Source organism: Streptomyces sp. AM25 (assembly GCF_058146165.1).
Genome location: NZ_JBKIWN010000002.1, coordinates 104,524 through 162,194 on the forward strand (window position 1 = coordinate 104,524; position 57,671 = coordinate 162,194).

The 57,671-nt window shown below is 72.8% G+C and carries 45 protein-coding genes and 1 pseudogene (1 of these 46 running past the window's edge); 21 read left to right on the forward strand and 25 right to left on the reverse strand.

Annotation, left to right across the window (positions count from 1 at the left end):
- Positions 1–61 precede the first annotated feature (61 nt).
- The gene (locus tag ACLHRZ_RS02720; RefSeq protein ID WP_490416565.1) at positions 62–1,063 is read right to left on the reverse strand and encodes an aldo/keto reductase; all 1,002 of its coding nucleotides are present in this window, start codon (positions 1,061–1,063) and stop codon (positions 62–64) included.
- Positions 1,064–1,175: 112 nt separating this feature from the next.
- On the opposite strand from ACLHRZ_RS02720, the gene ACLHRZ_RS02725 reads away from it, so the two are divergent.
- Entirely contained in the window at positions 1,176–2,966 is a 1,791-nt protein-coding gene (locus ACLHRZ_RS02725) for a bifunctional metallophosphatase/5'-nucleotidase (RefSeq protein ID WP_490416566.1), read from the forward strand.
- Between the two features lie 7 nt (positions 2,967–2,973).
- Here the strand turns inward: ACLHRZ_RS02725 and ACLHRZ_RS02730 are convergent, their stop codons facing one another.
- Together ACLHRZ_RS02730 and ACLHRZ_RS02735 are read right to left on the reverse strand one after the other, a co-directional pair.
- The gene (locus tag ACLHRZ_RS02730) at positions 2,974–3,975 is read right to left on the reverse strand and encodes an AMP-binding protein (RefSeq protein ID WP_490416567.1); all 1,002 of its coding nucleotides are present in this window, start codon (positions 3,973–3,975) and stop codon (positions 2,974–2,976) included.
- Positions 3,976–4,062: 87 nt separating this feature from the next.
- Complete coding sequence (locus tag ACLHRZ_RS02735) at positions 4,063–5,169, reverse strand: PP2C family protein-serine/threonine phosphatase (RefSeq protein WP_490416568.1); 1,107 nt, start codon at positions 5,167–5,169, stop codon at positions 4,063–4,065.
- A 156-nt stretch (positions 5,170–5,325) separates the two neighbouring features.
- Here ACLHRZ_RS02735 and ACLHRZ_RS02740 point away from each other — a divergent pair, with 156 nt between their 5' ends.
- Complete coding sequence (locus ACLHRZ_RS02740; RefSeq protein WP_490416569.1) at positions 5,326–6,774, forward strand: NAD(P)/FAD-dependent oxidoreductase; 1,449 nt, start codon at positions 5,326–5,328, stop codon at positions 6,772–6,774.
- Here the strand turns inward: ACLHRZ_RS02740 and ACLHRZ_RS02745 are convergent.
- The 3 genes from ACLHRZ_RS02745 to ACLHRZ_RS02755 all read right to left on the reverse strand — a co-directional run bounded on the left by ACLHRZ_RS02745 (position 6,761) and on the right by ACLHRZ_RS02755 (position 9,858).
- Positions 6,761–7,423 (reverse strand): hypothetical protein, encoded by a 663-nt coding sequence (locus tag ACLHRZ_RS02745; RefSeq protein ID WP_490416570.1) that lies wholly within the window; start codon positions 7,421–7,423, stop codon positions 6,761–6,763. The two genes, ACLHRZ_RS02740 and ACLHRZ_RS02745, sit on opposite strands and share 14 nt — an antisense overlap.
- Positions 7,424–7,546: 123 nt before the next feature.
- On the reverse strand, positions 7,547–9,130 hold the full coding sequence (locus ACLHRZ_RS02750; protein WP_490416571.1) for a phosphodiester glycosidase family protein: 1,584 nt from the start codon (positions 9,128–9,130) through the stop codon (positions 7,547–7,549).
- A 398-nt stretch (positions 9,131–9,528) separates the two neighbouring features.
- Positions 9,529–9,858, reverse strand: coding sequence for a hypothetical protein (locus ACLHRZ_RS02755; protein ID WP_490416572.1), 330 nt, complete (start codon positions 9,856–9,858; stop codon positions 9,529–9,531).
- Between the two features lie 211 nt (positions 9,859–10,069).
- Between ACLHRZ_RS02755 and ACLHRZ_RS02760 the strand changes: the two genes are divergently transcribed.
- Positions 10,070–11,335 carry an MFS transporter gene (locus ACLHRZ_RS02760; RefSeq protein ID WP_490416573.1) on the forward strand — a complete coding sequence of 422 codons (1,266 nt, stop codon included), beginning with the start codon at positions 10,070–10,072 and terminating at the stop codon, positions 11,333–11,335.
- Here ACLHRZ_RS02760 and ACLHRZ_RS02765 read toward each other — a convergent pair.
- The 8 genes from ACLHRZ_RS02765 to ACLHRZ_RS02800 form a co-directional block, all read right to left on the reverse strand.
- Positions 11,307–12,530: an aspartate kinase gene (locus ACLHRZ_RS02765; protein WP_490416574.1), complete on the reverse strand. Its 1,224-nt coding sequence runs from the start codon at positions 12,528–12,530 to the stop codon at positions 11,307–11,309. The two genes, ACLHRZ_RS02760 and ACLHRZ_RS02765, sit on opposite strands and share 29 nt — an antisense overlap.
- Positions 12,531–12,575: 45 nt before the next feature.
- Entirely contained in the window at positions 12,576–13,979 is a 1,404-nt protein-coding gene (locus ACLHRZ_RS02770; RefSeq protein WP_490416575.1) for an aspartate aminotransferase family protein, read from the reverse strand.
- A gap of 58 nt (positions 13,980–14,037) precedes the next feature.
- Positions 14,038–18,084, reverse strand: coding sequence for a Pls/PosA family non-ribosomal peptide synthetase (locus tag ACLHRZ_RS02775; RefSeq protein ID WP_490416576.1), 4,047 nt, complete (start codon positions 18,082–18,084; stop codon positions 14,038–14,040).
- 455 nt (positions 18,085–18,539) lie between these two features.
- Positions 18,540–19,922: a M1 family metallopeptidase gene (locus ACLHRZ_RS02780; RefSeq protein ID WP_490416577.1), complete on the reverse strand. Its 1,383-nt coding sequence runs from the start codon at positions 19,920–19,922 to the stop codon at positions 18,540–18,542.
- A 4-nt stretch (positions 19,923–19,926) separates the two neighbouring features.
- A complete protein-coding gene (locus ACLHRZ_RS02785) occupies positions 19,927–20,790 on the reverse strand; it encodes an ABC transporter permease (protein WP_490416578.1) in 864 nt (287 codons plus the stop codon).
- On the reverse strand, positions 20,750–21,628 hold the full coding sequence (locus ACLHRZ_RS02790; protein WP_490416579.1) for an ABC transporter ATP-binding protein: 879 nt from the start codon (positions 21,626–21,628) through the stop codon (positions 20,750–20,752). Before ACLHRZ_RS02790 ends, ACLHRZ_RS02785 begins: the two co-directional genes overlap by 41 nt.
- Entirely contained in the window at positions 21,625–22,098 is a 474-nt protein-coding gene (locus tag ACLHRZ_RS02795; protein WP_490416580.1) for a MarR family winged helix-turn-helix transcriptional regulator, read from the reverse strand. The genes ACLHRZ_RS02790 and ACLHRZ_RS02795 overlap by 4 nt, the downstream gene beginning before the upstream one ends.
- 102 nt (positions 22,099–22,200) lie before the next feature.
- Positions 22,201–23,205 carry an LppY/LpqO family protein gene (locus tag ACLHRZ_RS02800; RefSeq protein ID WP_490416581.1) on the reverse strand — a complete coding sequence of 335 codons (1,005 nt, stop codon included), beginning with the start codon at positions 23,203–23,205 and terminating at the stop codon, positions 22,201–22,203.
- Between the two features lie 117 nt (positions 23,206–23,322).
- Here ACLHRZ_RS02800 and ACLHRZ_RS02805 point away from each other — a divergent pair, with 117 nt between their 5' ends.
- Complete coding sequence (locus ACLHRZ_RS02805) at positions 23,323–24,177, forward strand: SAM-dependent methyltransferase (RefSeq protein ID WP_490416582.1); 855 nt, start codon at positions 23,323–23,325, stop codon at positions 24,175–24,177.
- On the opposite strand, the gene ACLHRZ_RS02810 is transcribed toward ACLHRZ_RS02805, so the two are convergent.
- The 3 genes from ACLHRZ_RS02810 to ACLHRZ_RS02820 all read right to left on the reverse strand — a co-directional run bounded on the left by ACLHRZ_RS02810 (position 24,131) and on the right by ACLHRZ_RS02820 (position 30,886).
- Positions 24,131–25,417 carry an aspartate kinase gene (locus ACLHRZ_RS02810; protein ID WP_490416583.1) on the reverse strand — a complete coding sequence of 429 codons (1,287 nt, stop codon included), beginning with the start codon at positions 25,415–25,417 and terminating at the stop codon, positions 24,131–24,133. The genes ACLHRZ_RS02805 and ACLHRZ_RS02810 overlap by 47 nt on opposite strands.
- 91 nt (positions 25,418–25,508) lie before the next feature.
- Complete coding sequence (locus ACLHRZ_RS02815; RefSeq protein WP_490416584.1) at positions 25,509–26,822, reverse strand: aspartate aminotransferase family protein; 1,314 nt, start codon at positions 26,820–26,822, stop codon at positions 25,509–25,511.
- Complete coding sequence (locus ACLHRZ_RS02820) at positions 26,819–30,886, reverse strand: Pls/PosA family non-ribosomal peptide synthetase (RefSeq protein ID WP_490416585.1); 4,068 nt, start codon at positions 30,884–30,886, stop codon at positions 26,819–26,821. The genes ACLHRZ_RS02815 and ACLHRZ_RS02820 overlap by 4 nt, the downstream gene beginning before the upstream one ends.
- Before the next feature lie 458 nt (positions 30,887–31,344).
- Between ACLHRZ_RS02820 and efeU the strand changes: the two genes are divergently transcribed.
- Positions 31,345–33,396 (forward strand): iron uptake transporter permease EfeU, encoded by a 2,052-nt coding sequence (efeU, locus tag ACLHRZ_RS02825; RefSeq protein WP_490416586.1) that lies wholly within the window; start codon positions 31,345–31,347, stop codon positions 33,394–33,396.
- Positions 33,397–33,435: 39 nt separating this feature from the next.
- Entirely contained in the window at positions 33,436–34,704 is a 1,269-nt protein-coding gene (gene efeB / locus ACLHRZ_RS02830; RefSeq protein WP_490416587.1) for an iron uptake transporter deferrochelatase/peroxidase subunit, read from the forward strand.
- 71 nt (positions 34,705–34,775) lie between these two features.
- On the opposite strand, the gene ACLHRZ_RS02835 is transcribed toward efeB, so the two are convergent.
- Positions 34,776–35,546 carry a G1 family glutamic endopeptidase gene (locus ACLHRZ_RS02835; protein WP_490416588.1) on the reverse strand — a complete coding sequence of 257 codons (771 nt, stop codon included), beginning with the start codon at positions 35,544–35,546 and terminating at the stop codon, positions 34,776–34,778.
- A gap of 142 nt (positions 35,547–35,688) precedes the next feature.
- Between ACLHRZ_RS02835 and ACLHRZ_RS02840 the strand changes: the two genes are divergently transcribed.
- Both ACLHRZ_RS02840 and ACLHRZ_RS02845 read left to right on the forward strand, forming a co-directional pair.
- The gene (locus tag ACLHRZ_RS02840) at positions 35,689–36,681 is read left to right on the forward strand and encodes a helix-turn-helix domain-containing protein (RefSeq protein ID WP_490416589.1); all 993 of its coding nucleotides are present in this window, start codon (positions 35,689–35,691) and stop codon (positions 36,679–36,681) included.
- A 97-nt stretch (positions 36,682–36,778) separates the two neighbouring features.
- A complete protein-coding gene (locus ACLHRZ_RS02845) occupies positions 36,779–37,573 on the forward strand; it encodes a transporter substrate-binding domain-containing protein (RefSeq protein WP_490416590.1) in 795 nt (264 codons plus the stop codon).
- Here the strand turns inward: ACLHRZ_RS02845 and ACLHRZ_RS02850 are convergent.
- On the reverse strand, positions 37,482–38,855 hold the full coding sequence (locus ACLHRZ_RS02850; RefSeq protein WP_490416591.1) for an MFS transporter: 1,374 nt from the start codon (positions 38,853–38,855) through the stop codon (positions 37,482–37,484). The genes ACLHRZ_RS02845 and ACLHRZ_RS02850 overlap by 92 nt on opposite strands.
- A gap of 147 nt (positions 38,856–39,002) precedes the next feature.
- Between ACLHRZ_RS02850 and ACLHRZ_RS02855 the strand changes: the two genes are divergently transcribed.
- Positions 39,003–39,635, forward strand: a complete 633-nt coding sequence (locus tag ACLHRZ_RS02855) for a response regulator transcription factor (protein WP_490416592.1) — start codon at positions 39,003–39,005, stop codon at positions 39,633–39,635.
- On the forward strand, positions 39,628–40,497 hold the full coding sequence (locus tag ACLHRZ_RS02860) for a cyclase family protein (RefSeq protein WP_490416593.1): 870 nt from the start codon (positions 39,628–39,630) through the stop codon (positions 40,495–40,497). The genes ACLHRZ_RS02855 and ACLHRZ_RS02860 overlap by 8 nt, the downstream gene beginning before the upstream one ends.
- A gap of 46 nt (positions 40,498–40,543) precedes the next feature.
- Here ACLHRZ_RS02860 and ACLHRZ_RS02865 read toward each other — a convergent pair whose 3' ends face one another.
- Both ACLHRZ_RS02865 and ACLHRZ_RS02870 read right to left on the reverse strand, forming a co-directional pair.
- Positions 40,544–41,314 (reverse strand): SDR family NAD(P)-dependent oxidoreductase, encoded by a 771-nt coding sequence (locus ACLHRZ_RS02865; RefSeq protein ID WP_490416594.1) that lies wholly within the window; start codon positions 41,312–41,314, stop codon positions 40,544–40,546.
- Positions 41,311–43,017, reverse strand: coding sequence for a dihydroxy-acid dehydratase (locus ACLHRZ_RS02870; protein ID WP_490416595.1), 1,707 nt, complete (start codon positions 43,015–43,017; stop codon positions 41,311–41,313). Before ACLHRZ_RS02870 ends, ACLHRZ_RS02865 begins: the two co-directional genes overlap by 4 nt.
- 173 nt (positions 43,018–43,190) lie before the next feature.
- On the opposite strand from ACLHRZ_RS02870, the gene ACLHRZ_RS02875 reads away from it, so the two are divergent.
- From ACLHRZ_RS02875 to ACLHRZ_RS02890, 4 genes are all read left to right on the forward strand, one after another.
- On the forward strand, positions 43,191–43,991 hold the full coding sequence (locus tag ACLHRZ_RS02875) for a YmdB family metallophosphoesterase (protein ID WP_490416596.1): 801 nt from the start codon (positions 43,191–43,193) through the stop codon (positions 43,989–43,991).
- A 17-nt stretch (positions 43,992–44,008) separates the two neighbouring features.
- Positions 44,009–44,812 carry a class II aldolase/adducin family protein gene (locus ACLHRZ_RS02880; RefSeq protein ID WP_490416597.1) on the forward strand — a complete coding sequence of 268 codons (804 nt, stop codon included), beginning with the start codon at positions 44,009–44,011 and terminating at the stop codon, positions 44,810–44,812.
- 220 nt (positions 44,813–45,032) lie between these two features.
- Positions 45,033–45,470: a hypothetical protein gene (locus ACLHRZ_RS02885; protein WP_490416598.1), complete on the forward strand. Its 438-nt coding sequence runs from the start codon at positions 45,033–45,035 to the stop codon at positions 45,468–45,470.
- Between the two features lie 118 nt (positions 45,471–45,588).
- Positions 45,589–46,470 carry a DUF4190 domain-containing protein gene (locus ACLHRZ_RS02890; RefSeq protein ID WP_490416599.1) on the forward strand — a complete coding sequence of 294 codons (882 nt, stop codon included), beginning with the start codon at positions 45,589–45,591 and terminating at the stop codon, positions 46,468–46,470.
- Here ACLHRZ_RS02890 and ACLHRZ_RS02895 read toward each other — a convergent pair.
- A complete protein-coding gene (locus ACLHRZ_RS02895; protein WP_490416600.1) occupies positions 46,446–48,863 on the reverse strand; it encodes an ATP-binding protein in 2,418 nt (805 codons plus the stop codon). The genes ACLHRZ_RS02890 and ACLHRZ_RS02895 overlap by 25 nt on opposite strands.
- Positions 48,864–49,311: 448 nt before the next feature.
- Here ACLHRZ_RS02895 and ACLHRZ_RS02900 point away from each other — a divergent pair, with 448 nt between their 5' ends.
- The 5 genes from ACLHRZ_RS02900 to ACLHRZ_RS02920 all read left to right on the forward strand — a co-directional run bounded on the left by ACLHRZ_RS02900 (position 49,312) and on the right by ACLHRZ_RS02920 (position 53,568).
- Positions 49,312–49,554, forward strand: a complete 243-nt coding sequence (locus ACLHRZ_RS02900) for a hypothetical protein (RefSeq protein ID WP_490416601.1) — start codon at positions 49,312–49,314, stop codon at positions 49,552–49,554.
- A 277-nt stretch (positions 49,555–49,831) separates the two neighbouring features.
- Positions 49,832–51,250: an aldehyde dehydrogenase family protein gene (locus ACLHRZ_RS02905; RefSeq protein WP_490416602.1), complete on the forward strand. Its 1,419-nt coding sequence runs from the start codon at positions 49,832–49,834 to the stop codon at positions 51,248–51,250.
- A 50-nt stretch (positions 51,251–51,300) separates the two neighbouring features.
- The gene (locus ACLHRZ_RS02910; protein ID WP_490416603.1) at positions 51,301–52,398 is read left to right on the forward strand and encodes a zinc-binding dehydrogenase; all 1,098 of its coding nucleotides are present in this window, start codon (positions 51,301–51,303) and stop codon (positions 52,396–52,398) included.
- A 220-nt stretch (positions 52,399–52,618) separates the two neighbouring features.
- Positions 52,619–52,963, forward strand: coding sequence for a thioredoxin family protein (locus tag ACLHRZ_RS02915; protein WP_490416604.1), 345 nt, complete (start codon positions 52,619–52,621; stop codon positions 52,961–52,963).
- 80 nt (positions 52,964–53,043) lie between these two features.
- On the forward strand, positions 53,044–53,568 hold the full coding sequence (locus ACLHRZ_RS02920; protein WP_490416605.1) for a hypothetical protein: 525 nt from the start codon (positions 53,044–53,046) through the stop codon (positions 53,566–53,568).
- Here ACLHRZ_RS02920 and ACLHRZ_RS02925 read toward each other — a convergent pair.
- Positions 53,536–53,940, reverse strand: a pseudogene (locus ACLHRZ_RS02925) (helix-turn-helix domain-containing protein); the annotation flags it as partial. The gene ACLHRZ_RS02920 and the pseudogene ACLHRZ_RS02925 sit on opposite strands and share 33 nt — an antisense overlap.
- Positions 53,941–54,270: 330 nt before the next feature.
- Between ACLHRZ_RS02925 and ACLHRZ_RS02930 the strand changes: the two are divergent.
- Positions 54,271–54,426, forward strand: coding sequence for a hypothetical protein (locus ACLHRZ_RS02930; RefSeq protein ID WP_490416606.1), 156 nt, complete (start codon positions 54,271–54,273; stop codon positions 54,424–54,426).
- Between the two features lie 47 nt (positions 54,427–54,473).
- A complete protein-coding gene (locus tag ACLHRZ_RS02935) occupies positions 54,474–55,250 on the forward strand; it encodes a hypothetical protein (protein WP_490416607.1) in 777 nt (258 codons plus the stop codon).
- On the opposite strand, the gene ACLHRZ_RS02940 is transcribed toward ACLHRZ_RS02935, so the two are convergent.
- The gene (locus ACLHRZ_RS02940; protein WP_490416608.1) at positions 55,210–56,241 is read right to left on the reverse strand and encodes an acetamidase/formamidase family protein; all 1,032 of its coding nucleotides are present in this window, start codon (positions 56,239–56,241) and stop codon (positions 55,210–55,212) included. The two genes, ACLHRZ_RS02935 and ACLHRZ_RS02940, sit on opposite strands and share 41 nt — an antisense overlap.
- Positions 56,234–57,671, reverse strand: partial view of an APC family permease gene (locus tag ACLHRZ_RS02945; RefSeq protein ID WP_490416609.1) — the 3' portion only. Its footprint extends 50 nt past the window's final position; the window shows 1,438 of its 1,488 coding nt (coding positions 51–1,488); its start codon lies off the right edge, out of view; its stop codon occupies positions 56,234–56,236. Before ACLHRZ_RS02945 ends, ACLHRZ_RS02940 begins: the two co-directional genes overlap by 8 nt.

A 57,671-nucleotide genomic window follows, 5' to 3' on the forward strand; every position in this document is an offset into this window, starting at 1 on the left:
CCCCCCCCCCCCCCCCCCCCCCCCCCCCCCCCACGCCGCGTCCGCAGTGTCCGCAGCGGCCTCAGTGGCCCAGCCGGGCCAGCGCCTGGTCCGGATAGCGCTTCCCCGCCACGGAGTCCTCGGGCACGGTCGCGCGCAGCCGGGCGGTCTGCTCCGGGCTCAGCACGATGGATGCGGCTTCGGTGTTCTCGGTGAGGTAACGGCGGCGCTTGGTCCCGGGGATGGGGACGACGTCCTCGCCCTGCGCCAGGAGCCAGGCGAGGGCCGCCTGGCCGGGTGTGCAGCCGATCTCCGCCGCGACCTGCCGCACGGCGTCGACGAGCGCGAGGTTGCGGTCGAAGTTCTCCTCGGCGAAGCGCGGCCACCGCCTGCGGTTGTCCTGCTCGGCCAGGGCCTCCCGCGACGTGAGCGCGCCCGTCAGCATGGCCCTGCCGAGGGGCGCGTACGCGACCACGGCGATGCCCAGTTCACGGCAGACCGCGAGCATCTCCCCCTCCACGACGTCGCGCGTGAAGAGCGAGTACTCCAACTGGACCGCGCTGACGGGATGGACGGCATGCGCCCGGCGCAGCGTCGCGGGACCGACCTCGCTCAGCCCCAGGTGCCGCACCGCCCCCTCGGCCACCAGCTCGGCCATCGCCCCCACCGTCTCCTCGACCGGGACCTCCGGGTTGCGGCGGTGCGCGTAGTACAGGTCGATGCGATCGGTGCCCAGCCGGCGCAGCGAGGCGTGGCACGCGGTCCGCACGTACCCGGCCGAGGTGTCGACGGCGTCCACCCGGCCCGTGGCGGGGTCGTGACGCAGGCCGAACTTGGTGCACAGCACGACCTGTTCGCGCAGGCCCGGCCCGGTGCGCAGCCAGCGGCCCAGCAACTCCTCGTTCGCGCCCCGCCCGTAGGCGTCCGCCGTGTCCAGCAGGGTCACGCCCAGGTCGGCGGCCAGGTCGAGCGTCCGCAGGGACTCGGCCTCGTCCGGCTCTCCGTAGGCGACCGACATTCCCATGCAGCCCAGGCCGACGGCCGGGACCTCGGGGCCGCCCCTGCCGAGGGTGCGGTGCTTCATGTGCTGCTCCTCCCGTCGCGGATGTGCCGAGGACATCCTGCCCCGGGCCCCGGACATGCCGTCCGTCGGCCCAATGGGCCGTACCGCCTCGCCCGCCCCGCACGCTGGGGCCATGGTGCGGGAACCCCTGCGGCGGCGAAGCCTCTTGGCGGCCGGTGCCGCCGTCGCGGTGTCGGCCGCGGTCCCCGGACGGGTCCGGGCCGCGGCCCGTGACACCGTCGAGGTGCAGCTGCTCAACATCACCGATCTGCACGGCTATCTGCAGGCGGCCCCCGGCTCCGACGCCGTCGTCGGCGGGGCCGGGGGAGTGCAGTACCGCGTGGGCGGGGCCGCGTACCTGGCCGCGCACCTGCAGCGGCTGCGCAGGGGCCGTCGCAACTCCGTGCTCTTCGCCACCGGCGACCTCTTCTCCGGCTGGGAGGTCGATGCGACGGCCTTCGCCGACGAGCCGACCATCGAGGTGCTCAACCGGCTCGGCCTGCGCTTCTCCACTGCCGGGAACCACGAGTTCGACCGCTCCCCGGCCTTCCTGACCCGGCACATGGAGCGCGGCGAGGCCTACCCCGAGGCCGGCCGGGACGACGCCTTCACCGACTCCACCGGACGGCCCTTCCACGGCGCGGACTTCCGCTACTACAGCGCCAACGTCGTGTGGTCCGCCACCGGACGGACCGTCCTGCCCCCGTACAACATCGAGTGGGCGGACGCCGGTGACGGGCGCCGGATCCCGATCGGCTTCATCCACCTCACCGTCCCCGGCACCGAAGCCTTCCCCGCCTCCTACCAGCCCGCCCTCGCCACCCTGGACCCGCTCGCCACGGCCGACCGCTGCGCCGCCGAGCTCACCTCCCGCGGCGTCCGCGCCCTGGTGCTCAGCGTGCACGACGGGGCCTACGCCGGGCCCGACTTCACCACCGGCACGGCCCCCTCCGGCCCCGCCTACGAGCTCGCGCGCCGGGTCTCGCCCGCCATCGACGCCGTCGTCACCGGTCACTGGCACCACCGCTTCACCATGAGCGTCCCCGACCCGGACGGCGTCCCCCGGCCGTTCGTCGAGGCGGGCTGCCACGGTCAGCTCGTCAACGAGACCGTCCTCCGGCTCGACCCCGGCACCGGACGGGTCGTCAGGGAACTGACCACCTCCGTCAACCACCCCAACACGCGCGACATCGCCCCCGATCCCGGCATGGAGCGGATCACCGCGTACTGGGCCGGGCAAGCCACGGTCCGGGCCCGCACGCCCGTCGGCCGGCAGACCGGCTCCTTCACCCGGCAGCGCACCGCGGCCGGGGAGAGCACCCTGGGCAACCTCGCCGCGGACTGGGCCCGTTGGGCCGGCAGTCGTCCCCTCGGCCCGTTCGACGACGGCAACGTCCGTCCCGCCCGCCCCGCGGACCTCGGCATCGTCGCCACCGCCCCCCGCACCGGCCCCTGCATCCTCGCCGGCGACCTGGTCCACGACGGGGCCTCCGGCACCGTCCTCTTCGCGGCGGCATGGAACGCCGTGGGCTACGGCGACCCTGTCCTCACCGTCACCGTCACCGGCCGGCAGATCCACCGGGCCCTGGAGGACCAGTGGTACCTCGCCGGCGGGAAGCCGCACTTCGCCCCGCTGGCCGTGTCGCGCAACGTGCAGTACGCCTACGACGCCGCCGGCCCGCCCGGCGACCGCATCGCCCCGCAGGACGTCCTCCTCGACGGCCGCCCCCTGGACCCGTCACGCTTCTACCGGCTGGCCGCACCGGCCTACACGCTGCTGGGGCTCGACGGCACCACGGCGTTCGCCGGATTCCGCGCGCCCGTCCGCCACGAGCGCGACCACGAGAGCTTCATCGCCTTCGTCCGCGCGCACACGCCGCTGACCCCGGCCCCACCGGGCCGGGTTCGTGCACACCGCGGGTGACGGCCGTTCAGGCCCGGCGTGCGACGGGCCGCGAGGGCCGCAGGGAGGGCACCCGGACCACGGCGTCGGGCCAGAAGCCCGCCACCGCGTACGCCCCGACGAAGGCGTCGAGCTGCTCCCCGTCGACCCCCTGCTCCGGCGCCAGCACCAGCCGCCACCGGCCGAGTTGCAGCGCACACCGCTGCACGTAGTCCGAGCCGTGCGGCAGATCGAGGGCACCGGGCGGTATCACCCCCGTGGTCGCGCGCTGCTGCGACATCGCCGTCAGCCAGCGGCGGGGGTCGCGGGCCACGGTGCCCGAGGGCAGGGCCCAGGCGCTCATGCCGGTGAAGAGGGGCAGCAGCACCTGCGTCGTCAGGCCGGTGCCGTCGTGGGCGGGCAGCCAGCCGACCAGGCGGTCCCGCGCCCCCAGCCGGGTCTCCGCGGTGAACGCGGCGAGCCCCGCCAGAGCCGCGCCGTGCGTGACGGGCACGGCCCGCGGCGGGCCGTAGGACCGCGGCGTGTACTGGACGTAGGCGAGGTCGGAGGCCTCCGCCGGCACCGGTTCGACCGCGCGGCCCGTCGGCGGCCCGATGGCCACCACCGCCCCGCTGCGGCTCCCCGGGCGCGAGGCGAACAGCGGCAGCCACCCCGGCACGGTGCACACCAGCGCCGGCCGGCAGTCCGCCTCGACCGCCGCGTACACCGACGCCCGGGCCGCTCCCAGGGGCGCGGGCGCGGGCACCGCCACCACCCCCGCGTACAGGCAGCCGAAGAACGCCGCCGCGAACTCGGGGCCGTTGGGGAACGCCAGCAGCACCCGGTCGCCCCGCTGCACCCTGGTCCGCAGCAGGGCCGCCACCTGACGGGCCCTGCGGTCCAGCGCCGCGAGGCCGAGCTGCTCCGTCCGGCCGCCCACGGCGTCGGGCAGGTACGTGCAGAACACCGCGTCGGGCCGTGACGCCGAGCTGCGGGACAGCAGGTCGGTCAGGGTGCCGGCCGCAGTGCGCGGGGACATCGTCATCGTCATGACATCGACGATGCGTGACGATCATCAACGGATGATCGCCATCCGATTAACGGAGGCGGGCCGTTTGTTGCGGCCGTCCGGCCCGGCTCACTCGCAGCGCTCGACGGCGACCACCGCGACGTCGTCGTCCAGCGCCCCGCCGGCGTGGGCGAGCAGGTCGTCGTGAATGTACTGCACGAGCTGCTGCGGCTGGGTGCCGCCCCAGGCGGCGACGCGCTCGGCCAGGGGATAGAAGGCGCCGCGGGCGTCGCGGGTCTCGACCACCCCGTCCGTGTAGAGCACGAGGACGTCGCCGACGGCGAAGGGGAACGCCTCGGCCTCGTAGGCCGACGCCGGCAGTCCGCCGCCCAGGCCCAGCGGCAGGGCGGGATCACTGACCGTCAGCTCCGTCACCCGTCCCTCGTGCACCACCAGCGGAGGCGGGTGCCCGCAGTTGATGAGGCGGATCAGCGGCTCCTCGTCGGGGACGTCCAGCACGGCGGCGGTGATGAAGCTCTCGCCGGCCGTCTCCGGGTCCGCGGGCTCCACCGTGTCCCAGTAGACCGTGTTCTCCAGATGTGCCACCAGGGTCGGCAGCGTGGGGTTGCGGTGGGCCGCGGCGCGGAACGCGCCCAGCAGCAGCGCCGCGTCGCCCACCGCCGTCAGGCCCTTGCCCCGCACGTCGCCGATCATGACGCGGCTGCCGTACGGGGTGCGCACCGTGGCGTAGAGGTCGCCCCCGATCCGCGCCTCCGCCTCGGCCGCCACGTACACCGAGGCGATCCGCAGCGGGCCGATCCGCGCCGGCAGCGGCCGCAGCAGCACCTTCTGCGCCACCTCGGCCACGCCCCGGACCTGGACCAGCTCCTGCTCGTGGCGGTTGTACGCGTAACGGAAGAACACCACGAAGGTCGACACCACGACGAGTGCCAGGATCTGTGCCTCGTGGTTGGAGCTGAACACCCCGCCGTGGAACAGCCCGATGACGATCTGGGCGATCACGGCCAGCCCGCCGACGGCCGCGGTGAGCACCGGTCCGCCGAAGGCCGCCGTCAGGGCCGGCGCCGCCACCAGCAGCGGGCCCAGGTGGATGTTCGGGGAGGTCAGCAGGTCGACCACGGTGACGGCCACGATCAGTCCGAGCGGTACCGCGACCAGACCGGGAACACGGGGCCGGTGCCGACGGAAGACCGGCGGAGCATGTCGAGGGTGCACGGTTCCTGCTTACATGCCTCCGGGCCCGGCACCCGCGATGCCGCGGCCCGCGCCGCCCCGGCTTGCCCCGGACGGGCCCTGCGGCACGACGTCGGCCGACGGCCGGTACGGTGACCGCGGGCAGGACGAGCGGAACGACCGAGTGGGGTGGGCACGGTGACGGAATCCGACGTACAGCAGAGCGAACGGTCCCTCAGCAGGCGCACGGAAAGCGGCAGTCGGCGGCGGCACGCGGTCGTCATCGGCGGAGGCCTGGCCGGTCTTCTCGCCGCGTACGTGCTCGCCGAGCACGCGGACCGGGTCACGATCGTGGAGCGCGACCGCTTTCCCGAGGAGGCCGCGTCGCGGCCGGGTGTGCCGCAGGACCGGCACACCCATGTCCTGCTGGACAGCGGGCAGCAGGCCCTGGAGACGCTGCTGCCGGGCATCATCGACGAACTGTGCGAGCACGGCTCCCTGCGCGTCGGCATGCCCAGTGATGTCGTTCAGTGGCAGGCCGGGCACTGGTACCGCCGTACGGCGGCCAGCACGCACATCCTCAGTTGCTCACGGCCGTTGACCGACTGGGCCGTACGGCGCCGCATCCTGGCCGGCCCGCGCATCGGGACTGTCGAGGGCGCAGAGGTCACGGGCCTGGTGGGGGACGCGGCGCGGGTACGCGGCGTCCGGCTGCGCGAGCGCGGGGCGGCGGCCTCCCGGCAGAAGGCCCGCGTCCTGGAGGCCGACCTGGTGCTGGACGCCACCGGCCGCGCCTCCCGGGCCCCCGCCTGGCTGGCGGCGCTGGGCGCCGAAGCACCTCACGAGGAGCTCATCGAGACCGGCCTCGCCTACTCCAGCCGCGTCTACCGCACCCCGCGCGGCGCCGAGGAGCCCGACTACCGGGGGATCGTCATGATCCCCAACGCTGCCCAGCCCCTCGGGGGCCTCGTCCTGCCGCTCGAGGGCGACCGCTGGTTCGTCACGCTATCCGGGCTGCGCGGCTCCGAACCGCCCACGGACGAGGCCGGGTTCGTCGACTTCGCGTCCCGTCTTCCGCACCCCGTGCTCCATGAGTGGATCCTCAAGGCGGAACCGGTCTCTCCCATTCACGGCTTCCGCAAGACCGCCAACCTGCGCCGCCGTTACGACCGGCCGGGCCGGCGCCCGGCGGGATTCCTGGCGACGGGCGAAGCGCTGTGCGCCTTCAACCCCGTGTACGGGCAGGGCATGTCGGTAGCCGCGCTGAGTGCTCTCGCCCTGCGGGACGCGCTGGCCGACCCGCGCCGGGTGCCGACGACGCACCGCGTGCAGCGGGCCCTGTTCGCCGCGGCCCGGTCGGCCTGGGACATCTCGGCAGGAGCGGACAAGAAGGTGCCCGGCGCGACCGGCAATGCCCTCGCGTCCCGCGCGGTCGACCGGCCGGTCGACTGGTATCTGCAGCGCGTGGAGCAACGGGCCACCGGAAACCCGGTCGTCGGCGCGGCGTTCCGCAACGTGCTGTCGCTCCTGGCACCTCCGGCGTCCCTCTTCGCCCCGTCCATCGCCCGGGCCGTCCTCTTCGGCCCCACGCCCTGGACCCCTCCGGAGCCCCCGCTGGAGCCGGAGGCGGACGTCACGGTGCGCTGACGAACTCCTCCGCCCCGTACCGCACCCGCGCCTTCGCCCAGTCGACGCCGAGCCTGGTGACGAACGTCCGGGCGAGGGCGAGGTCCTTGAGCGGGGCGACGAGGATCAGCCGGCCGCCGAGGGTGACGGAGCCGCCGCCCAGTTCGTCGCGGACGGCCTGGTCGGCCACCAGGGCGTCGTGCAGGCGCCGGACGTCGACGCCCGGCGCCTCGATGTCGACCGCGTCGGTGCCCGCCGCCCTGCGCGGCAGGTACCGGAAGGTCAGCACCGACTCCTGGTGGTACTGCTTGGCCAGCACCCCGGCGATGTGGTGCAGCCCGGCTGTGGAGACGTGGTTGACGTCGAATTCGCGCGAGCGTTCGTACGTCGTCTGCTTCAGGTCAGTGGACCAGAACACGCCGTCCAGCAGCCGGGAGGCGGCGGCGCGGGCGCCCTGGGCGCGGATGGTGCCGCGCACCTCCCGGTCGAACCGGCCCAGCCGCGTCTTCAGCCGCGGGTCGGCCGGGTCGGTGATGACGGCCGTGTTGCTGGTGGCGAAGATCTCCGCCTGCGGGGCGGCGGAGCGGGGTGCCGCCTGGGCGGTGCCCGTGCCCGCCGCCCCCGATGCCAGGACGCAGACCGTCACCAGGATGCCGAACCGTCGCTTCATGTCCGTTTCCCCTCGCCTGTTGCTCCGTCGGGCCGCACCGGCGGGCGCGGCGGCATCACGTTAGGGGCAGTGGGGCGGGGTGCGTGCAGGTTCGGCCGTCCGTGGCCGGATCGGGACCCCCGGTCAGCAGATGATCAGCGCGTTGGCCACCTGCCGGGGACCGGTGCTGTCCGAAGGCCGGTTGACGAGCTTGCCGTTGACCACCATTGCGGTGGATCCGCCGCCGTCGAGGTTGACGGCGTCCACGGCGCCCAGGGACTTGAGGACGGCCGCGCTCTCGTTGAACGAGACCCCTTCGCTCCAGCCGGGCCGGCGGCCGTCGACGGTGACGAGGAGCAGCGAGCCGTCGGCGGTGATCCCGGCGACGGTGCGGGGGTGCCGGTGGGTGGCGAAGTAGTCGAAGAAGGACGGATCCTCGGGGTAGTTGAAGCCCTCGGCGTCCGCGGGCACGACGATGCGGCCGTTGCGCAGCAGCTGCGGTCCGCCGGAGACGACGTCCGCGCCGCGGCCGGCGGTGGCGGGCAGCGACTTGTGGTCCTGGTTGACGATCTCCGTGGTGATGGCCAGTCTGCTGCCCTTGCGGGCGTGGTCGCGCAGCCACTGCGCGCCGTTGCCGATGCCGGCGAGCACGGTGTCGCCGTGCGGGACCGTCCCCTCCCGCTGATCGCGCACCTCGAGCACCTTGCCGTCGTGCCCGAGCACCACCGCGGTGCCGTCGCCCTTGTGGATCGGCCCGTCGAAGAAGCCGGTGTACTGGATGATGTCGTTGGTGTCGGTGCACAGCCAGTCGTGCCGGGGGCGGGCGGTGGGCACCTCGTCCGCCGGGCCGCCGCAGGAGCGGATGACGCCCGGGGCGCGGTTGATCCCGTCGAGGGTGCGCTGCGCCCCGTCGCCCGCTTTCAGCCGCATCGTGGTGCTGAGCTGCTGTACCGAGGGCTTCCGGTTCCGGTCGGAGGGCAGGACGAGCGCGCTGCGCCCGCGGACGGCCTCGCTGATCAGTTCGCCGTGCAGCACGGACAGGCCGGCGACGTCGCCGAAGGTGCCGTCCTCCTCGTCGGAGCCGTAGCTGCCGTTGATGCCCGCGATGGCGTGGGTCCGGTGCACCATCTCGGCGAGGGTCTCGCCGCCGGGCACGTGGTCGAGGGACTGCCGTGCCTGGACGCGCTTGCGCTGGTCCGCCGTGACCCGCAGGACGTCGACCACCCAGGGGCCGGAGTGCGCACGGTCGTCCTCGCCGGTGAAGTAGGTGCGGGCGGGCTTGAAGCCCGCCGCCCGCAGGTCCTTGACCAGTCGGCCGGCCGCGTCGGAGTCGGCGAGGCTGCCGACCCGGACCCGCCAGCCCCACGCCTGCCGGGACGGCAGGTCCTGGGGGCGGTCGTCGACGCGGGTGACCACGGGGGCGAAGCCCTTGTCCGTGAGCCGCGCGGCCAGGTCGCGGGCCGCCTGCTGCTCGCGGAGCAGGGCGACTTCGACGGTCCAGTGCTCCCGCGGGTCCTCGGTGCGGCCGCGCTTGATCCTGGTCCAGGTCACCCCCGGGGCGACCTTGGTGACCGTGCGGGTCTCCGGCAGATTGCGGTCGCCCAACGGAAGGTGCTGCGCGGGTGTTTGAGCGGCGGCCGGCGTCGCCAGGCCCGTCACCGGCGGTACGGATGTCAGCACGACCAGGCCGGCAACCAGTGCCGACCAGCGCATACGTCTGATCCTCACCACGTTTCTCCCCTGCCCTCTCGGTGTCATGGCGCAATGTCATGTCACGGACTGTCGCCGCAGTGTGGACGCGCAGCGTGTCGCGTACGCGAACACTCCGCTCAGCATGGCGGAATGGGGGGAAAACAGGGATGGGGCGGGAGTGCCGACTCCGACGGCTGATCCCCGGGTGAAGAACGCCCGCGATGGAGGCATCATGCACAGCATGGACCCCGATGAGCTCAGCGCCGATGAGATCAACGACCTGCTCGACGAGACCGAGCAGGATTCCGGGTGGAACGAGGACGACGCCTACGACTGGGTGCGCTGACCTCCCGGCCGGCCGCGCGCGGGCGAACGGGTGACGCACGGCCGGAAGACCCCCCGTGGTGTCCTCCGGCCCTGCCGCACGTGCGGGCTCAGCCGCGGACCTTGTGGAACCACAGGCCGACGTTCGCGCCGCCGCTGAACACCGCGCACACGTGCCGGTCGTAGCGGTTGCGGTCGTAGGGGTGGCTGTAGGCGTACTGATTGCAGTTGTCGAAGGTCCAGAACCAGGTCTGGTACTCGTAGCACGGGTCGACGTTGCCGTTGTCGGCGCAGTCGGGCTTGGGGGATTCCATGATCCTGGCCGGGGCGGCGGGGTGCGCCCGGACGGCTCCCGACGCGGTGGCGGTGGTGGTGCCCAGGGCGCACAGGGCGAGTGCCGCGGTCAGGGCGGCGGCGGTGCGTCGGAGCTTCGTCCTCATGGGTCCTCCTCGGTGGGGCCGGTGCCGGTGCACCAGCGTGTCCGGGGCGGCGGAGCGCGGCCAAGCACTTCGGGGAGGGCTGAAACGTGGGCCATGGATTGCCGGTTGAGGTGTTTTGCCCTTCTCGCCACGATCGGGTGTTCTTTCAGGAAGAATCGGGCTTTGTCTGTCATCTGCCCTCTACCGTGGCGCCGTTCGGTCAGGAGGGCGCATGGAATATGTGCGGCTGCTGCGGATGCGACCCGTGCTGGTGCTGTGGCTGGCCCGGAGCCTCTCCGTGCTCGGCGACCACCTCTACGCGGTCGCGGTGATATGGAGCGTGTACGCGAGCACCGGTTCGGCCTCGCTCATGGGACTCGTCGCGACCCTGGAGTCGCTGCCCTACGTCCTGCTCGGCACGGCGGGCCGCCAACTGGTCGCCCGCTGCGCGTCCTACCGGGCCCTGTCCCGGGTGGACGCCGCGCGGGCCGCTCTGGTCCTCGCCCTGCCCTTCGTCTGGACACCGGACGGCCGGGGCGTCGCCGTGCTGCTCGTCGGCGTGTTCGCGCTCGGCATCCTCGGCGCCCTCTTCGACCCGAACCTGGAGGCGCTGCTGCCCGGGCTCGCCGGACCGGAGCGGGTGCAGCCGGTGACCGGGCTGTTCGACCTGACCAGCCGCGTCGCCCGGATCGGCGGCCGGGCCGGCGCCGGCCTGCTGCTCCTGGTGGTCTCCAAGCTGCAGCTCTTCGCGTTCGACGGCGCGGCCTTCGCCCTGTCGGCCACGGCCCTCAACTGGCTCGGCCGCCGCGCCGCCCCGCCGCAGCACCGCCTCCCGCAGCAGCGCCCGGGCCGGCCGGTGCGGGCCTGGCCGCTGCTGCGCGCCCACCCCCGGATCGGCGTGGCGATCGCGGTGCACGGCCTCGTGCCGTTCTGCTCCGCCGCGACGAGCGTGGCGCTGCCGGCCCTGCTCGCCACCCGGTTCGGCGCCGGTGCCGGGGCCTACGGCCTGGTGACCGCCGCACTCGGCGTCGGGGCGCTGATCGGCAACCCCGTGGCGGGCAGCTGGCGGCCCGGCGGCTGGCCGGCCGTGTGCTGCTGCGCGTGGGTGGTCGAGGGACTGGCGACCGTGTGCATGGGACTGGTGGGGCGGGTCTCGGCGCTGGAGGTCCTGTCCCTGGTGATGGGACTGGCCGCCCCGCTGGGCACGGTGACGCTCCGGACCCGGCTGGCGCGCTTCCCCTCGGCCGAGCGGCTGCGGCTGATGGCCGTCGAGCACACTGCGGCACGGTCGGGGGCGGTGGCCTCGACGCTGCTGGTGCCGATGGCGGCCGACGTGTCGGTGCGGGGGGCCTTCGCCGGGGCGGGGTCCCTCGTGGTGCTGGCGGCGGTGGGGGGCTATTTCTCCCCCACCCCGCCCGTGCCCGGGGCCGGGGCCCCGCCCCGGACCCCGGACCGTGCCGCGTCCGACGTCACGCCCCCGCAGCTGCCGGGGCGCTGAGCCCGAACGCGGAGTGCAACACCCGTACCGCATCGCAGAGATGGTCGTCCTGGCACAGCACCCGCACCCCGGGCCGCAGGTACGTCACCGCCTCGATGCCCACGCCGGCGTCGGCGAGCACGCTGCAGCAGCGGGCCACCGAGCCCGGCCCCGCCGAGGGGGCGGCGCCGATCACGGAGATGCTGCCGATGCGGTCGTCGCAGTGCACCCGGACCGGGTCCGGGGCACCGGCGTCCTCGATGGCGGCGAGGACGGCGGATATGTGGTCCGCGTGCAGCACGAACGACAACTCCCCGGGTCCGGCGTCGTGCTGCCGCACCTCGATGTCGAACCCGCCCTCGGCCGCGGCGGCCGCGTGCAGGACGCGTCCGGCCGCACCGCCCCGCCCGGGCGGGGCGGCGACGGTGATCCGGGCGGCCTTGTGGTGGGTGACCCCGGTGACGGAGCCGCCGGGCGCCCCGGAGTCCTCGCAGAGCAGGGTGCCCTTCCCGGGGCCGTGCGCGGCGCGTACCAGCACCGGCACGTGGTGGCGCTGTGCGTACGCGACCGAACCGGCCGCGAGGACCTGGGCGCCGCCCGCCGCCAGCCGGCGCATCGACTCGTAGCCGATGCGGTCCAGCCGGCGGGCGTCGGGGACGATCCGCGGGTCGGCCGTGTAGACGCCGTCGACGTCGGTGCAGATCTCGCACAGCTCGGCGTCGAGGGCGGCCGCGAGCGCCACGGCGGTGGTGTCGGAGCCGCCCCGCCCCAGCGTGGTGATCTCCGGACCGCCGTTGGCCCGTCCCTGGAAGCCGGCCACCACCGGGACGAGCCCGGCGTCCAGCGCCTGCCGCACGCGGTCCGGCGTGACGCCGGTGATCTGCGCCCGGCCGTGCTCCGGCGTGGTGGCGATGCCGGCCTGCGCGCCGGTCAGCGAGCAGGCGGGGACGCCCAGCGCGTCCAGGGCCATGGCGAGCAGGGCGCTGGAGATGCGCTCGCCCGCGCTGAGCAGCATGTCGGTCTCCCGGGCGGGCGGCAGCGGGGCCACCTGGGCGGCCAGGTCGAGCAGGTCGTCGGTGGAGTCGCCCATGGCGGACACCACCACGACCACATCGGTCCCGCCGGCGCGGGACTTGGCGACGCGTTCGGCGACGAGCTTGAGCCGCCCGGCGTCCGCGACCGATGAGCCACCGTACTTCTGAACGATGAGGGCCACGGGTACCTGTCTCCTTCGGAGGGTGAGCCGACAGGGGAGGGGCGGTTACCGGCCTGCGGCCGGGCCGGTGACGGAACCGAGGGCGGCCGCGCACTCCTCGACGGCGGACACCAGGATGGTGCAGGCGATGTCGACGACGTCCTCGGTGACGTTCAGCGGCGGCAGCATCCGCACCACGCAGTCGTCCCGGCCGCCGAGTTCGACGATCAGACCGCGGTGCAGTGCCTGCTGCTGGACGGCGGCCGCGAGGGCGGACGCGGGCCGGCCGTCGTCGGGCGCGGCCAGTTCCACGCCCCACATCAGCCCGAGGCCGCGCACCTCCCGCACCCACGGGCAGCTGCGGAGTTCGGCGAACCGGGCCGCGAACTGGGCGCCGCGGGCCCGCACGTTGGCGAGCACGTCCTCGTCGTGGATGATGCGCACGGCCTCGGCACCGGCCGCGAAGGCGAGCTGGTTGCCGCGGAAGGTGCCGGTGTGGGCGCCGGGGGCCCAGGTGTCCAGCCGCTCGTCGTAGAGGATCATGGCGACGGGGGTGCCGATGCCGCTGAGCGCCTTGGAGGCGACGATCACGTCGGGCTCGATGCCGTACTGCTCGAAGGCGAACCAGGTGCCGGTGCGGCCGCAGCCGGTCTGCACCTCGTCCACGACCAGGGGGATGTCCAGTTCCCGGGTCAGTTCCCGGACCCGGGTGACGAATTCGCGCCGGGCCGGGATGACGCCGCCCTCGCCCTGGACGAGTTCCATCACCACGGCCGCGGGGGTGGCGACGCCGCCGTTGCCGTCGCGCAGCGAACGCTCCAGGAACGTCACGCAGTTGGTCTCGCAGGTCTCGGGCGACAGGGCCAGCGGGCAGCGGCTGCAGTAGGAGTACGGGAAGAAATGGGTGCCGGGCATGCCGTTGGGCACCGGCTGTTTCTGGGCGACGAGCCCGGTGAGCGCCATGGCGGCGTGGCTGCTGCCGTGGAAGGCGCCCTGGAAGGAGACGATGTCGCCGCGGCCGGTGGCGGTCTTGCACAACTTGACGGCGGCGTCGACCGCGTTGGCCCCGGTCGGGCCGCACATGTGCACCTTCATGCGGTCGCGGAGGCCCGGCGGCAGCATCGACAACTGGGCCTCGACGAAGGCGTCCTTGGCCGGGGTGGGGAAGTCCAGGCCGTGGGCGAGGCTGCCGAGCTGCCGGGCCGCGGTCGCCACCAGGGCCGGGTGGCTGTGCCCGAGGGAGAGGACCCCGGCGCCGGCCAGGAAGTCGATGAAGACGTTGCCGTCCACGTCCCTGACCCAGGGACCGGAGGCCTCCGCCAGGGCTATGGGCAGCCGGCGCGGGTAGGTGCGGGCGTTGGACTCCCGCAGCTGCTGGCGTGCCAGCAGCTCGGCCGAGCGGGGGCCGGGCAGATCGCCGTGGATCCGGGGACCGGTCCAGGTGGCGGGGTCCGTCAACTGCGCTGTCATGATTGCTCCGTGGGATGGGGGAAGTGCGGGAGAAACGAGGGGACGGGGGTGCGGTGGATCAGTACGGTCTGGCCGGGATGCCGCGCCAGTTGCCGTGCGCGGGCAGGTTCTCGCCCTTCATGACCAGCGAGAGGGCGTCCAGGCAGGTGCCGGCGCCGACGTGCGCGTCGTAGAGCACGACGCAGCGCGAGCCCACCGAGGCGCCCTCGCCGATCCGGACCCGGGACATCTTCATCACCCGGTCCTCGAACAGGTGGGTCTGCAGGGACGTCGCCTCGCCGACCGCCGCGTCGTCGCCCACCTCGACCAGGTCGAACTCGGTCATGAACGTGGTGTTCAGCCAGGTCCGCCTGCCGATGCGGGCGCCGAACAGGCGCATGACGGGGGCCATCCACGGGGTGCCGGTGAGGAAGTTCACCAGGCCGGGCACGACCAGGTTCTCGAACAGCCCGGTGATCAGCTCGGTGCGGCGCACCCAGATGCCCCACAGCGGCTCCGTACGTGCCCGGTAGCGGCCGATCACCAGCCACTTGAGGACGACGACCACGAGGGTGGCCGCCAGCGAGGACGCCAGCAGCAGCCCGGGGGCCAGGGCGAGCAGGACGAGCGGGGGAGCGGTCTCGGCGGTCAGTGCCATGGCGTAGAGCAGGGCCAGTATGGACAGCCCGCCGAGCGTGGCGGGCAGCGTGACCCGGAAGAACTCGATGGCCAGGCGTGCCGCGATCAGCCCCGGGGTCGGGGCGAAGGTGTACTTCGCCGGGAAGCGTCGGCTCTCTTCCCGGGTCGGCAGGAACAGGGCCGGCGAGCCGAGCCAGGTTGTCTCCGGCTCGATGTCGCCGGGCGGGGCGACGGAGTGCACGCCCAGCAGACTGTTGTCGCCCAGTCGCGAAGAGCCGGGCACCAGCGCCCCGTTGCCGACGAAGCTGCGCCGGCCCACGGTGGCGGGAGCCAGGGCGAACCGCCCGTGGTGGAAGACCGCCGGGCCGACGACCGCGATGTCGGCGACGAAGCTGCGCTCGCCGATCTCCAGCAGGTCGGGGTCGACGAAGCTGACGGTGGCCACCTCGGCCCAGCGCCCGGTCCGGGCGCCCAGCGCCCGCAGGAACGGCACCAGGTAGAGCGTGGAGTACAGGGCGTGGGTGGTGGTCAGGCTCAGCGTCATCATCCCGTCGCCGAGCCACTTGGCCGCGCCGAGACCGCTGCGCTCGCGGTGGATGCCGGTACGGGCCCGGGGCAGCAGCCCGCGCTTGACGGCGAGGACGAGCAGACAGGTGGAGACGGCGGCCAGCGGCCCGGCCGCCGCCGCGGCCGCCAGCGCCCCGGCGGGCCCGTGGTCCGCCGCCGCCCAGGCGGTCAGTATCCCGCCCGGCAGGAGCACCAGCGCGGGGGCCAGCATCAGCAGCACGGCGCCCAGGGCGTAGCCGGCCAGCACGGGCAGTGGCCAGCGGCCGTGGTCGGGGTCGGCCTCCAGCCGGGCGAGCAGTGCGGGCTTGCCGCTCTGCCGCACGGCGGGGGAGCCCGCCCAGAACTCCCCGTCGGGGACGGCGTGGTCGGCGGGCACGAGCGACTGGTCGCCCACCGCGGCGGCGTCACCGATGTCCGTGCCGGGCAGGACGACGCTGTTGGTGCCCAGGTGGCTGCCCGCGCCGAGGCGCACGGGAGCCAGCCGCAGCCAGCCGCCCTCGACCGCGAACGGCTGGACGCGCGCCCCGTAGCCGATGCTCGCCGCGTCGCCGAGCTCCACGAGCGACGGTACGGCGGGCGGGGCGGCGATGTGGCAGCCGCGGCCCACCCGGGCGCCGAGCAGCCTCAAGTAGGGCGGCAGCAGTGGGGATCCGGCCAGTATGGCGGCGGGGGAGAGGGCCAGTATCTTGCCCTGCAGCCAGAACCGCAGATACGTCCTGCCCCACAGCGGATACCACCCCGGCCGGACACCGGCCATGAGCAGCCGGGCCGCGAGGGCGGGCAGCACGACGAAGTCCACTGCCGTCCAGGCGATGTCGACGAGGGCGAAGGCGCCCCAGCCCAGATGCGCCAGGGTGCCGAGCGGGCCGCCGCCGATGCCGTCGACGGGCAGGGCCAGCGTGACGCACAGCCGGTAGAACAGCACCAGGAGCGGCAGACTGAAGACGAGCAACCAGGCGTACAGCGCCCCGAGTTGGGCGAGCCCGCAGGCCCGTACCCGGGCCGTCGAGTGGCGCCGCGGGGCCGGGGCGGGGACGGCCGGGCGCTGCGGGGGAGTAGCGGCCGCCCCGGCGCGGTCCCGGAGGAAGGCGGCGAGCCCGCGGACGGTGGGATGGGCGTAGAGGTCGCCCATCGCCACGCCCTCCAGGCCCGGTTCCCCGCGCAGCCGGGAGACGAGGCGGGCCGCGGACATGGAGTGGCCGCCCAGGTCGCAGAAGAAGTCGTCGTCGGCGGAGAGTTCGGCGGTGCCGAGCACCTCCTGCCAGACGGCGGCCAGTCGCCGCTCCGCAGCGGTCTCCGGCGCGGCGCGGCGGGTGCGGCGGCGGCCGAACGGTGCCGACACGGGCGCGGGCAGCCGGGAGCGGTCCACCTTGTCGGCGGCGAGCAGCGGCAGGGCGTCGAGGACCTCCACGAAGGCGGGGATCATGTAGTCGGGCAGCCTGCGGCGCAGCGCGGCGTGCAGGCGCTCGCGCAGCTCGTCCTCGTCCTGCCGGCCGCGGTCGTGCAGGGTGAGGTAGCCGACGAGGGACTGTGCGGTCCCGTCGGCCCCGTGCGGGACGACGACGGCGCTCTCGACGGCCCGGTCCTCGCGCAGGATCTCCTCGATCTCCGCGCATTCGATGCGGTAGCCGCGGATCTTGACCTGGGTGTCGACGCGGCCGAGGTACTCGATCTCCCCGGTGGCGGTGAACCTGCCGAGGTCGCCGGTGCGGTAGAGGCGGGGCACGTCGGCGCGGTCGGCCTCGACGGGGTTGGCGATGAAGCGTTCGGCGGTCAGTTCGGGCCGGTTGACGTAGCCGACGGCCACGCCGGGCCCGCCGACGCAGATCTCGCCCTCGGCGCCGTCGGGGACCGGCCGCAGTCGTTCGTCGAGCACATAGACCCGGTAACTGGGCAGCGGGCGGCCGATGGTGACCGGCTGGTGCGGGTGGAGCTCGCCGCATGTCGCGGTCACGGTGGACTCGGTCGGCCCGTAGGCGTTGAGGATCCGCCGCCCGCTGCGCGACCAGCGCTGCACCAGGTCGCGCGGGCACGCCTCGCCGCTCACCAGCAGGCTGCGCAGGGAGGGGAGTTCGCCCTCGATGGTGGTGAGCAGGGTCGGCACGCAGCACAGCACGGTGATGGCGTGCTCGGCGAGGAAGTCGGCGAGCCCCTGGCCGACGCGGTGTTCGCCGCCGGGCCCGGTGTAGAGGGTGGCCCCGGCGGCCCAGGCCGGCCAGATCTCCTCGACGGAGAAGTCGAAGGCGAGCGAGAGGCCCTGGTAGACGCGGTCCTCGCCGTGCACCTGGTAGATGGGGGTGGCCACGCGCAGGAAGTTGACGACGTTGGCGTGGCTGACGGCAACGCCCTTGGGACGGCCGGTGGTTCCGGAGGTGTAGATGATGTAGCAGAGCGACGCGGGGTCGTCCGGCGGGGTGAGGCGGTCCGCGGGCAGGTCCGCCGCCTCGGCCTCGGCGAGGTCGACGTCGAGCACCGGACAGGCCGCCCGGGTGGTGCGCTCGTGCAGGGCAGGGGTGGTGAGCAGGCACTGCACTCCGGCGTCCGCGGCGATGAACGCCACCCGGTCGGCGGGGAACGCCGCGTCGAGCGGCACGTAGGCGGCACCGGTCTTGAGCACGGCGAGCAGGGCGACGTAGGTCTGCGCGGAGCGGTCCAGGAGGATCCCGACGGTGCCGCCCTCGTGCACCCCGCGCTGCCGGAGCAGCTGCGCCAGCCGGTTGGCACGGGCCTCCAGCTGCGCGTACGTCAGCCGGGTCCCCTCGCAGACGACGGCGACGGCCTCCGGCGTCCGGTCGCAGGTCCGCTCGAAGAATTCGAAAAGGAATCGTACGTGGCGTGCTCCGTCACCTTGTACCGGGTCGGGAGAATTCGCGAGGTGAGCCGGTGTGGTGGGCGCCGGGCTCACTCTGGTTTCGGGCACATGTCCCCCAGGTGAATGGGACTTGCAGGTTTTTCCGCACGCCTTCGCGACAGCTTCGGGAGGGGTCGTGAGGTGGGCGGATTTCACGGGTGGAAGATTCTGCTGCCGTTGCCGGCGGTGGTTTTTCCGGGCGGTCGCCATTAACAGCGCGTCTGGAAAACTAGGTGGCTGTATCCCTGGGGAACAGCGGGATTCTAGCCGACGTGGGACGCCCCAATTCGCGCCACCGCGGCATGTCGCACGCGTGGCGGATGGGGTGAGGATGAATCTCTGTGGCACTTGGTCCGGACAGGGGGTCGGGCGATGCCGAGGTTCATGTCCGCGTCAAGGCGGAATCCGGCATTGCCGGAGAGCGCCGCACGGCTGGTTCTGATTGGTTGCGGAGACGCGCAAGTAAAAAATTCATCTTGTTACTTTGCGGTGCTGTAAACACCGCGCCAAAAATTGCTTGGTGATTATTCCGGGTGGCCTGCGCCGGGCCCGGTAGCGGGAATTCCGGGCAGCGCCCGGCCGTAGATCCACTCCCCGAAAAATCCGCCGAGGGACATGTCCGTCACCTGCTCGGCGAGGGCGATGAAACCCCTGGTGCCGCCATTGCCGCCGCGATACCGGGCGAGCCACTCGCGGAGCAGCCGGAAAAACTTCTCGTCCCCCGCGGTCAGCCGCAGCGCGTACATGGTCAGGGCGCTCCGGCTGTACACCCAGTCCTCGAACAGATCGGCCGGTCCGGGGTCCGCCAGCACCGTGTCCGGGTCCGCGGCGCGCAGCTCCGCCAGGTGTTCGGCCGCGAGCGCAGGCGCACCGGCCTCGCCGCACGCCTCCCACCACAGCCACTCGGCGTAGGTGGCCAGCCCCTCCTTGATCCACAGGTCCTGCCAGCCGGAGATCCCGGCACTGTTGCCGAACCACTGGTGGGCCAGCTCGTGCGCCACCTCGTCCTCGTACCCGCGCCGGCCGTCGACGCGGTCGGTGCCGAACACCGCGAACGTCTGCGCCTCCTGCGGATCACCCACGTCGTCGTCGACCACCACGGCCCCGTACGCCTCGAAGGGGTACGGGCCGAACAGCTCGGTGAACACGGTCAGCATCCGCGGCTGGCGGCCGAAGTCGTGGGCCGCGCGCTCCGCCAGCCGCTCGGGGAAGGCGTTGCGCAGCAGCACGCCCGGCGGGCCGCCGGACTGCTCGTGGAAGACGAACCGGCCGACGGCCAGGGTCGCCAGGTACGGCGCCATGGGCCCCGCGTGCTCGTACACCCACGTCGTGCGCCCCCGCCCGGCCGGACTCCGCTGCGTCAGCGTGCCGTTGGCGCACACCTGCCAGCCGTCGGGGACCGTCACCTCGAAGCGGTACGCCGCCTTGTCGTCCGGCCGGTCGTTGCAGGGGAACCACGACGGTGCGCCCACCGGTTCGCCGGAGACGCGGATGCCCTCGCGGGTGGTGAACCAGCCGGCCTCGTCGTCGAGTTCGGGGATCCCGACCGGCCGCGGGACGCCGCGGTAGTGCACCGTCACCTCGACGGGTTCCCCGGCGGACAGCGGCCGCGGCGCGGTGACGAGCAGCTTGCTGCGGCGGTGCCGGAACCGGGCCGGCGCCCCCGCGACGTCGACGCGGGACACGTGCAGCCGGGCCAGGTCGAGTTCGATCGCGTCGAGGGGTTCCGCCGGCACGACGGTCAGCGTCGCGGCCGCCAGGATGCGGCCCGAACCCGGCTTCCAGTCCAGGCGGATGCGGTAACGGCGCACGCCGTAGCCGCTGTTGCCGTGGCCGGGGAAGTACGCGGGCCCCGGGCCGGGCGCCCGCGCGCCCCCGGCGGGACGGCGGCGGGCGGGGCGGGGCATGGGATCAGCGGGCCAGCCGGCCCAGCAGCGAGGCCGCGGAGGCGATGCCCAGCGCCGCGGCGACGACGAGCACGGCGAGGTCGGTGCCCACATGGGCGGGTGTGCCGATGAGCAGCCCGCGCAGCGCGTCCACTTGATAGCTCAGCGGGTTCGCCTTGCTGACGGCCTGCAGCCAGCCGGGCATCGCCGACACCGGGTACAGCGCGTTGGAGCCGAAGAACAGCGGCATCGTGATGGCCTGGCCGATGCCCATGAGGCGGTCACGGGTGAGCACGATGCCCGCGATCGTCATCGACAGGCAGGCGAAGAAGGCCGAGCCGAGCAGCACCACGACCACAACGCCCAGCAGCCGCAGCGGGTTCCAGGACAGGGAGACGCCCAGGGCCGCCGCGATGGCGATCACGACGACGGCCTGGATGACGGCCTTCACGCCCGCGGCGAACGCCTTTCCGGTCACCAGCGCCGCCCGGGGCGTCGGGGTGACGAGCAGCTTGGTCAGCACGCCCGAGTCCCGCTCCCAGATGATCATGATGCCGTAGAAGATGGCGATGAACATCGCGGACTGGGCGATGATGCCGGGCGCGAGGTAGTCCAGGTACGGCACGTGGCCGGTGGGGATGGCGCGGATGCGGGTGAAGGTCTCGCCGAAGATCAGCAGCCACAGGGCGGGCTGCACGGCGCGCGTGTAGAGCTCGGTGCGGTCGTGCCGCAGCTTCTGCAGCTCGACGGCGCACATCGCGGCCACCCGGGCCGGCACCACCCGCCAGCCGCTGCGGGCCTGCGGCGGGGTCAGCAGCAGGGCGTAGCGCTCCTCCGGCGGGAGGGGTTCAGCCGACGCGGGAGGCGGTGCTGCGGGTGCGGCGGACATCGCTGAACTCCCCTCGTTCGTCGGGTCCGGGCTCGTCCAGCCCGCTTCCGGAGAAGTGCCGGAAGACGTCCTCCAGGGACGGCGGGGGCGGCTCCGGCGCGCCGGACTCCCGGCGGCGGGCGACCAGTTGGGCCTTGAGCTCCTCGGGCGTGCCCAGTGCGCGGATCCTGCCCCGGTGCATCAGCGCCAGCCGGTCGCAGCGCTGGTCGGCCTCCTCCATGGAGTGGGTGGTGACCAGGACCGTCATCCCGGTCCCGGTCCGGATGTCGGTGATGCGCTCCCAGACGCTGTCGCGGGCGATCGGGTCGAGGCCGATGGTCGGCTCGTCGAGGATCAGCAGCCGGGGCGCGCTGACCAGGGCCTGTGCCAGTTCCAGGCGGCGCACCATGCCGCCCGAGTACGTCGCGGCCGTCCGGTGCGCGGCGGAGGCGAGGCCGACCGCGTCGAGCGCCTGCGCCACCCGGACGGTGCGCTCGCGGCGCGGCACGTCGAAGACCCGGGCGAAGAGGGCGACGTTCTCCTGCCCGGTCAGGCTCCCGTCGGCGGAGAGCTGCTGCGGCACGTAGCCGAGCAGGCGCCGCACCGCCATCCGCTGCCGGGCCGCGTCGTGGCCGAAGACGCTGATCACGCCCGGCGGCACGGGCAGCAGCGTGGTGATCGCCCGGATCGTGGTCGTCTTGCCGGCACCGTTGGGACCGAGGAGGCCGAAGACCTCGCCCGGCTCCACCTGCAGGTCCACGCCGTCGACGGCCTTGGTGCTGCCGAACGCGTAGTGCAGGCCGGTGCAGCGGACGGCCGCGGCGGGCTCGTCCCCTTCGGTGTGCCGGGCCGGGTTCACGGAACCTCCCCTGTCTCGCGTGTCTCGCCTGTCTCGCGCAGCGATTCGGCCAGCCTGCGCAGCGCCGGGAGCGCCGCCGCCAGAGCGGCCCGGTCGCCGGCCGGGAGGCTCTCCATCCGTTCGTGGAACAGGGCCGTGCGCTGCGCGTCCCAGTCCCGCAGCTGCTCGTGGCAGGCGGGGGTCGGGTGCAGCAGCGCGGCCCGCCGGTCCTGCGGGTCGGCCTCGCGGCGCAACAGCCCTGCCGCCACCAGCTGGTTGACCAGGGTGCTGACCGAATTGGCCGCCAGGCACAGCTCGCGGGCGGCGGCGGAGACGCCTATGCCCGGCCGTGCCGCCACCACGCGCATCAGCTCGGCCTGGGCCCCGCGGAGCCGCGGCTGCGGCATGGCCCGCCACAGCCCGCGCCGGGCCAGCCGGTGGATGCCCGCCAGCACTCCGGCGAGCTCGTCGGGAAGACCACCTGCGGCCATATAGTCAGGTTAGCTCTGTGTGAGAGCTAACGGAAGGCGCCTGCGTGGCGTCCGGGCCGCGGGCTGCGCCGTGTTCGCCGGGGTGCGCCGGGTCGCGCCGCCTCACCGGGTGCCGGCCGTGCGCGCGGGCTCGAACGGGGCGACGTCGGTGGCGTCCACGGCGCGGCGCAGCGCCCGGGCGATCTGCACGCCGTCGCCCACCGCCCAGAAGTGCACGAAGAACAGCCGTGGTTCGTCGTCCAGCCCGTGGTTGTGCAGCTCGATGATGCTGATGCCGCCCCGGTGCAGCGCCGACAGCACGTCCTGGACCTCGTCGGCCGTCATCGCGAAGTCGCCGTTGACCGCCGCCCGTCCGCTGCCGAGCGGCTGGAACAGGAAGGCCGACATGGCCCCTAGGCCGGGCGGCATCTCCAGGCAGCCCATCGTCACCGTCTCGCGGCGGAAGAACAGGCACTTGTGGACGCCCTCGTCGTCGAACCCCTTGACGCCCAGGGCGGTGGCGATCCCCTTGGTGTCCAGCTCCTTCACCCGCGTGACCGGCCGCGGCCGGGCCGGGGTCGCGGTCCGGTCGAGCGCCCCGCGCAGCGCGCCGGCCAGGGCCGCGGCGTCGTGGCGGTGACCGTGGACGTGCACCCACCAGACCTCGGGGGCGTGGGCCAGCAGGTGCTTGTGGATCGCCGTCTGGTGCAGGCCCTTCGCGTGCAGGGAGCCGATCACGTGCTGCAACTCGCTCTCGGCGATGGCCAGATCGCCCATCATCAGCGTGCTGCCGTCCTCGTAGCGGACGAAGGACACGTGGGAGCCCACGGCGAGCGCCGGGTGCACGGTCACGCCGCGGGAGGTCACGCGCAGGTCGTCGCGCAGGAAGCCCAGCTGGTACTCGGTGCCCGCCATGACGCCCGGCCGGCCCAGCGCCCGGGCGACGCCCCGCCAGTCCTCGGCCGTCGTCGTCACGGGCCGCAGCCGGCCCGTGGTGCCGGCCCCGTCCTGCACCGCCGGTCTGCCGCCGCGCGCGGCGGCCGTTCCCGCACCGGCCAGGACCGGGGCGAGCGCGGCGGCGGTCAGCACCCGCCGCCGTCGCACGTTCTCGGAATCGGAAGTATCCATGCCCTGCTGCGTACTACGAAGATGCGGACAATGCACTTATTGAAGGGTGAAGCATGATCAACTACGAACAAATGGACCAGTGGTTTGCGGCGGAAGGGAACGGCAGAGGTATCAGGCATGACCGAGAGCAAAGCGGCGCATGCCGCCGACGTGGCGCGTACGTACTACGACTCCGACGACGTCAACGGCTTCTACGTCCATGCGTGGGGCGGTGACGACATCCACGTCGGGATCTACGCCGACGAGCACGACACGGTCGCCGCGGCCTCCCTCCGCACCATCGGGCACGTGGCCGGGAAGGCGCCGGACCTGCTCCACCCGGGCGGCACGGTGCTGGACCTGGGATCCGGCTACGGAGGCGCGGCCCGCGCCCTGGCGGAACGATTCGGCTGCCGGGTGACCGCCCTCAACATCAGCGAGGTCCAGAACCGCCGGCACCGCGAACTCAACGCCGCCCGCGGGCTCGACGGCCTCATCGACGTGGTCACCGGAAGCTTCAACGACATCCCCTTCCCCGACGGGAGCTTCGACGTCGTCTGGTCCCAGGAGGCCCTCTGTCACAGCGGCGACCGCGCCCGCACCCTCCAGGAGGCGGTACGGGTCCTCCGGCCCGGCGGCCGCCTGCTCTTCACCGACACCATGGCGGCCGAGGGCGCCCCCGAGGAGGAGCTGCGCCCCCTCGCCGAGCGCCTGACCAACGCCGACTTCGCCACCCCCGGCTTCTACCTGGGTCAGCTGAGGCAACTGGGCCTGTCCGGCGTGCAGTTCGAGGACCTCACCGCCCACATGCTCACCCACTACGAGCGCATCACCGGCGAGGTCGAGGCGCAGGACCCGCAGCTGCTGGGCGCCGTGAGCGCCGCCTACGTCGAGCGCCTGCGGGACAACCTGCCCCGCTGGGCCGCCGCCTGCCGTGCGGGCCTGCTCAGCTGGGGCGTCTTCGACGCCTGTCGGCCGCCTGCACCGCGGTGACGCCCTCGCCGAGGCCGAAGGCCTCGTGCAGGGCGCGGATGCCCTCCGGGAGCCGGGGGGAGCGGCAGACCGCCGAGATCCGGGTGTCCGAGGCGGAGACCGTCCCGACGGGCACGCCCGCCCCGGTCAGCGCCTCGCGGAACGCCGTGAGCGCACCGGTGCGTTCCCTCATCCCGGTCCCGATGAGGGAGACCCGGCCGATGTCGTCCCGGTACGTCACGCCCTCGTAGCCCAGGTCGGCCCGGTGCCGCCGCAGCGCGGCCAGCACGGCGGGGGCGTCGCCCGAGGGGAGCACCAGGGTGATGTCGCTGCGCGGCCCGTCCGGCGACGGCACGGCGTGGTGGACGACCAGGTCGCTCTCGGCACCGGCGTCGGCCAGCAGCCCGAAGACGTCGGCCGTGGCCCCCGGCCGGTCCGGGACGGCCGTCATGGTGACCTCCGCACTGGCCAGGTCGTGGGCGACGCCCGTGAACGCGGCCGGAGGCGTGCGGAGTTCCTCCGGCGCCCCCGCGGACACCATCGTGCCGCAGCCGTCGCCGTCGGCGGCGGAACGGACGTGGACCGTCACCCCGTACCGGGCGGCGTACGCGACACTGCTCGTGGCCAGCACCTTCGCCCCGCCGGCGGCCATGGCCTGCATGGACTCGTAGGTCAGGTGCTGCAGCCGCCGGGCCTCCGGCACGATGCGCGGGTCCGCCGTGTAGACCCCGTCCACGTCGGTGTAGATCTCGCACACGTCCGCCTTGAGGGCCGCGGCCAGGGCTATCGCGGTGGTGTCGGAGCCGCCGCGGCCCAGTGTGGTGACCTCGTTGGTCTCCCGGCTGACCCCCTGGAACCCGGCGACCAGCGCGATCGTGCCGTGGTCCAGGGTCTCCCGCACGCGCCAGGGCTCGATGCCGATGATCCGGGCCCGGCCGTGCGCCGAGCTCGTGATCACCCCGGCCTGCGCCCCGGAGAAGGAGCACGCGGGGGCTCCGAGCGTGTGGATGGCCATGGCCGTCAGGGCGTTGGATATGCGCTCGCCCGACGTCAGCAGCATGTCGAGCTCGCGGCGCGACGGCACCGGACCCATCTCGTAGGCCATGTGCAGCAGATGGTCGGTGGTGTCGCCCATGGCGGACACCACCACCACGAGGTCGTGCCCCTCGGCGTGCGCGGCGACGACGTGCTCGGCGACGTGTCTGATCCGCTCGGTGTTCCGGACCGAGGAGCCGCCGTACTTCTGGACGATGAGAGCCATCAGATCGCGCCTTCCCCGGAGGCCGCACCGTCCTCGGGGCGGCCGGTGGACAGGGCCGGCCGGTGCGGTTCCGGCCGGGACGGGCGGTGCGTCACGGACTGCATGACGTGACCGCCTTCACGAGGATCGAACAGGCCGTGCCGACGACCTCGGCCGTGACGTTCAGCGGCGGCAGGATCCGCACGACGCAGTCGTCCCGGCCGCCGAGCTCGACGATCAGCCCCTGCCGCAGCGCGTGCGCCTGCACCGCCGAGGCCAGCTCCCCCGCGGGCCGGCCGCTGTCCGGGTCCGTCAGTTCGATCCCCCACATCAGACCGCGGCCCCGCACCTCGCGCACCCACGGGTGGCCGCGCAGCACGGCGAGCGCCTCCGCGATCTGGTCCCCGCGCTCGCGGACGTTGTCCAGCACGCCGTCGCGCCGGATGATGCGGATCGCCTCCACGCCCGCGGCGAAGGCCAGTTGGTTGCCGCGGAAGGTGCCGATGTGGGCGCCCGGGGACCACTTGTCGAGCACGGCGTTGTAGAGGATGAGGGCGACGGGCAGCCCGGCGCCGCTCAGCGCCTTGGACGCCACGATCACGTCCGGCTCGATGCCGTACTGCTCGAACGCGAACCACGTCCCCGTCCGCCCGCAGCCCGTCTGCACCTCGTCGACGATCAGCGGCACGCCCAGCTCCCGGGTCACGGCCCGGACCCGCTGCGCGAAGTCCAGGTGTGCCGGGACGACACCGCCCTCGCCCTGCACCAGTTCCATGAGCACCGCGGCCGGCCGCGGCATCCCGCCGAGGCCGTCGGTCAGCGCCTGCTCCAGCACGCCGGGGTCGTTGTACGGGAAGAAGTGCACGCCCGGCATGGTGTTCTGCACGGGCTGCTTCGCGGCCACCAGCCCGCTGAGCGCCATGGCCGCGTGGGTGCTGCCGTGGAAGCCGCCGCGGAAGGAGACGACGTCGCCGCGGCCCGTGGCGATCTTGCACAGCTTGACGGCGGCCTCCACCGCGTTGGCGCCGGTGGGCCCGCAGAAGTGCACCTTCATCCGGTCGCGCAGCCCCGGGTCCAGCATGGACAGCTGGGCCTCGGTGAAGGCGTCCTTGGCCGGGGTGGGGAAGTCCAGGCCGTGTGCGAGCAGGCCGAGTTGCCGGCTCACGCAGGCGACGAGCTCGGGGTGGCCGTGCCCGAGGGAGAGCACCCCGGCGCCCGCGAGGAAGTCGATGAAGACGTTGCCGTCGACGTCCCGGACGAAGCTGCCGGAGCCCTCGGCCAGGGCGACGGGCAGGTGGCGCGGGTAGGTGCGGGCGGTGGACTCCCGCTGCTCCTGCCGCGCGAGGAGGGCGGCCGACTGCGGGCCGGGCAGGTCGCCGGCGACGTGCGGGCCGGTCCAGGTGCCGGGCCGGGCGAGAACGGTCATGACAGGCCTCCGCCAGGGTGAGCCGGTGCAGGGGTGCAGGGACGGGCCGGGATGCCCTGCCACCGGGTCCCGTCCGGCAGCGTTTCGCCCTTCATCACGAGGGACAGTGCGTCCAGGCGGGCCCCGGCGCCGACCCGTGCGTCGTAGAGCACGACGGAACGGGAACCGACCGAAGCACCCGCCCCCACCTTCACGTGGGACATCTTCATCACCCGGTCCTCGAACAAGTGGGTCTGCAGCGAGGTGACTTCGCCGACCGCGGCGTCGTCGCCCACCTCGACCAGATCGAACTCCGTCAGGTACGTCGTGGCCAGCCACACCCGCCGCCCGATGCGGGCGCCGAACAGCCGCAGCACGGCGCCGATCCACGGGGTGCCGGCGAGGAGGTTGACCAGGGAGAGCACCACCAGGTTCTCGTACAGACCCGTCACCAGCTCGGTACGGCGCACCCAGATGCTCCACAGGGGTTCCACCCGCGGCCGGTACCGCCCGACGACCAGCCACTTGAGCGCCACCGTGAACAGCGTGCAGGCCAGGCCCGCGCCCAGCAGCAGGGCCGGGGCGAGGAGCAGGAGCACCGGCGGCGGGAAGTGCCGGGCGATCTCCATCGCGGCGTACAGGACGCCCAGGGCGCCGAGCGTGCCGACGGTCGCGGGCAGGGTCACCCGGAAGTACTCGATGGCCAGCCGGGCCGCGATCAGCCCGCGGGTGGGGGCGTAGGTCAGCTTCTCGGGGAACGGCAGGCTCGCCTCGCGGTGCGGCAGGAAGATCGCGGGCGACCCCAGCCAGGTCGTCTCGGGGTCGACCGGCCGGAGCGGGGCGAGCGAGTGCACGCCCAGCAGGCTGTTGTCGCCCAGCCGGGAGGCGCCCGGCACCAGGGCCCCGTTGCCCACGAAGCTGCGCCGCCCCACCTCCGCGGGCGCGAGTGCGATGCGGCCGCGGTGGAAGACGGCCGGGCCCACCACGCTCACGTCGGCCACGAAGCTCTGCTCGCCGACGACCAGCATGTCGGGGTCGACGAAGCTGACCGTCGCCACCTCGGACCAGCGGCCCGTGCGGGCGCCCAGCCGGCGCAGGAACGGCACGAGGTAGAGCGTGGAGTACAGGGCGTGCGTCAGCGTCAGGCTCATCGTCATCATGCCGTCGCTGATCCACTTGCGGACCCCGAACCCGCTGCGCTCCGGGTGGATGCCGGCCCGGGCCACGGGCATGACGGCCCGCTTGACGAGGAGCGCGGACGCGCAGAGGGCGAGCACGACCAGGGGACCGCTCGCGGCGACGGCCGCCAGGCCCCAGCCGGTGCCGTGGTACCGGGCCGCCCAGGCGACGAAGGTCGCGGCCGCGCCCGTGGTCAGCAGCGGGATCAGCAGGAACAGCAGCGCCCCGGCGGCGTACCCGGCCAGCACCGCGGGCGGCCAGGGCCGTTCGTCGGCGTCGGCGTCCAGGGCCGCCAGCAGCGGCGGGCGGGTGTCCTGCCGGGCGGCCGGGGCGCCTGCCCAGTGCTCGCCGCCGGGCACGGCCGTGTCCTCGGGCACCAGCGACTGCTCGCCCACCGTGGCCCGGTCGCCGACCACGGCACCGGCCAGCACCACGCTGTTGGTGCCCACGAAGCCGCCGGACCCGATCCGCACGGGCGCCAGCCGCAGCCGGCCGTCCGCGACGGTGTACGGCTGGAGCCGGGCCCCGTAGCCGATGCTCGTGCCCGCGCCGATCTCCACCAGGGGGACCGGCAGCGGGACGGCCGACAGGTGGCAGCCGCGCCCGATGCGGGCGCCCAGCAGCCGCAGGCAGGGCGCCAGCAGCGGCGAACCGGCCAGTAGCGCCAGCGGGATCAGCGTGAGGATCCTGGTGTGCAGCCAGAAGCGCAGATAGGTGACGCCCCACAGCGGGTACGTCCCCGGGCGCACCCCTGCCATGAGGAGCCGGGCCGCGAGCAGCGGCAGCACGAACATGCTCACCGCCATCCAGGCCGCCTCCAGCAGCACGAACCACGGCAGCGGGAGATCGGAGAGCCAGTCCAGGGCGCTGCCCGCCACGGGTTCCTGCACGACGACGTCCCAGGCCTCGAACAGCCGGTACAGCAGCACCACCATCGCCAGGCCGGGCAGCAGCAGCCACACGTACACCCCGGCGAGCTGGGCCACGCCGCACGCCCGGACGCGGGCGGTGGAGTGGTGCAGCGCGGCCTGCGCGGCGGAAGGCCGCGCGGTGGGGACGGCCGAGGCCTCGACGAAGGCCGCCAGGTCCCGGACGGTGGGGTGGGCGTACAGGTCGCCCATGGCCAGGCCCTGCAGCTGCGGGTCCTGCCGCAGCCGGGACATCAGCCGGGCGGCGGTCATCGAGTGGCCTCCCAGATCGCAGAAGAAGTCGTCCTCGACGGAGACGTCGCCGGTGCCGAGCACGTCCTGCCACAGGGCGGCGAGCCGGTGCTCCAGCGGGGTCGCCGGCGCGGTACCCGGCCCCGGGCGCCGGGTCAGCGGGGGAGAGGAGGGCGCGGGCAGGGCGGCGCGGTCGACCTTGCCGGCGGCCAGCAGCGGGAACTCGGGGAGCACCTCGAGGTGGGCGGGGATCATGTAGCCGGGCAGGCTGCCCTGCAGCCGGACGCGCAGCCGTTCGCGCAGGTCCGCTTCGGACACCCCGGTGCGGCGGAGGGTCACGTAGGCGGTCAGGCCCTGGGCGGCGCCGTCCCGCTCCAGCGGGGTGACGACGGCGTTCTCCACGGCCTCGTCCTCGCGCAGGACGGCCTCGATCTCGGCGAGTTCGATGCGGTAGCCGCGGATCTTGACCTGGGTGTCGACCCGGCCCAGGTACTCGATCTCGCCCGTGGCCGTGAACCGCCCGCGGTCGCCCGTGCGGTAGATGCGCGGCGCCTCCGCCCCGTCCCGGGCGACCGGGTTGGGCACGAAGCGCTCCGCGGTGAGCTCGGGGCGGTTGACGTAGCCGATGGCCACGCCGGGGCCGCCGATGCAGATCTCGCCGCTCTCGCCCTGCGCGACCGTCCGCAGCCCGTCGTCCAGGATGTAGACGCGGTAGGTGGGCAGCGGGGTGCCGATGGTGACCGGCCGGTGCGGGAGGAGCTCGCCGCAGGTGGCGCTGACGGTCGCCTCGGTGGGCCCGTAGGCGTTGAGGATCCGGCGGCCCGGGCGCGACCAGCGGCGCACCAGGTCGGGCGGGCAGGCCTCCCCGCTGACGAGCAGGCTGCGCAGGCTCGGTACGTCCGTCTCCAGGGTGGACAGCAGGGTCGGCACGCAGCACAGCACCGTGATCCCGTGCCGTACGAGGAACTCGGCGAGCTCCCGCCCGGTGCGCCGGCCCTCGCCGGGTCCGGCGACCAGGGTCGCCCCGGCCGCCCACGCCGGCCAGATCTCCTCGACCGCGAAGTCGAAGGCGAGCGACAGGCCCTGGTAGACCCGGTCCTCCGCGGTCACCCCGTAGACCGGGACGGCGACGCGCAGGAAGTTGACGATGTTCGCGTGCGAGACGGCCACGCCCTTGGGCCGGCCCGTGGTGCCGGAGGTGTAGATGACGTAGGCCACGGACGCCGGGTCGGCGGCGGTGTCCGGTCTGCGGTCCGGCACGGCGGCCAGTGCGGCCCCGGCCCGGTCGAGCTCCAGCACCGTGCAGGGCAGGTGCCGGGTCCGTTCGCGCAGGGACGACGAGGTCAGCAGGGCGCACAGCCCCGCGTCGCGGGCGATGTACGCCAGCCGGTCGGCGGGGAAGGCCGTGTCGAGCGGGACGTAGGCGGCGCCCGACTTGATGGCGCCGAGGAGGGCGGCATAGCTGTCGGCGGACCGGTCGAGCAGGATCCCGACGGCGGTGCCCTCCGCTGCGCCGTGTTCCCGGAGCAGGTGGGCGATGCGGTTGGCGCGGCGGTCGAGCTCGGCGTAGCCGATGCGTCTGCCGTCGCAGAGGACGGCGGTGGCGCCGGGGGTCCGATCGCACGCGCGCTCGAAGTATGCGGCCAGGGTGCGGACGTCCGGGAGGGCGTGGCCGGACGTCCGTGACGGTACGCCCGGGTCGGCGTCCGTCCCGACGGAGTCTGTTGTCGCTGTCGCCTCTGTCATGGCCTTCTCCCTGCGCGCTCCTGCGCGGCAGATCCGCAGTGCCCGGCACTGCTCATCCATGAATACGGCCGGCGGCCGGGTTCCACTCAGGCGGTACCGCCCGAATTCCCGTGCCGCGCCCGGCAAATTCTTGACATCGATCATTAAAGGAAAGGGAAAGCGGGGAGGTCGGCCGACCGTCCACAGCGGTCACGGGAGGGGTGCTCCGCCTCCTCCGCCCCTTGGTGCACTTCCCACGGTAAGTAGCCATCCGGAAAAGGGAAAACGGGGGCGGTGCAGTACCCTGCGTCCACGGCAGTGGCGCCCCGGCAGTGTCCGTTTATACCGTTTCCGCCGGTCAGGGGCGGGTTCCAGCGAAGATGATCTTGCGACTACAGGTCTGTAGACAGCTAAGGCTTACCTGAATAAGGTATGGCTTCGCTAACCAGCACTACCGACGCCGCGGCGGGGAGAACAGCATGTGGGACGACGCGTTTCCGAGCTTCTTGATAGGTCTGAGAGAAGGGCTGGAAGCCGGACTCATCGTCTCCGTCCTCGTCGCCACCCTCGTCCGCGCCGGCGCCAAGTCCCGCCTCCCGCAGGTGTGGACGGGCGTCCTGGGCGCGATAGCCCTCTCCCTGAGCTTCGGCGCGGTGCTGACCTTCACCGCCGCCAGCCTCTCCGCCACCGCCCAGGAGGCGTTCGGCGGCACCCTCAGCGTCATCGCGGTCGCCTTCGTCACCGCCATGGTCTTCTGGATGCGGCGCTCGGCCCGCAACCTCTCCGGTGAGATCCGCGAGAAGGTCACCAGCGCCCTCGCCATGGGCACGGGCATGCTGATCGTCACCTCGTTCCTCGCGGTGGGCCGCGAGGGCCTGGAGACCGCCCTGTTCCTCTGGACGACGGCACGCGCCGCCGGCGAGTCCGCGGGCCCGATGCTCGGCGCCGGCATCGGACTCGTCATCGCGGCCGGACTCTGCTGGGGCCTGTACCGCCGGGTCCTGAAGATCAACCTCACGAAGTTCTTCACCGCCACCGGCGTCGTCCTCATCGTCATCGCCGCCGGCGTCCTCGGCTACGGGCTGCGCGACCTCCAGGAGGGCGGCGTACTGCCCGGCAAGACCGCCTTCGCGTTCGACCTCAGCCAGAACATCGACGCCGGATCCTGGTACGGCACGCTCGTCCAGGGCGTGTTCAACCTGACCCCCTCCATGACGTGGCTGCAGGTCGTCGCCTACGGCGGCTACCTGGCCGTCGTCATGACGCTGTTCGTGCGGGGCGTGCGCGGCACCCGTCCGGCGAAGGCCGAGGCCAAGTCCGAGGCCGGGCAGGCCGGTTCCGCCGCCGCGTCCGAGCCGGAGAAGGCGCCGCGCCGCCGCCCGGTGTGGCTGGTCCCCGCGGCCGTCGTCGCCGTGCCCGCCGTCGCCGCCGGCGCCGTCGTCGCCCTCAGCGGCTCCAAGCCCGCCGGCGCCCAGACCGTCGCCGTCTCCGAGAAGGAGTGCGGCAAGGGCTTCACCGCCCCGCAGCCCGGCCGCCAGACCTTCCAGATGCACAACACCGGCGACAAGGCCTCCGAGGTCTACCTCGTCGACCCCGCCAGCAACGCCGTCTACGGCGAGATCGAGGGCCTCGCGCCCGGCACCACCCGCGACCTGGTCGCCACGGTCGGCGGCGGCGAGTACGCCTGGCGGTGCGTGCCCACCGGCGGCAAGCCCGTCACCTCCGCACCGGTGCGCGTCAGCGGCGGCGGCAACGTCAAGGCCGTCAAGCCCGTGTCCGAGGAGGACCTCGCCGGTCCGCTGAAGGCCTACAAGGACTACGTCGCCAAGGGCCTGGCCACGCTGACCGACCAGACCGGAAAGCTCGGCGACGACATCCGGAAGGGCGACCTCGACGCCGCCCGCACCGACTGGCTCACCGCCCACCGCACCTACTCCTCCCTCGGTGCGGCCTACGGCACCTTCGAGGACTTCGACAAGAAGATCAACGGCCGCACCGCCGGACTCCCCGACGGCGTGCGCGACAAGAACTTCACCGGCTTCCACCGCATCGAGTACGGCCTGTGGCACGGCGAGTCCGCCGACGACCTGCGCGGCCCGGCCCAGCAGCTGCAGCAGGACGCCCAGGGCCTGCAGAAGGCCTTCCCCACCCAGGACTTCGACCCCTCCGACCTGCCGCTGCGCACCCACGAGATCCTGGAGAACACGCTCCAGTTCGAGCTCACCGGCGACGCCGACCAGGGCAGCGGCACCACCCTGGCCACCGCCGACGCCAACCTCGCCGGCACCCGCGAACTCCTCGACGTCCTGCGGCCGCTGATCGCCGCGCGCGACCCGCAGCTGCTCACCACCGTGAACGGCGACGTCGACCGCGTGCAGAAGCTGCTCGACGCCGCGCACCACGACACCGCGTGGACCCCGGTCGACAAGCTCGACGCGGCCGGCCGCGCCCGGCTGAACGGCGCCACGGGCCAGCTGCTCGAGGACCTCGCCCCCATCCCCGATCTCCTCGAGATCCGCAAGTCCGCCTGACCCGTGCCGCACGCCGAACCCTCCGAAGGGAACCAGAACATGACCGCCGAATCCGCCTGCCCGATGGGCTTCTCCGCCGGCCGCCGCGGTTTCGTCAAGACGGCGCTCGGCGCGGGTGCGGCCGGTGCCGCCCTCGCCGGCGGCGGCTTCGCGCTCGGCCAGGCCGGCGCGGGACAGGCGCAGGCCGCCGACACCAAGAGCGCGGGCAAGGTGGACTTCCACGGCGCGTACCAGGCGGGCGTCCTCACCCCGCAGCCCGCCGCCGCGGCCTTCCTCTCGCTCAACGTGATCGCCGACAACCGCAAGGAACTCGCCGACCTCTTCCGCACGATCACCGAGCGGGCCCGCTTCCTGACCGCGGGCGGCGCGCCCGTCGACCTGGGGGTCGGCGCGCCGCCCTCGGACAACGGCATCCTCGGCCCGACGGTCCCCGCCGACCGGCTCACCGTCACCCTCGGCGTGGGCGCGTCCCTCTTCGACGACCGCTTCGGGCTCGCCGGGGCCAGACCCCGCAAGCTCACCCCGATGCGGACGTTCCCCAACGACAACCTCCAGGTCGCCGAGTGCCACGGCGACCTCTCGCTGCAGATCTGCGCCGAGAACCAGGACACCGTCCTGCACGCCCTGCGCGACATCGCCCGGCACACCCGCGGCGCCATGCAGATCAAGTGGCGCATCGACGGCTTCCAGAACGCGCCCCGCCCGGCCGGCGCGCAGCGCAACCTGCTCGGCTTCAAGGACGGCATCGTCAACCCCGACACCGAGTCCGCACGCGAGATGAAGCGGCTGGTGTGGGTGACGGACCAGCTCGGCGAGCCGTCCTGGGCCGTCGGCGGCAGCTACCAGGTGATCCGCATCATCCGCATGCTCGTCGAGTTCTGGGACCGGGTCTCGCTGACCGAGCAGGAGAAGATGTTCGGCCGCCGCAAGGACACCGGTGCGCCGCTGGACGGGGCCAAGGAGACCGACAGCCCCAGCTACGCCAAGGACCCCAAGGGCGAGGCGATACCGCTCACCGCCCACATCCGCAAGGCCAACCCCCGCACGCACGACACGGACGACTCCCGCATCCTGCGCCGCGGTTACAACTACGACCGGGGCGTCGACAACGTCGGCAACCTCGACATGGGCCTGGTGTTCTGCTGCTACCAGCAGGACGTCAAGCGGCAGTTCGAGGCCATCCAGGAGCGTCTGATCGACGAGCCGCTCGTCGACTACATCTCGCCGACCGGCGGCGGGTACTTCTACGCGGTGCCGGGTGTGAAGGACGCCAAGGACTGGCTGGGCCGGGGCCTGCTGGAGAGCTGAGCCGCGGCCCGTGGGCCCCGTCACCGGACGAATCCGGTGACGGGGCCTTCGTGTTGCCCGGGACGCGCCGCTCAGTACCGGATGGTCGCGGGCCGCGTGGCGGGCGCCGGGATGCGCGGCCCGCCGCCGGGCGTCATGCTGAACGCCCCGCCCTGCAGCGGCCCGGGTGCGTAGCCGCCGCTGACCAGGGCCTGCGGCCGGTCGGTCGCGAAGGGCTGCCCGTCGACCGTGATGCCGGAGAAGTCCAGGCGGGCGAAGGACGGATAGCTCTGCGTCGGCGACTCGATGACGGCCTCGGCGCTGGCGTTCTGCCCGCCGATGTTCTGGTCGACGTGCTCGGACCAGCCCTTGGTGGTGTCGTTGAGGGTGAGGGTGTAGGTGCCGCCGCCGTCGGAGACCACCGTCGCGGTGATGACATCGCCCTCCGAGACCGGGTCGTTCCAGTACACGGGCGGGGACGGGTACATCTCGTACCAGGCCGAGAGCACGGGCGAGCCGCTGGAGCAGTCGGTCTGCACCCCGGCCTGTTCCACCGACTGCGAGCCGTAGCCGTCGATGCCGACCCAGGGGGCGAAGAGGTCGTTGGACGAGGTGCAGGTGGCGTGGGGTTCGGTCCACGAGCCGGTGATCGTGGAGAACGAGCCCTGGGCGACGTAGCCGCCCCAGTTGCTGTCCTGCAGCCGGACGGTGTGGGGACCGAAGGCCGCTGCCCGGACGCCCGCCGCGCCCGCCGGGACCAGGGCCGCGGCCAGCAGGAGTGCCGCCGCCGCGGCTCCGGTCGCGCGGGGGCGGCCGGCGCGTGATCTGCCGATGGTGCGCGCGATGCCCGGGGATATGCCCATGAGGCACGCTCCTTGGGGGGTGTGAAGTGCGGGTGGGGGACGGTCGGCCGACCGGGGCTCATGGTGGGCGCGGCCGTACGGGCCCTCAAGCGGCCGGGTCCGGCCGGATTCCGTTATGGCGGGAACATGACATGATGTTTGGGTGGCCCCTCACGAGCCCGTCCCCCACGAGCCCCGCACGGCCCCCGCCGGACTCCTCGACGCCCTCGGCCTGTCGGAGCCGGAGGAGGCCGCCTACCTCCGCGCCCTCGCCGCGCCGGTCTGCACGGCCGGACAACTCGCGGACGAACTCGGCACCACCGCCGAACGGGCCGCACGGCTGCTGCAGTTGCTCGCCGCCCGCGGGCTCCTCCACCGCTGCGACGGCGCCCCCGCCCGCTGGTCGGCGGCCGCCCCCGACCTCGCCGTCGAGGCACTGCTGCTGCGCCGCGAGGAGGAACTGTGCCGCACCCGCGGCCGCATCGCGGAGCTGATGCGCACCTACCGCTCGGCCCGCCGCCCGTGCGCCACCGACCTGGTCGAGGTCGTCACCGGCACCGCCGCCATCGCGCAGCACTGGAGGTCGATGCTGGCCGGCGCCCGCCGCCGGGTGCTGCTCTTCGACAAGCCCCCGCACATCGTCCGCTCCGATCCGGGCCTCGAACGCGCCCTGCTGGGGCGGGGCGTGCAGATCCGCGTGGTGTACGAGGCCGGTTCGGTCGGCGCCCCCGGCCGGCTCGCCGAGATCCGGGCGTGCGTCGCCGCGGGGGAACAGGCCCGGGTACTGCCCGAACTCCCCTGCAAACTGGCCGTCGTCGACGACCGCTGGGCGATGCTGCCCCTGTGCACCGGCTCCGAGCTGCACGGTGCCATGCTGGTGCGCGGGTCGTCCCTGCGGGACGCGCTGACCGGCACGTTCGAGGCGTACTGGAACCGCTCCGTGGGGGTCCCGGACACCCGGGTCCCGGCGGACGGCGACCGCCGTGCGGAGCTGCTCACGCTGCTCTGCGCGGGATACACCGACGACAGCATCGCCCGCCTGCTCGGCGTCTCGCCGCGCACCGTCCAGCGCCGGGTGCGCGAGGTGATGGACTCACTGGGCGCCCGCACCCGCTTCCAGGCCGGCATCCAGGCGGCCCGGGCGGGGCTGTTGTGACTCCTGCGGCTCAAATGTCATCTTTTTGCCGCATCGTCGGCCGCCGGCCCGTTGCTACGGTGACGCCACTGCCGCCGACGGGAAGGTGCCCACTGCCGTGCTCTCGCTTCGAGGCTCCCGAGGAGCCGCAGCAACCGCCCTGGCGTGCACCGCCGTTCTCCTCGCCGCGAGCGGTGCGGCGACGCCCGCGTACGCGGTGCCGCCGGCCCCGCTCAGGATCTGCACGACCGGCGACTACAAGCCGCTGACCTTCCGCGACGCCGGAACCGGCGAGTACAGCGGTATCGACATCGACATGGCGCGCGACCTCGCCGCACACCTCGGCCGGCCCCCGCGGTTCGTCCCGACGACCTGGCCCACGCTGATGAACGACCTTGCGGTGCAAGGGAAGTGCGACATCGCCATGGGCGGCGTCTCCATCACCCCCGAACGCCGGGAACAGGCGGACTTCACGGACCCGTACCTGACCGACGGCAAGGTCCCGCTCGTCCGGTCGGAGGACGTGGACCGGTACCGGACGCTGGACCGGATCAACCGTAAGGACGTCCGGGTGATCGTCAACCCCGGTGGCACCAACGAGAAGTTCGTGAAGGAACACCTTCCGGACGCCACGGTCACCGTCTGGAAGGACAACGCCACCGTCTTCGACGAGATCGCCGAGGGCCGCGCGGACGTGATGATCACGGACGCGCTGGAGGCCAGGTACCAGTCCGGGCAGCACCCGGGGCTGGCACCCGTTCACCCCGACGAACCGTTCACCGTGGTGGAGAAGGCCTACATGCTGCCCAAGAACAGCCCGCTCACCGGACGGACCGACGACTGGCTGACGACTGCCGTGGCGGACGGCACCTTCCGGGCGTACTACGACAAGTGGATGGCAGGGCATCCCTGACCGGCCCGTCCGGCCGGAGGGAACGGACGGCGGTGGCGGCGGCGAGCAGCGCCGTGGCCACCGCGAAGCCGTAGAACGTGTGCACCAGACCGAACCGGGTGGTGAGGAGGCCCGCCAGCACGGACGGCACGGAGAACGCCAGGTAGGCGACGACGAAGAACGCGGCAAGGGTCTCCCCGCGCCGCGCGGGCGGAGCGGCCTGGGTGATGCGGCGGCTGCTGCCCATGAACGCGAGGCCGAATCCGATGCCGGTCACCGCCGACCCGGTGAAAAACAGCACCGGGCTGCCCGTGAGCAGGGCGGCGGCGACGGCGAGGATGCCGAAGAGCAGCGCTGCGCAGCCGATCGCCGAGGCGAGCCGGTCCGGGACGGAGCCCCAGCGCAGGGCCCAGGTCAGCTGGGCGACCCCCGCGACGCCCTGCATGCTCAGGATCACCAGGCCCGCGACGAAGGTGCTGGACCCGTCGAGCAACTCCTTGACCAGGCTGCCCGCGAGTCCCAGGTACAGCCCGCCGACCGCCCAGGCGACGGCCACCCCCAGGGCGGCGATGCGGAACTCGCGGCGCGTCCCGCGCGGCACCCGCAGCGGCTGGAGACGTACCACCTGCGACCACTGCCGCCGGGGTACGGCGACCGTCTCGGGGACCCAGGCACTGATCGCCGCGAGCACGACGAGCGAGACGCCGGCGAGCACGACGAAGGGGATGCGCAGCGGTGCCGGTCCCCACTGGGCCAGTGCGCCGCTGAGCGTCGCCCCCACCGCGAGGCCGCTCGGCATGGCGGCGCTGTTCACCAGTCCGGCGGTCCGGTGGTCGGCGCGGGGGTGCAGATCGGCCAGGGCCGCTCCGGCCGCGCCGGTGAACACCCCGGTCGCCAGCCCCTGCAGCGCACGGGCACAGTAGAGCCACGTCACACTGTCCGCGGCGAGGAACAGCGCGTAACTCGTGATCAGCGCGCAAAGGCTGCCCTGCAGGACCGGGCGGCGGCCGATCCGGTCCGACAGTCCGCCGATGAGCAGGAGCGCCACCAGGACGCCGGCCGCGTAGACGGCGAAGACGGTGGTGAGCGTGGTGGCGGAGAACCCCCACTGTTCCTGGTAGGCGACGTACAACGGCGTGGGGGTGCTGTTCGCGGCCAGTACCGCTCCGACGCCGGCGGCCACGGTCCAGAAGGGGCGGGCGGGCCGGTACGTGCCGCCGGGGTCGGCGGTCGAAAGCCGGGAGCTCTGTGTGGGGCCTGTGTGACGGTCTATCACCTGGTGGCCTTCCGGTACAACGGTCAAGTGCCGTGGATCGTCCGGTAGTTGGACGATACATATGACGCGTGACGCGGTGTGGTGGTTGACTGTGGAAGGCCGCCCGGGTATCTGTACCTCGTCGAGCGATGGGGGCGTCCCGTTTCCGAGAATCAAGAATGCATCAGCATCGTCTTGGCTCACCCCAACTCCCTGTACCGTCAGGGAATCACCGCGTTGCTGAGTGCGGATGCCGATTTCTCCGTCGTGGGGCAGGCGGGCGACGGGAACCGCTGCGTCGAGACGGTGGAACGTGAACAGCCGGACGTCGTGCTCATCGACTGCGGCATTCCCGGCCCGCCGCTGGAAACCCTGATCGCACGCCTCGGTGCGCTGACCCCGCGCACCAGGACCATGGTCCTGCTGGCCAGGCGCGACGACCCCGGCCTGCTGCGCAGACTGGTACGGCTGGGGGTACGGGCCTTTCTGGTGCCCGACGGCGACCGGGACGAACTCCGTTCCGCCGTACGGCTGGTGGTGAACAGCGGCGACCGGGTCGTCATGTCGATCCCCCGGGACATGATGCGGGGCCTCGGCGAATCCTGCCAACTGCTGTCCCGGCGCGAGGTCGAAGTGCTCCGCCTCGTGGCGAAAGGCCTGACGAACAGCGAGGTCGGAGGAACGCTCTTCATCGCCGAGGGAACGGTGAAGCGGCACCTGACCAACATCTACACGAAGCTCGGCGTGAGATCGCGGATTCAGGCCGTCAACAAGGCTTTTGTGCTGGGTGTCATGGGAGACGGAGGAGGTGTTTCGTCGCATGGCTGACGGATCCCCGGAGAACGACCGGACAGACGGCCGGGCGGCCTCGCCGCCATGGGCCGGAGGGTACGAGATCGTCGACCTTTCCGTGCTGGTGGCCGAGGACATGCCCTGCTACTGGCCCACGCACCAGCCCTATCAGGCGAAGGTGTGGAACTGGTACGAGAACCGGCAGGACGTCGCCCCGGCCCCGCTGTACAGCAGGGAGGGCCCGTACGCGACCCGCTGGCTCGCCATCGACGAACACACCGGAACCCACTTCGACGCACCCAGCCACTTCATCCCGCAACCGGACTCCGGACTGCCGAACGCCGGGGAGTGGGGCGGGGTCTCGGCGGACCGGGTACCGCTGTCCCAGCTCAACGGCCCCGCGGCCGTCGTCGACGTCTCCGCGCTGACGGGCTCGGCCGGGGAACCGGCCGTCAGCCCCCTGGTGACGGCGGACCACATCACCGCCTGGGAGGACGCGCACGGCCAACTGGCCGCCGGCGACGTGGTGCTGTTCCGCACCGGGTGGGACGCCCGCTACCGCCGCGGCCCGGAGGGGCAGGCGTATGCGCACGACGTCATCGTCACCGGCCGCGGCGACGCCTGGCCCGCACCCGACGCCGGCACGGTCCGGCTGCTCCTGGACCGCGGCGTCCGCTGCGCGGGCATCGACGCCCCCAGCATCGCCCCCGTGCAGGGAAAGCTGCCCGTCGAGGTGCACGTGACGGGCCTCGGCGCCGGCGCGGTCTTCGTCGAGGGGCTCGCCGGCCTGGACGCACTGCCCCCGCGCGGCGCCTGGTTCTGCTTCCTCCCCGTCAAGCTGGAAGGGGCAACCGGGGCTCCTGGACGGGCCGTTGCCTGGGTGCCGCGGGGACGGTGACGCGGGTTCCGGCCCGCCGTGGAACGGGCCGGGCCGGAACCGTCGTTCACTGCGCCAGGTATCCGCCGTCCACGGGCAGCACCGCCCCGGTGATGAACGAGGCCTCGTCCGAGGCGAGGAAGACGATCGCCGCCGCGACCTCGTCCGGCTCGCCGATCCTGCCCATCGGGTGCCGGCGCTCGATCTCGGCGAGGTACGCGGCGCCGCCCGGCTCGTCCGGCAGCCGGCGCACCCGGTCGGTGCGGATCGTCCCCGGTGCCACGGCGTTGACCCGGATGCCCCGGTCCGCCCACTCCACCGCGAGGTGCTTGGTGAGCCCGGTGGCCACGAACTTCGCCGGGCCGTAGGTGCTCTGGCCCGCCTGGCCGGCGAGCCCGGAGATGGACGACAGGCACACGATCGCGCCGCCGCCGGCAGCGGCCATCTGCTCGATGGCGAACTTGCAGGTGAGGAACATGCCCCTGCCGTCGACCGCCATGACGCGGTCCCAGTCCTCCGGGGACGCGTCCGTGATCCTGATCAGCGGCAGGATCCCGGCGTTGGCGACGAGCACGTCCAGCCTGCCGTACGCCTCGACCGCGGCCGCGATCATCCGCCGGGCGTCCGCGGGCACCGAGACGTCCCCGACGACCGTGGCCGGCTCGGCGCCCTGTACGGCCAGGTCCGCGGCCAGTTCGCCGAGGGCCTTGCCGTCCACGTCGGTGAGGGTCAGCAGCGCGCCCTCCCGGGCGAAGCGCAGGGCGGTGGCGCGCCCGATGCCCCGGGCCGCGCCCGTGACGACCGCGGACTTGCCGGACAGCCGGCCGGGCCTGCTCATGCGCCGTCCGTCCGGCCGCGGGGACGCGGCCGCGTGGTGATCGCGCCGACCGCCGCCGAGGAGACCACGTCGCGGTACTTGGCCATCACCCCGGCGGGACACCGGGACGGCGGCGCCTCCCATTCCTTCAGCCGCTGGGAGAGTTCGGCCGGGGAGAGGTCCACGTCGACCACCCGGCGGTCCAGGTCGATGGTCACGGGGTCGCCGTCCCGCAGGGCGGCGAGCGGTCCGCCGTCGGCGGCCTCCGGTGCCACGTGACCCACCATCAGGCCGAGGGTCGCCCCCGAGAACCGGCCGTCGGTGACCAGCCCCACCGAGGGCCCCAGGCCCCGGCCCACCAGGGCGGCCGTCACACCGAGCATCTCCCGCATCCCCGGACCGCCGCGCGGGCCCTCGTACCGGATCACCACCACGTCGCCCTCGGAAATGGCACCGGACTGCACCGCGCTCATCGCGAGCTCCTCGGAGTCGAAGACCACCGCGGGGCCCGTCAGACTGCGCGTGCTGGTCCCCGTGGACTTGAGGACGGAGCCTTCCGGCGCCAGGTTGCCCCGGAGCACGACCAGCCCGGACGACGGGCCGAACGGGGCACCGGCGGGCGCGATCACCTGCTGCCCCGGGCGTTCGACGGCCTCGCCCACCTCGGCGGCGAGCGAACGCCCCGTCACCGTCAGCGCGTCCCCGGCCAGCAGCCCCGCTTCGAGGAGGCGCCGGCCGACGAGCCGGGTGCCGCCCGCGATGTCCAGGTCGACGGCGGTGTACCGGCCGCTGGGCCGCAGGTCGGCGATGAGCGGCGTGCGGGAACTGATCCCGTCGAACTCGTCGATGTCCAGGGGGATGCCGCTCTCCGCGGCGATGGCCAGCAGGTGCAGGACGAGGTTGGACGAACCGCCGGTGGCCGCACACGCGGTGATCGCGTTGCGGAAGGAGTCCTTGCTCAGGATCGCGCTCGGCGTCAGCCCCTCCTCCACCAGACGGGCGGCGAGCACCCCGGCGTCCCGGCAGGCGTCGGACTTGCGCGGGTCGCCGGTGGGCGGGTCCATCGAGCCGAACGGCGACAGGCCGAGGAACTCCATGGCCATCGCCATGGTGTTGGCCGTGTAGTGGCCTCCGCACGCCCCGGCGCCCGGGCAGGCGCTGCGCTCCAGTTCGGCGAGCCCCGCGTCGTCGAGCTCGCCCGCCGCATGACGGCCCACGGCCTCGAAGACGTCCTGCACGGTGACGTCCTCGCCGCGGAAACGGCCGGGAAGCGTCGTGCCGGAATAGACGATGACACCGGGAATGTCGAGGCGCACATGGGCCATGGCCGCGGCCGGAATGGTCTTGTCGCAACCCACCAGCGTGACGAGGCCGTCGAGCGCATGGCCCCGGCCGACGAGCTCGATGGAATCGGCGATCACCTCGCGGCTGACCAGAGAGGTGCGCATGCCCACGGTGCCCATGGTGATGACGTCCGAGATGGCAATGGTGTTGATTTCGAGGGGAGTCGCCTCGGCGGACCTGACCCCGTGCATGGCCGCCTCGGCCAGCACACGGTGGTTGAGATTGCACGGCATCGTGCCGATCCAGCTGTGCGCGACACCGATCATCGGCTGGGCGAGTTCCCTGCCGGACAGCCCGGTCGCGCGAAGCGCGGCCCTGGCTGCCGCCCGGTCGGGGCCTGTCAGCAGGGGATTGGCCCGGGAACGACGAGATCCCGCCATCGCATCCGACCTCCGTTGCTCGGGGTTCCTTGGGGGCGCTCACCCTAATTGCCGGACAGGCTGAGATGCAGTGTGCCGAAGGTCGTAACGCGCGAATGTGACGATGGTGGGATGCGGCTCCCCACGGCCCTGGGCAGAGTGGGGTGACCTGAATACCTTTTGGGGGTGGCCAGGTGCGAGTTCTCTACATTGGTGACGTCGTGGGAACGGAGGCCGCGGAACTCCTCGTCCGCAAGATCGAGGATATGCGCCGGGCCTACGGCGTGGACCTGGTTCTGGTCAACGCGGAGAATTGCGCTCCGGACGGATTCGGCACGACCGTCGGGCAGTTGGAGCGGCTGCTCGCCGCCGGGACCGATGTCATCTGCGGCGGGAACCACTCCTGGGACAGCCCGCAGGCGGTCGCGTCGCTGGACCTGCCCCGGGTCCTGCGCCCCGCCAACGTCGAGGACGGCGTCCCCGGACGGGGCGTCATCACCGTCGAGGCGGCCGGCACCACGGTGACCGTGATCAACCTCGCCGACGGCTGCGCGATGCACTCCGCGAGAGGCGTGGCCGGAAAGGTCTTCCCCGCCTACCGGGCCTGGCAGTCGGCGGAGAAACAGGGCGTGGTCATCGTCGACTACCACGGCGACCACGTCCTGGAGAAGCAGATCTTCGCGCACGCCGTCGACGGCCAGGCGGCCGCGGTGTTCGGCAGCCACACGCACGAACCGACCATCCCCCTGCACTTCCTGCCGGGCGGCACCGTGTTCGTCACCGACGTGGGCATGACCGGCCCCGTCGGCGGAGTCCAGGGCTTCGACCCGACCCACCTGGTGCGCAACCTGCGCGAGCGGGGGAACCCCTTCGCCGGCGAGCTGCCGGTACCCGTCGCCGGAGCACCGATCACCTTCGGCGCGGTGCTGATCAGCATCGTGGGCAACAAGACCGTCAAGGCCGAGCGGCTGGACGACGCCGTGCTCACCGGCTGACCAGGAGAGGACCCCGGATGACCGATCCGACCGACGGAACCTTCGCCGCATCCCTCACGCCCCGGGACCTGAAGCTGCCCGGGCCGCCGGAGTTCGCCACCGTGGAGGAGGAGCGCCGGCACCGCAGGGAGCAACTCGCCATCGCCTTCCGGATCTTCGGCAAATTCGGCTACGGCGAGCACCTGGCCGGACATATCACCGTGCGGGACCCGGAACTCCACGACCACTTCTGGGTGAACCCCCTCGGACGGTCCTTCTCCCGGATCCGGGTGTCCGACCTGATCCTGGTCAACGCCGACGGACTCGTCGTCCACGGCGACGAACCCGTGAACAAGGCGGCCTTCGCCATCCACTCCCAACTGCACCACGCGCGCCCGGAGATCGTCGCAGCCGCACACAGCCACTCGCTCTACGGAAAGGCCCTCGCGGCACTGGGGCAGCCCCTGCTCCCCATCACCCAGGACGCCTGCCTGTTCTTCGAGGACAACGTCGTCGTGCCGGACTTCCAGGGCATCGTGTACGACCCGGCGGAAGGCGCCCGCATCGCCAAGCGGCTCGGCGGCATGAGCACGGCCATCCTGGCCAACCACGGACTGCTCACCGTGGGTCGCAGCGTGGAGGAGGCGACCACCCTGTACGTCCAGGCCGAGCGTGCCGCACAGGTCCAGCTCATCGCGGCGGCGGCCGGCGAACTCCGGCCCATCGACCCCGAGGTGGCCCGGTTCGCGTACGACCAGACGGGGCTGCAGGGCCAGAACTGGCGCGGATTCCTGCCGCTGCGCGAGGAGATCCTCCACGAACAGCCGGACGTCCTGCAATAGAGAGCAGTTCGGCCGGCGGAGCCGGGTTGCCGCCGGCTGCTGCACCGGATTGACGGGGGCCGCCATGTACTGCACAGGGGGGACCACGTGTTCAACCCTGTGGTGGTCGTCGCTCCGGTGCCGCGCTCCTAATGTCGTTGGCCTGCACCTCAACCACCGTCTCCGGGAGGGATGCGTTGTGAGACCGGTACGCATTGGTCAGCGTAGGAGCGCCGCCGTTGTGGCAACCCTGGCGTGTGCTGCGGGCCTGATGGTGGCCGCGGGCCCCGCTCAGGCGGCCCCGGCGAAGCCCGGCAAGGTGATCAACCACAGTTGCGGGCCCACCATCAACGTCAACCAGACCACGAATCGGCACGGCAAGGACTCCAGCGCCATCGGCAGCAATGCCTGGACCAGCCTCGAGTACGGCAACCGCAGCGGGTACGGGAAGGTCTACTGGGCCCACATATGGCATGCGCCGAAGAACAGTCATGTGTGGCTCGACTGGTCCGACGACGGCAAACACAGCTGGCATCAGTGCGGTCCCTACAGGGTCGACGGCAGCCAGGGGGCACACGACCGCTGGACCTGGGCCGTCAACGCGGTGAAGGGGCGCCAGTTCCGTGCCTGCGGTGACGCTCCTCACCACACAACCGCCTGCACACGCTGGCACGGCTGAACCCCGGGCGCACGTCGTCCGGGTCGGCACCATCGGACGCATGGGCAATGAAATGGTAAAAACTCCTGGTAGGGTCGTGGGTGAGCCCATTCGACCTGTCTGAAGGACTTCCGTGAGCATGCCCGTTCCGCCCGGTGACCAGAATCCGGCGGCCCAGGAGCCCGTGGCCCAGGAGCCGGCCGGCCAGGGCCCGTGGGGCCCGCCGCCGGCGGGACCGGCCGCTCCGCACTGGCAGCCCTACCCGGCGCCCATGCCGCAGGCCCGCAACGGCATGGGCGTCGCCGCTCTGGTGCTCGGCATCATCGGTGTGGTCCTCGGTCTGCTCGTGGTCCTGTTCTGGATGTCCTGGGTGCCGGCCCTGCTGGCCGTGGTCTTCGGCTTCGTCGGGCTGAGCCAGGCGCGCAAGGGCCTGGCGACCAACAAGGCGATGGCGCTGGCCGGTGTGATCCTGGGCGGGGCCGGTCTGCTGATCTCGGCCGGCGCCGGCGTGTTCGCCGCAGTGGTGGTGAAGGAGGCGGCCGACGACGTTCGTTCGAAGGTCGACGAGGTGAAGGCCTCGGCGGCCGCGGAGGACGAGAAGCAGAAGGCCGAGGAGAAGGCCAGGCACCTGTCCTTCGGCCAGTCGTACACGTTCGGCAACGGCCTGAAGGTCACGGTGGCCAAGCCGGAGCCGTTCACCCCGGACGACTTCGCGCACGGCCACGCGAAGGGGAACAAGGCCGTCGAGGTGACGGTCACCGTCGTCAACACCGGCACGGAGCGGATCTCGGTCGAGACGGGACTGCCCGACGTCAACGATGCCGACGGGGCCTCCGCGGAGCTGGTGATCGACGGAAGCGGACGCCAGAAGGTCATCACCGGCTACCTCCTGCCCGGCAAGGAAGCCGTCGGCAAGTACGCCTTCTCGCTGCCGGCCGGCGCGGCCGACAAGGCCGAGGTCGAGTTCAGCCCGGATGCGAAGAAGTGGCCCGACGCCTACTGGTCCGGCCCCACCTCCTGAGCAGCCCGCTCTGACCGGGCCGGGCCCCGGCCGAGGGCGTCGAGGAACGCGGTGAGTTCGGCGGTTTCGGGGGCGCTCGGCCCGCCGTGGGCCGCGAGTGCCCGCTCGGCGTGGTGGCGGGCGGCGTCGGGGGCGTCCGGGGCCAGGGCGTAGGCGATGCCCTGGTGGGCACGGGCGATCTGCAGGCTGCTGTCGATGGCATGGGCGATGTCCAGTGCCCGCTGGTGCCGACGCCGGGCGGTGTCGCGGCGGCCGGCCGCGTGGTAGGCGGCACCGAGGTCGTTGAGGACCTCGCTCTCCGCACGCCGGTCGCCCATCCGGCGGTCGAGGGAGAGCGCGTGTGCGTGGTGGGCGACGGCCTCGCCGAACCGTCCCAACTGCCGGTAACAGGCGCCCATGTTCGTCAAGGTGCGGGCCTCGCCCCACGGGTCGCCGATCCGCCGGTAGCGATCGAGCGCCCGCCGGTGGTGATCGAGGGCCTCCGTGGCCCGCCCGAGCCGGGCGTGGAGCGTGCCCAGGCTGGTCAGGCTCAGGGCCTCGCCCCAGGGGGCGTCGATGCCGCCGTAGAGGGCCAGGGCCTGCCGGTGGAGGCCGACGGCCTCCTCGGTCTGCCCCAACTGCCCCTGTGCGATCCCGAAGTTGGTGAGGACGACGGCCTCCCCCCACGCGTCGCCGATCTCCTGGCACAGAGCCAGCGCCTCCAGCCCCCGGTCGAACGCGTCCTCGTGGCGCCCGGCGTACCAGCAGGCGATGGCGAGGCTGGTCAGGATCTCGGCGTGGGCCAGGCGGTTGCCGAGGTTCTCCGTGGCGGCCAGGGCGAGTTCATGGGTGGCGACCCAGTCCAGGGTGCGTCCCCGGATGTCGAAGAAGTGCTGCAGGACGTGGGTGTACTGCCAGACGTGCTCGTTCCGGCCGTGTGCGGCGGCGTGCGTGATCATCGCGACGAGGTTGGCGTGCTCGGCCTCGTACCAGGCCAGGGCCGAGGCCCGGTCGCCCACGTCCGGCGTGCCGGCGGGCGGGTGGGCGACCTCGAACGGGAGCAGCCGCTGTCCCGGCGCCACCACGGGGCGGGCGCTCAGCGCGGTGTGCAGATAGTGGTCGAGCAGCCGTAGTTCCGCCTCTTCCCGGTCTGCGGGCGGCTCGCTCGCGTGCAGGACCTCCTGTGTGTGCCGGCGGAGCAGGTCGTGCAGCTGATAGCGGTGGGGCGCGTACTGCTCCAGCAGGTGCACGTCGACGAGCTCCTCCAGCCACTGTCCTGCCGTCGCCACGTCCGTGTCCGCCAGGGCCGCGGCCGCGTATGCGTCGAGGTCGGTGCCGGGGTGCAGGCCGAGCAGCCGGAACAGCCGCTGACGGTCCGGGGCGAGGCGCGCATAGGAGAGGGCGAAGGCTGCGCTGACCGCCTGCTCGTTGCCGCCGGGGCCGGACCGGCGGCGGCCCGCGCGGAGCTCGGCGACGAGGTCCCGGGCCGTCCACGCGGGCCGGTGGGCGAGCCGGGCCGCCGCCATCCGGATGGCCAGCGGCAGGCGGCCGCACAACTCGGCGACCTCGGCGACCGCTTCGGGCGCGTCGGCGACCCGGTCGTGTCCCGCGATCCGGGCCACCAGCGCGCACGCCTCGGCCGCGGGCAGCACGTCGAGCGAGAGCGGGACGGCACCTTCCAGCCCCAGCATCCGCCGCCGCGAGGTCACCAGCACCGCGCACGAGGCGGAGCCGGGCAGCAGCGGACGCACCTGCTCGGCGGTGGCGGCGTTGTCCAGCACCACCAGGGCCCGCCGGTCCGACAGCGTGGTACGCCACAGGGCCGACCGCTCCTGCAGGGTGTGCGGAATGCGGGCGCCGTCGACACCGGCCATGCGCAGAAGCGCCTCCAGCGCCGGCTCCGGGCCCACCGGGTCGTGGCCCGGGGTGAAGCCGTGGAGGTCGCAGTAGAACTGGCCGTCCGGGAACCTGTCGGCCATGAGATGGGCGGCGTGCACCGCCAGCGTGGTCTTGCCGACGCCCGCCATGCCGTCGATCGCGGAGACCAGCACCGCGCTCGCGGCGCCGCTGCCGACCAGCTCGGCGATCCGGGCCACTTCGGCGGTGCGCCCGGTGAAGTCCGGTATGTCGTACGGCAGATACCGCCGACGCCCGAGGTGCCCGGTCTCCGCCGCCCCCTCCGGCCCGTCGGCCGCGGCTGTGGCCGTGGCGAGCAGACGCTGCCGGTCGTCCGCGTCGAGTCCGAGGGCCTTAGCGACCTCCCGCACCGAGGCGAGGCGGGGCACCCGCCCCTGCCCGGACTCCAGCGCGCGGATGGTCCGGGCCGACAGCCCCGCCTGCTCCGCCAGCTCCTCCTGGGTCAGCCCGGCCCGCCGCCGGTAGGCGCGCAATACTGTGCCGAACCGTTCCGCCATGTCCTCTCCCCGTCCCGCGGGCCCGGATCGTGCGGCCCCGGGCCGCACGGCTTGACGTCCCGACTGTGGCTACTCCGGGAGAACGTCCGCTAAACGTCCGCTGGACGTCCTGTCGGCGGCGCGGGACGGACGGCGGTATCTCGCGCGGGACCGGTCGAGCCGGTCCGCTGCGTGCAGGCGGGTCAGACGCCCGCGTACGTAACTGGCGGACGAGGAGTGGAAGTTCATTGCCCGTATGAAGCTCGATTGTCGTTCGTGCGCGCTGGCCGTCAGGTCGGGTGCATGACATGGTTCCGGCATTGCAGTTCCCGTCGACTGGAGACCTTCTGTGTTTTCTCTTCGCACGGCTCTTCTCGCTGCGACCGCTGCGACCGCCACGGCCGCGCTCGGTCTGACGACGGCCCCGGTCGCCACGGCGCGTCCCGCCGCCCCAGCGGTCGCTTCTCCTGTGAGCGCGCAGGATGTTCCCTGCTACACGTCGTTCGATCCGTCCAACCCCGACGGCGCGAGCATGACGCAGTTCTACAGGATGTGCGAGACGGACCGGAGCTCGGTCACAGTGTGCGCGTATGACATCGAGGACAACTACCGGCACACCGACGGACCCAAGTGGCTCGTCTACGGCCAGGTCGCGACGTGGTACTGGACACGCACCACGCCGGGGCACCACTACACGACGCGCTACTGCTGATCCGGCACGCAGGCAGAGGCCGGCGAGGTGGCTTTCCGGGGGCTTGCCGTACCGGGCAGCGATGCCTCGCCGGGCCTTCATCTTGTTGATCAGAGGACCGGCATCGTGGCTCACGGGCCGACCGCCGGCAGGACCCGCGGCCGTGCCCGTCGCTCCGCTCGGCGCCGCCTGAGCACGGACACTTGGCGACGAGCCGGGTCGGGGGCGGACTGGTGTGCGGCCGTTGACGGAGGTTAGGTTGAGCGCGTGTCCACCGGGACGGCAGGAGGCGACGGTTGTGAGCGTGCACGACGGCATGTACATCGACGGCAGCTGGCGTCCCGCCGAGGGCGGCGACCGGATCGACGTCGTCAACCCGGCGGACGAGCAGGTCATCGCGACCGTGCCCGCCGGCACCGCTGCGGACGTCGATGCCGCCGTGCGTGCGGCGCGCACGGCGCTGCCCAGCTGGGCCGCCACCGTGCCCGCCGAGCGTGCGAAGTACCTGACCGCGCTGCGGGACGCGCTCGCGGCACGGCAGACGGAGATCGCCGCGACGATCACCGCGGAACTGGGCGCACCCACGGGTTTCGCACAGCGCGTGCACACCGGGCTGCCGATCGCCGTGGTCGGCTCGTTCGCCGAACTCGCCGCCTCCTACCCCTTCGAGGAGACGGTCGGCAACTCGGTGGTCCTGCACGAGCCGGTCGGTGTGGTCGGCGCGATCACGCCGTGGAACTACCCCCTGCATCAGATCGTCGCGAAGGCCGCCCCCGCGCTCGCGGCGGGCTGCACGATCGTCCTGAAGCCGGCTGAGGACACCCCGCTCACGGCCCGGCTGTTCGCGGAGTGCGTGGACGCGGCGGGCATCCCGGCGGGCGTGTTCAACCTCGTCACCGGCCTCGGCCCGGTCGCCGGCCGGGCCCTCGCCGAGCACCCGGACGTCGACCTGGTCTCCTTCACCGGCTCGACGGCCGTCGGCAAGCGCATCGGCGCGCTCGCGGGCGGCGCCGTGAAGCGGGTAGCCCTGGAGCTGGGCGGCAAGTCCGCGAACGTGATCCTGCCGGGCGCCGACCTCGCGAAGGCGATCGTCGCCAACGTGGCGGACGTCATGCGCAATTCGGGGCAGAGCTGCAATGCGCTCACGCGCACCCTCGTCCACGTCGACCAGTACGCGGAGGCGGTCCGTCTCGCTGCGGAGACCGTCGCGAAGTACGTGCCCGGCGACCCGGCCGATCCCGACGTGCGGCTCGGCCCGGTCGTCAACGCCGAGCAGCGGGAGCGGGTGCGCGGATACATCACCAAGGGCGTCGAGGAGGGTGCCCGTATCGTCACCGGAGGCATGGACGCGCCGGAGGGCCGGGAGAAGGGCTACTTCGTCCGCCCGACCGTCTTCGCCGACGTCACCCCGCAGATGACCATCGCGCAGGAGGAGATTTTCGGCCCGGTCCTGTCCTTCCTCGCGTACGAGACGGAGGACGAGGCAGCCGCCATCGCCAACGACTCGGTGTACGGGCTCGGCGGCGCGGTGTGGGCGGCCGACCGGGACAAGGCGGTGGCCTTCGCCCGGCGCATGCAGACCGGCCAGGTCGACATCAACGGCGGCGGGTTCAACATCCTTGCCCCGTTCGGCGGTTACAAACAGTCGGGTGTGGGGCGCGAGCTGGGGGCGCACGGCCTGGCGGAGTACCTGCAGACGAAGTCCCTGCAACTCTGAGGCTGCCGAGGGTTCCGAGGGGTTCCGAGGGTTCACGGAAAGGCACCGACATGGTCCGCGCTTCAGTCCTGTCCGCCGTCGGCGTCCCCTTGCGGGTGACCGACATCGACCTGCCCGCCCCCGGCCCGGGCCAGGTCCGCGTCGCGCTCGCGGCAGCGGGGGTCTGTCACTCCGACCTCTCCCTCTCCGACGGCACGTTGCGCCAGCCCGTGCCCGCCGTCCTCGGCCACGAGGGCGCGGGCACGGTCACGGCGGTGGGCGAGGGCGTGCACGCGGTCGCCCCCGGCGACCGCGTCGTCCTCAACTGGGCGCCGCCCTGCCGTGATTGCCACCTCTGCGGTCTGGGCGAACCGTGGCTCTGCACGAACGCGGCGAGCGCCGCGGGGGCCCCGTACGCCACGCTCGCCGCCGACGGCTCGGCGCTGTATCCGGGCCTGGGCACAGCGGCTTTCGCGGAGGAGACCGTCGTACGGGCGGAGGCGTTGATCCCGCTGCCCGACGGGATCCCCCTGGCCGAGTCCGCCCTGCTCGGCTGTGCCGTCCTCACCGGCTACGGCGCCGTGCACCACAGCGCGCGGGTACGGGCCGGCGAGTCGGTCGCGGTGTACGGCGTCGGCGGCGTCGGCCTCGCGGCCGTCCAGTCCGCGCGGATCGCGGGGGCGGAGACGATCGTCGCCGTGGACTCCTCCCCGGAGAAGGAGGAGCCGGCCCGGGCCGCCGGTGCCACCGACTTCGTCCTGGCGGACGGCGACACCACGGCCAAGCGGGTCCGCGCAGCGGCGGGCGGGCCGGGTGCCGACGTCGCCATCGAGTGCGTGGGCCGGGCGGAGACCATCCGCACGGCCTGGTCCTCGACGCGGCGCGGCGGCCGCACGACGGTCGTCGGCATCGGGGGGAAGGGGGAGCAGGTCGCGTTCTCGGCCCTGGAACTCTTCCATTTCGGGAGGACGCTGTCGGGCTGCGTCTACGGCAACAGCGACCCCGCCCGGGACCTGCCGATCGTCGCGCAGCACGTGCGGGAAGGACGGCTGGACCTCTCGGGCATGGTGACGGACCGGATCGGACTCGGCGACATCCCGGAGGCGTTCGCGGCGATGCGGCACGGGAGGGGCGGGAGATCGCTGGTGGTGTTTCCGGGAACTGGCTGAGCCTCCCGCCGACCGGCGGGGGCCCGAACTCGGTCGATCGGCCGACCCGGGCGGCCGCCCCGCATGCCTGCCATGAGCCGCATGGGCAACAGGACTTGCATGTTCCGCTTCCCGGAGCAGGGGCTCCCCGGCATGCGGCCCGCTTCGCCCGTATCGACGCCGATGCCGCGACCATGTCCGATCTCCCCGACGCCGAGGCCGCCGCCCGCCCCGCGGCGGAGTGCTCCACGAGATCACCGAGGAGCGGGAACTCGACCGGCTTCTCTCCCATCCCCTGCCCGTCCTGGTCGACTTGCCCGCACCCTGGTGCGGGCCTTGTGAGGTCCTCGCCCCCGTCCTGGAGGACACGGTCGGGGCGCACGGCGCGGGCCTGGTCGGCGTGCAGATCGACATCTTCCGGGCCGAGTGGGCCCGGCAGCGTTTCGACGTCCTCGGCGTGCCTGCGGTCGTCCTGCTGCGGGACGGCCGGGAGGTCTCCCGCTTCAGCGGGGTCCGGCCCCGGCAGCGCATCACGGACTGGCTCGCCACGGCGGGCGTCGACGGTATACGACAAGGCTCGTCATAAGCTCGCCTGCGCGTGCCCGACGGCTCCAACGCGGGTATGAGCCAAGTGGCTTACCCCCCTCGCGTGCAGCGGAGCCGTCGATGATGCACACCACCCCCATGCCCGCAGACATCGGGCTCACCCGGATAGCAGGACCCGCCGGCAGAATGATCCGCATCGGCCAGTGGCTGAACGGCAACGGATTCGCCGACTACGAACACGCTTTCCTCGTCCTGCCCGGCGGAAAGCTGCTGGAGGCCGAACCGGGCGGGGCGCGCATCCGTCCGCTGGAGGAATACGCGCATTCGCGCGTGCTGTACGTGTACCCGCCCGAGCTGACCGGGCAGCAACGTGCGGCTGTGTGCGCAGCAGCCCGCCGCTACGTCGGAGTGCCGTACAGCTTCCTCGACTACGGAGCCATTGCCGCGCACCGGTTCCGGCTGCCGCTGCCCGGGCTGCGGCGCTACGTGGCCTCCACCCGGCACCAGATCTGCTCGCAACTGGTGGACCAGTGCTACCAGGATGCCGAAGTACACCTGTTCGTCGACGGGCGCTGGCCCGGGTACGTGACCCCGATGGCGCTGTACGGCCTCCTCGCCCGGGGAGAACAGGTGTTGGCGGCCTAGGACCTGTCCGATGGGCCGGTCGGTCCGGGCGAGCCGGTGCAGGCCGTGCCGGGTGAGTATCCGGTGCACGGTCGAGGCGGGCAGGCCCACGATGGGGCCGGTCTGGGCCGGGCCCGGCTTCCGTGCCGTCCTCAGGTCGCACACCCGGGCCTCAAGTGCGGCCGGGGTGCGGTGCGGGGTCGTGCGCGGCTTGCCGGAACGGTCCCTCGGCCCCGGCTCTCCCTCGGCCCGCCACCGGCGGACACACTTGTCAGCCGTCGTCCGTGAGATGCCCATCTCGGCGGCCACATGCGCGAACGGACGGCCGGATCGGACGTGTTCGACCAGGCTCTGCCTGCCATGAACAGTCAGCCGGGTATGACGGTGGGACACGAAGACCTCCGGTGCGGTGAAGAGTGGTGCCCGGGCGACCTGGGCCCGGATCCCGGCTGTTGCAGCGCGCGTGACGGCGGTTCAGCCGTCTCTGGGCTCACTGCATGCGACCGCCCTGCGGCCGCGAGGGGAGGGCATCGTCAGACCTCAAGTCGGCACTGCTCCGTGCACCCTGAGCCGAAGCTGTTGAGGGCACACGTCCGCCATGTGGCCTCCGGCCTGTGCTTCATCGTGACTTCATCGATATTTCAACGCCTTCCACGACGCTCGGGCAGCGACGTGCCGGCAGGCACGTCCCGCATCCGAGTCGTGTACGTGAACGGGGTCCCGATGGACGATCTGCTGCACAAGCTGGTTTCCGGAGCCATCACCGGTGGGTTGATCGCCCTGGTGGGCGGGCTGAGCATGGCCGCACGCAGGCGGCGGGCGGCTCGCGAGGAGGCCGCAGCGCGGCGGGAGACGCTGCCGCGCCAGGCCGATCAGTAGCGCAACAGCCGCGTGGCCCGTGTTGTCTCCGAGGAAAGGTACGTTTCGTGGCCAAGCTGGTGGTGCTGCTCATCGGCATCGCTGTCGTTTTCGCAGCAATCGCCTTCAAGGGCGGCAATCCGCTGGTGGGCGTCGTGTTCGTCGTGGTCGCGGCTGCACCGGTCGTCGGCTTCGGATACTTCTTGGTGAGCAGAAGGAGAAGGATCGGCACGGCGTCCGCCCAGCATCTGCAGCCGCAACAGCGCAGGCGGCAAAAGCTGTTCCTCCGGGTGACCGCGTTGGTCATGGTGGCGGCTGTCGGCTACGGCGTCTACTGGGTGATGTTCGAGCCGAAGGCGGACGACAAGGCGCTGAACCGTGTCTCCGACTTCGAGAGGGGGTGCGGCGACGGCATGGGCCGCAAGTACTTCCCGCAGGCGGCCGGCCACACCGGTGCCGGCCCGCACCCGATCGCGATGTTCAATATCAGCGAGTCCGGTTCGCCGAGCCCGGCCTTCCCGGCCTCCGGCACGCCGGACTACTGGAGCGGCAACCGCCTCGACCCGCACCGGGTCCAGCTCATCGCCTGCCTGGACTCTCCCGGCGAGGGGGAGTACCTGACCGACTGCAAATTCACCACGGACACCATCAAGCTGTACCGCGGTGTGTACGACGTGACCGTCTACGAGGCCAAGACGGGCAAGAAGGTCGGCAGCGAGCGACTGCGCGGCAGCGGGAAGCCCGTCTGTCCGGGGATGGTCTATCTCAAGAGAGGCACGGACAAGCTGCACACCGGTCCGGAATTCACCGACTATCAGGGTGTGTTGCGCAAATACGTCGACTGACCTCCCGCAATCGCCAGTGCATGTCCTGGTGCGCACTGCCCGGCGGCAGCCATTCCCTGCGCAGCTTCGCCACGGACGTGTAGTTCGCGTCGCAGACGTTGGCCAGCGGTGACTCGGACGCCTGGGTCACCAGCTGGTAGGCGTCCAGCCGGGACAGCCCGAAGTCCCGGTGCAACCAGTCCACCAGGCCGAGCTGGGCGATCCGGAAGGCGTCCTCCAACGGGCGGGCGGAACCGGTGGTGATGATGTGCGTGTCGGACTCCAGGCGCGGCCACGGCGTCGAGACGCCCTTCAACAGGTCGACGATCACGACCGTGTTCATCGCGCACTCGACCGCCACCCCGCACGTCTCGCCCTCGCCCTGCCGCGCGTGCCCGTCGCCCAGGCTCAGCAGCGCGCCCTCCACGTTGACCCCGAGGAAGCAGGTGACGCCGGCCCGCATCTCGGGCGTGTCCATGTTGCCGCCGTGCGCATCGGGCACGAGCGCCGAGCGGACCTCCAGGTGCGCGGGCGCGACACCGACCGTGCCGTGCATCGGATCCATCGGCAGCTCGATCTCGGTGTCGCTGTCCCGGGCGCGGAACAGGCAGGTACGGCGCTCCCGGTCGAGCTGCCACATCCAGACGACCTCGGGCAGCGGCTCGTGCAAGGAGGCCGTCGTGTGCGTGGAGGTGAGGGCGCCGAACAGCGGCACGGTGGTGGAGGCGGCCCAGTCGCGGGCCGGTTCGACGGACACGAAGTGGACGGCCAGCGTGTCCCCGGGCTCCGCGCCCTCCACGTGGAACGGGCCCGTCTGCGGGTTGAGGAACGGGAACTCGCACACCTGCGAGACCAGGTCCTGCTCGGAGCGGACGCGCCCCGCGAAGCAGTCCTCCGTGTACAGGTCCAGCACGGTGCCCGGCGCGATGCGCGCCACCGGCGGTGCGCCGCCGAACGTCCAGGCGAACTCGCCCGGTTCGGGCCGTACGGTCAGGATCCTCGGCTCAGTCATGGTCCTGCAACTCCGCTTCCTCTTCCTTGTCCTCGTCCAGATGGATCCGTCCGATCGCGGCCAGCCGCTCCGGATACCGCCGCCGCAGCACCAGCAGCAGGACCGTGCCGAGCAGCATCCACACCGCCACCACCGGACCGGCGTACGAGACGGGGGCTGCGAGCCGGGTGACGAACCAGAAGACCGGCAGCCCCGCGGCGGTCAGCAGGGCCGGCACGAACGCGACGACGCCCAGCGCCGGTACGAGCAGATGACGCACCGGGCGGAACTCCGCGCGCCGGCGGCGCAGGAAGAAGCCCGCACAGGCGAGGTCGGCCGCGATGTACACGCCCATGACCACGGTCACGACGATGGTCGCCAGGAGTGAGAAGGCCGTCGTCGGGCCGTAGGCGGCACCGAGGCCCAGCGCCAGCGCCAGGGTGAACGCCCCCTGCACGGCGACCGCCACCACGGGGGAGCGGTGCCGGGGGTGCACGACGGCGAGGGCGCGCGGCCACACCCCGATGCGGCCGAACGCGAAGGCCGTGCGGGTCGCGGCGTTGACGCCCGCATTGGCGTTGGCCACACAGGAGTTGACGACGGCCAGGAACACCAGCACCCAGAAGAACCCGAACGACGCCCGCGCCACCCCGCTCCACGACGCGGCCCCCGCCACCCCGAACTCCGCGAACCTCCCGGGCCCGTAGAAGACGGTCATGGCGTAGGTGGCGGCCACGTAGAACAGCCCGACGCCCAGCGCCGCCCCGACCACCGCCCGCTGCACCGTGCGCCGCGGCCGCCGGGCCTCCTCGGCCAGCGGCGCGGCGGCCTCGAACCCTGCGAAGCCCAGCACGCAGTACGCGGCGCCCGCGAGCACCCCGCCCGCGCCGCTGCCGTCGGGGGTGTGGCGGGTGGTGAACACGGAGAGGGAGTTGGCCGATCCGGCCCGCACGATCAGCAGGACGGTGAGGACCAGGAAGACCGCGATCTCCAGCACGCCGAGGACGGTGCCGAGCCGCGCCGAGGCCCGGATCCCGTAGAAGCCCGCGACCGTCACGACCGCCGCCCCCGCCAGGGCCCACGGCCACCACAGGTCCGCCGGGTAGCCGGCCCACTCGTCGTGCAGCGTCCCCGCCGCGGTGAAGCCGATCTGGAGCATCAACAGGGCCGGGACCAGGGCCTCCACGAAGACATACGCCCACGCGACGAGGAAGCCGGCCGCCGGGTGCAGGCCCTGCGAACTGTAGGCCGCCAGCGACCCGGCGGCCGGCAGGCGGCGTGCCAGCTCCCCGATGCAGGAGGCGGCCAGCAGGCAGGCGAGGAGGGCGAGCAGCACGGACAGCGGCAGGCTGCCGCCCGCGAAGGAGGCACCGGTGGGGATCGAGGCCGCGATGGCGGCTCCGGGAGCCATCGAGGTGATGCTCTGGAACAGCACCTCGCGCATGCCCACC

Bases quoted from the DNA above. Each gene is read 5' to 3' on its own strand.
- ACLHRZ_RS02720 (WP_490416565.1), bottom strand. From the start codon at position 1,063: ATGAAGCACCGCACCCTCGGCAGGGGCGGCCCCGAGGTCCCGGCCGTC.
- ACLHRZ_RS02725 (WP_490416566.1), top strand. From the start codon at position 1,176: ATGGTGCGGGAACCCCTGCGGCGGCGAAGCCTCTTGGCGGCCGGTGCC.
- ACLHRZ_RS02730 (WP_490416567.1), bottom strand. From the start codon at position 3,975: ATGACGATGACGATGTCCCCGCGCACTGCGGCCGGCACCCTGACCGAC.
- ACLHRZ_RS02745 (WP_490416570.1), bottom strand. From the start codon at position 7,423: ATGAAGCGACGGTTCGGCATCCTGGTGACGGTCTGCGTCCTGGCATCG.
- ACLHRZ_RS02755 (WP_490416572.1), bottom strand. From the start codon at position 9,858: ATGAGGACGAAGCTCCGACGCACCGCCGCCGCCCTGACCGCGGCACTC.
- ACLHRZ_RS02760 (WP_490416573.1), top strand. From the start codon at position 10,070: ATGGAATATGTGCGGCTGCTGCGGATGCGACCCGTGCTGGTGCTGTGG.
- ACLHRZ_RS02770 (WP_490416575.1), bottom strand. From the start codon at position 13,979: ATGACAGCGCAGTTGACGGACCCCGCCACCTGGACCGGTCCCCGGATC.
- ACLHRZ_RS02780 (WP_490416577.1), bottom strand. From the start codon at position 19,922: ATGCCCCGCCCCGCCCGCCGCCGTCCCGCCGGGGGCGCGCGGGCGCCC.
- ACLHRZ_RS02785 (WP_490416578.1), bottom strand. From the start codon at position 20,790: ATGTCCGCCGCACCCGCAGCACCGCCTCCCGCGTCGGCTGAACCCCTC.
- ACLHRZ_RS02795 (WP_490416580.1), bottom strand. From the start codon at position 22,098: ATGGCCGCAGGTGGTCTTCCCGACGAGCTCGCCGGAGTGCTGGCGGGC.
- ACLHRZ_RS02800 (WP_490416581.1), bottom strand. From the start codon at position 23,205: ATGGATACTTCCGATTCCGAGAACGTGCGACGGCGGCGGGTGCTGACC.
- ACLHRZ_RS02805 (WP_490416582.1), top strand. From the start codon at position 23,323: ATGACCGAGAGCAAAGCGGCGCATGCCGCCGACGTGGCGCGTACGTAC.
- ACLHRZ_RS02810 (WP_490416583.1), bottom strand. From the start codon at position 25,417: ATGGCTCTCATCGTCCAGAAGTACGGCGGCTCCTCGGTCCGGAACACC.
- ACLHRZ_RS02815 (WP_490416584.1), bottom strand. From the start codon at position 26,822: ATGACCGTTCTCGCCCGGCCCGGCACCTGGACCGGCCCGCACGTCGCC.
- ACLHRZ_RS02820 (WP_490416585.1), bottom strand. From the start codon at position 30,886: ATGACAGAGGCGACAGCGACAACAGACTCCGTCGGGACGGACGCCGAC.
- efeU (WP_490416586.1), top strand. From the start codon at position 31,345: ATGTGGGACGACGCGTTTCCGAGCTTCTTGATAGGTCTGAGAGAAGGG.
- efeB (WP_490416587.1), top strand. From the start codon at position 33,436: ATGACCGCCGAATCCGCCTGCCCGATGGGCTTCTCCGCCGGCCGCCGC.
- ACLHRZ_RS02835 (WP_490416588.1), bottom strand. From the start codon at position 35,546: ATGGGCATATCCCCGGGCATCGCGCGCACCATCGGCAGATCACGCGCC.
- ACLHRZ_RS02860 (WP_490416593.1), top strand. From the start codon at position 39,628: ATGGCTGACGGATCCCCGGAGAACGACCGGACAGACGGCCGGGCGGCC.
- ACLHRZ_RS02865 (WP_490416594.1), bottom strand. From the start codon at position 41,314: ATGAGCAGGCCCGGCCGGCTGTCCGGCAAGTCCGCGGTCGTCACGGGC.
- ACLHRZ_RS02870 (WP_490416595.1), bottom strand. From the start codon at position 43,017: ATGGCGGGATCTCGTCGTTCCCGGGCCAATCCCCTGCTGACAGGCCCC.
- ACLHRZ_RS02880 (WP_490416597.1), top strand. From the start codon at position 44,009: ATGACCGATCCGACCGACGGAACCTTCGCCGCATCCCTCACGCCCCGG.
- ACLHRZ_RS02890 (WP_490416599.1), top strand. From the start codon at position 45,589: ATGCCCGTTCCGCCCGGTGACCAGAATCCGGCGGCCCAGGAGCCCGTG.
- ACLHRZ_RS02895 (WP_490416600.1), bottom strand. From the start codon at position 48,863: ATGGCGGAACGGTTCGGCACAGTATTGCGCGCCTACCGGCGGCGGGCC.
- ACLHRZ_RS02910 (WP_490416603.1), top strand. From the start codon at position 51,301: ATGGTCCGCGCTTCAGTCCTGTCCGCCGTCGGCGTCCCCTTGCGGGTG.
- ACLHRZ_RS02920 (WP_490416605.1), top strand. From the start codon at position 53,044: ATGATGCACACCACCCCCATGCCCGCAGACATCGGGCTCACCCGGATA.
- ACLHRZ_RS02930 (WP_490416606.1), top strand. From the start codon at position 54,271: ATGGACGATCTGCTGCACAAGCTGGTTTCCGGAGCCATCACCGGTGGG.
- ACLHRZ_RS02940 (WP_490416608.1), bottom strand. From the start codon at position 56,241: ATGACTGAGCCGAGGATCCTGACCGTACGGCCCGAACCGGGCGAGTTC.